55 protein-coding genes (1 of these 55 only partly in view) are annotated in these 55802 nt (G+C 73.6%); 25 read left to right on the top strand and 30 right to left on the bottom strand.

Going from position 1 to position 55802, the window contains the following annotated elements; translation table 11 throughout:
• Positions 1 to 775: the 3' portion of a chromate efflux transporter gene (gene chrA / locus ITJ55_RS06960; RefSeq protein ID WP_194594644.1), read on the top strand. The gene continues 437 nt to the left of window position 1, outside the view; only the last 775 of its 1212 coding nucleotides appear in the window; the start codon falls outside the window, past its left edge; its stop codon occupies positions 773 to 775.
• A 117-nt stretch (positions 776 to 892) separates the two neighbouring features.
• On the opposite strand, the gene ITJ55_RS06955 is transcribed toward chrA, so the two are convergent.
• The 5 genes from ITJ55_RS06955 to ITJ55_RS06935 all read right to left on the bottom strand — a co-directional run bounded on the left by ITJ55_RS06955 (position 893) and on the right by ITJ55_RS06935 (position 7728).
• Entirely contained in the window at positions 893 to 1627 is a 735-nt protein-coding gene (locus ITJ55_RS06955; RefSeq protein WP_194594643.1) for a GAF and ANTAR domain-containing protein, read from the bottom strand.
• 326 nt (positions 1628 to 1953) lie between these two features.
• Positions 1954 to 2520 carry an ATP-binding cassette domain-containing protein gene (locus ITJ55_RS06950; protein ID WP_194594642.1) on the bottom strand — a complete coding sequence of 189 codons (567 nt, stop codon included), beginning with the start codon at positions 2518 to 2520 and terminating at the stop codon, positions 1954 to 1956.
• A gap of 86 nt (positions 2521 to 2606) precedes the next feature.
• On the bottom strand, positions 2607 to 3509 hold the full coding sequence (locus ITJ55_RS06945) for an ABC transporter ATP-binding protein (protein ID WP_194594641.1): 903 nt from the start codon (positions 3507 to 3509) through the stop codon (positions 2607 to 2609).
• Positions 3506 to 6757: an ABC transporter permease gene (locus tag ITJ55_RS06940; protein WP_194594640.1), complete on the bottom strand. Its 3252-nt coding sequence runs from the start codon at positions 6755 to 6757 to the stop codon at positions 3506 to 3508. The genes ITJ55_RS06945 and ITJ55_RS06940 overlap by 4 nt, the downstream gene beginning before the upstream one ends.
• A 125-nt stretch (positions 6758 to 6882) precedes the next feature.
• Complete coding sequence (locus ITJ55_RS06935; RefSeq protein ID WP_194594639.1) at positions 6883 to 7728, bottom strand: helix-turn-helix domain-containing protein; 846 nt, start codon at positions 7726 to 7728, stop codon at positions 6883 to 6885.
• Positions 7729 to 7859: 131 nt separating this feature from the next.
• On the opposite strand from ITJ55_RS06935, the gene ITJ55_RS06930 reads away from it, so the two are divergent.
• Positions 7860 to 8600, top strand: a complete 741-nt coding sequence (locus ITJ55_RS06930; RefSeq protein ID WP_194594638.1) for an SDR family oxidoreductase — start codon at positions 7860 to 7862, stop codon at positions 8598 to 8600.
• Between the two features lie 156 nt (positions 8601 to 8756).
• On the opposite strand, the gene ITJ55_RS06925 is transcribed toward ITJ55_RS06930, so the two are convergent.
• Entirely contained in the window at positions 8757 to 9098 is a 342-nt protein-coding gene (locus ITJ55_RS06925) for a hypothetical protein (protein WP_228497576.1), read from the bottom strand.
• Positions 9099 to 9199: 101 nt separating this feature from the next.
• Entirely contained in the window at positions 9200 to 9724 is a 525-nt protein-coding gene (locus ITJ55_RS06920) for a DUF664 domain-containing protein (protein ID WP_194594636.1), read from the bottom strand.
• Positions 9725 to 9844: 120 nt separating this feature from the next.
• Between ITJ55_RS06920 and ITJ55_RS06915 the strand changes: the two genes are divergently transcribed.
• Complete coding sequence (locus ITJ55_RS06915) at positions 9845 to 10138, top strand: hypothetical protein (protein ID WP_194594635.1); 294 nt, start codon at positions 9845 to 9847, stop codon at positions 10136 to 10138.
• Between the two features lie 12 nt (positions 10139 to 10150).
• Here the strand turns inward: ITJ55_RS06915 and ITJ55_RS06910 are convergent, their stop codons facing one another.
• The gene (locus ITJ55_RS06910; protein WP_194594634.1) at positions 10151 to 10501 is read right to left on the bottom strand and encodes a hypothetical protein; all 351 of its coding nucleotides are present in this window, start codon (positions 10499 to 10501) and stop codon (positions 10151 to 10153) included.
• 120 nt (positions 10502 to 10621) lie between these two features.
• Between ITJ55_RS06910 and ITJ55_RS06905 the strand changes: the two genes are divergently transcribed.
• On the top strand, positions 10622 to 11818 hold the full coding sequence (locus ITJ55_RS06905; protein WP_194594633.1) for an FAD-binding domain-containing protein: 1197 nt from the start codon (positions 10622 to 10624) through the stop codon (positions 11816 to 11818).
• A gap of 202 nt (positions 11819 to 12020) precedes the next feature.
• Positions 12021 to 13550, top strand: a complete 1530-nt coding sequence (locus tag ITJ55_RS06900) for a SulP family inorganic anion transporter (RefSeq protein ID WP_194594632.1) — start codon at positions 12021 to 12023, stop codon at positions 13548 to 13550.
• Positions 13551 to 13561: 11 nt separating this feature from the next.
• Here ITJ55_RS06900 and ITJ55_RS06895 read toward each other — a convergent pair whose 3' ends face one another.
• The gene (locus tag ITJ55_RS06895; protein ID WP_194594631.1) at positions 13562 to 14371 is read right to left on the bottom strand and encodes a formate/nitrite transporter family protein; all 810 of its coding nucleotides are present in this window, start codon (positions 14369 to 14371) and stop codon (positions 13562 to 13564) included.
• Between the two features lie 164 nt (positions 14372 to 14535).
• Here ITJ55_RS06895 and ITJ55_RS06890 point away from each other — a divergent pair, with 164 nt between their 5' ends.
• Positions 14536 to 16296 carry an endo-1,4-beta-xylanase gene (locus ITJ55_RS06890; RefSeq protein ID WP_194594630.1) on the top strand — a complete coding sequence of 587 codons (1761 nt, stop codon included), beginning with the start codon at positions 14536 to 14538 and terminating at the stop codon, positions 16294 to 16296.
• 64 nt (positions 16297 to 16360) lie between these two features.
• Here the strand turns inward: ITJ55_RS06890 and ITJ55_RS06885 are convergent, their stop codons facing one another.
• The 8 genes from ITJ55_RS06885 to ITJ55_RS06850 all read right to left on the bottom strand — a co-directional run bounded on the left by ITJ55_RS06885 (position 16361) and on the right by ITJ55_RS06850 (position 22956).
• A complete protein-coding gene (locus ITJ55_RS06885) occupies positions 16361 to 17185 on the bottom strand; it encodes an Fpg/Nei family DNA glycosylase (RefSeq protein WP_194594629.1) in 825 nt (274 codons plus the stop codon).
• Positions 17186 to 17228: 43 nt separating this feature from the next.
• Positions 17229 to 17849, bottom strand: coding sequence for a class I SAM-dependent methyltransferase (locus tag ITJ55_RS06880; RefSeq protein WP_194594628.1), 621 nt, complete (start codon positions 17847 to 17849; stop codon positions 17229 to 17231).
• A 279-nt stretch (positions 17850 to 18128) separates the two neighbouring features.
• Positions 18129 to 18599 carry a MarR family winged helix-turn-helix transcriptional regulator gene (locus tag ITJ55_RS06875; protein WP_370544056.1) on the bottom strand — a complete coding sequence of 157 codons (471 nt, stop codon included), beginning with the start codon at positions 18597 to 18599 and terminating at the stop codon, positions 18129 to 18131.
• Between the two features lie 119 nt (positions 18600 to 18718).
• Positions 18719 to 19459, bottom strand: coding sequence for a ZIP family zinc transporter (locus tag ITJ55_RS06870; protein ID WP_194594627.1), 741 nt, complete (start codon positions 19457 to 19459; stop codon positions 18719 to 18721).
• 29 nt (positions 19460 to 19488) lie between these two features.
• Positions 19489 to 20169 carry an SDR family NAD(P)-dependent oxidoreductase gene (locus ITJ55_RS06865; RefSeq protein WP_194594626.1) on the bottom strand — a complete coding sequence of 227 codons (681 nt, stop codon included), beginning with the start codon at positions 20167 to 20169 and terminating at the stop codon, positions 19489 to 19491.
• A 158-nt stretch (positions 20170 to 20327) separates the two neighbouring features.
• Positions 20328 to 21500: a S26 family signal peptidase gene (locus ITJ55_RS06860; RefSeq protein ID WP_194594625.1), complete on the bottom strand. Its 1173-nt coding sequence runs from the start codon at positions 21498 to 21500 to the stop codon at positions 20328 to 20330.
• 54 nt (positions 21501 to 21554) lie between these two features.
• The gene (locus tag ITJ55_RS06855; RefSeq protein WP_056258913.1) at positions 21555 to 22154 is read right to left on the bottom strand and encodes a hypothetical protein; all 600 of its coding nucleotides are present in this window, start codon (positions 22152 to 22154) and stop codon (positions 21555 to 21557) included.
• 205 nt (positions 22155 to 22359) lie between these two features.
• Positions 22360 to 22956 carry a GrpB family protein gene (locus ITJ55_RS06850; protein WP_194594624.1) on the bottom strand — a complete coding sequence of 199 codons (597 nt, stop codon included), beginning with the start codon at positions 22954 to 22956 and terminating at the stop codon, positions 22360 to 22362.
• 53 nt (positions 22957 to 23009) lie between these two features.
• Between ITJ55_RS06850 and ITJ55_RS06845 the strand changes: the two genes are divergently transcribed.
• Together ITJ55_RS06845 and ITJ55_RS06840 are read left to right on the top strand one after the other, a co-directional pair.
• Positions 23010 to 23363 carry a metalloregulator ArsR/SmtB family transcription factor gene (locus ITJ55_RS06845; protein WP_194594623.1) on the top strand — a complete coding sequence of 118 codons (354 nt, stop codon included), beginning with the start codon at positions 23010 to 23012 and terminating at the stop codon, positions 23361 to 23363.
• A 1-nt stretch (position 23364) separates the two neighbouring features.
• Entirely contained in the window at positions 23365 to 24465 is a 1101-nt protein-coding gene (locus tag ITJ55_RS06840) for a cation diffusion facilitator family transporter (protein WP_194594622.1), read from the top strand.
• Here the strand turns inward: ITJ55_RS06840 and ITJ55_RS06835 are convergent.
• Together ITJ55_RS06835 and ITJ55_RS06830 are read right to left on the bottom strand one after the other, a co-directional pair.
• Complete coding sequence (locus ITJ55_RS06835; protein WP_194594621.1) at positions 24452 to 24751, bottom strand: rhodanese-like domain-containing protein; 300 nt, start codon at positions 24749 to 24751, stop codon at positions 24452 to 24454. The two genes, ITJ55_RS06840 and ITJ55_RS06835, sit on opposite strands and share 14 nt — an antisense overlap.
• Before the next feature lie 31 nt (positions 24752 to 24782).
• Entirely contained in the window at positions 24783 to 25586 is an 804-nt protein-coding gene (locus tag ITJ55_RS06830; RefSeq protein ID WP_194594620.1) for a hypothetical protein, read from the bottom strand.
• A gap of 119 nt (positions 25587 to 25705) precedes the next feature.
• On the opposite strand from ITJ55_RS06830, the gene ITJ55_RS06825 reads away from it, so the two are divergent.
• The 4 genes from ITJ55_RS06825 to ITJ55_RS06810 are packed head-to-tail and all read left to right on the top strand — an operon-like array spanning position 25706 to position 28935.
• Positions 25706 to 26551, top strand: a complete 846-nt coding sequence (locus tag ITJ55_RS06825; protein ID WP_194594619.1) for a phosphatase PAP2 family protein — start codon at positions 25706 to 25708, stop codon at positions 26549 to 26551.
• Positions 26548 to 27177: a DedA family protein gene (locus tag ITJ55_RS06820; RefSeq protein WP_194594618.1), complete on the top strand. Its 630-nt coding sequence runs from the start codon at positions 26548 to 26550 to the stop codon at positions 27175 to 27177. The genes ITJ55_RS06825 and ITJ55_RS06820 overlap by 4 nt, the downstream gene beginning before the upstream one ends.
• On the top strand, positions 27164 to 27835 hold the full coding sequence (locus ITJ55_RS06815) for a response regulator transcription factor (protein ID WP_194594617.1): 672 nt from the start codon (positions 27164 to 27166) through the stop codon (positions 27833 to 27835). The genes ITJ55_RS06820 and ITJ55_RS06815 overlap by 14 nt, the downstream gene beginning before the upstream one ends.
• Before the next feature lie 17 nt (positions 27836 to 27852).
• On the top strand, positions 27853 to 28935 hold the full coding sequence (locus ITJ55_RS06810) for a HAMP domain-containing sensor histidine kinase (protein WP_194594616.1): 1083 nt from the start codon (positions 27853 to 27855) through the stop codon (positions 28933 to 28935).
• Positions 28936 to 29007: 72 nt separating this feature from the next.
• Here ITJ55_RS06810 and ITJ55_RS06805 read toward each other — a convergent pair whose 3' ends face one another.
• Entirely contained in the window at positions 29008 to 29613 is a 606-nt protein-coding gene (locus ITJ55_RS06805) for a hypothetical protein (protein WP_228497575.1), read from the bottom strand.
• A gap of 175 nt (positions 29614 to 29788) precedes the next feature.
• On the opposite strand from ITJ55_RS06805, the gene ITJ55_RS06800 reads away from it, so the two are divergent.
• Positions 29789 to 30088, top strand: a complete 300-nt coding sequence (locus ITJ55_RS06800; RefSeq protein WP_194594615.1) for a DUF1905 domain-containing protein — start codon at positions 29789 to 29791, stop codon at positions 30086 to 30088.
• 6 nt (positions 30089 to 30094) lie between these two features.
• Here ITJ55_RS06800 and ITJ55_RS06795 read toward each other — a convergent pair whose 3' ends face one another.
• Positions 30095 to 31153, bottom strand: coding sequence for a hypothetical protein (locus tag ITJ55_RS06795; protein WP_194594614.1), 1059 nt, complete (start codon positions 31151 to 31153; stop codon positions 30095 to 30097).
• 155 nt (positions 31154 to 31308) lie between these two features.
• On the opposite strand from ITJ55_RS06795, the gene ITJ55_RS06790 reads away from it, so the two are divergent.
• A complete protein-coding gene (locus ITJ55_RS06790; protein WP_194594613.1) occupies positions 31309 to 31758 on the top strand; it encodes a VOC family protein in 450 nt (149 codons plus the stop codon).
• Between the two features lie 120 nt (positions 31759 to 31878).
• On the opposite strand, the gene ITJ55_RS06785 is transcribed toward ITJ55_RS06790, so the two are convergent.
• The 5 genes from ITJ55_RS06785 to aztB all read right to left on the bottom strand — a co-directional run bounded on the left by ITJ55_RS06785 (position 31879) and on the right by aztB (position 37487).
• The gene (locus tag ITJ55_RS06785) at positions 31879 to 32913 is read right to left on the bottom strand and encodes a helix-turn-helix transcriptional regulator (protein WP_194594612.1); all 1035 of its coding nucleotides are present in this window, start codon (positions 32911 to 32913) and stop codon (positions 31879 to 31881) included.
• Positions 32914 to 33097: 184 nt separating this feature from the next.
• Positions 33098 to 34327, bottom strand: coding sequence for a zinc metallochaperone AztD (aztD, locus tag ITJ55_RS06780; RefSeq protein ID WP_194594611.1), 1230 nt, complete (start codon positions 34325 to 34327; stop codon positions 33098 to 33100).
• A gap of 29 nt (positions 34328 to 34356) precedes the next feature.
• Complete coding sequence (gene aztC, locus ITJ55_RS06775) at positions 34357 to 35304, bottom strand: zinc ABC transporter substrate-binding protein AztC (protein WP_194594610.1); 948 nt, start codon at positions 35302 to 35304, stop codon at positions 34357 to 34359.
• Positions 35301 to 36542 (bottom strand): ABC transporter, encoded by a 1242-nt coding sequence (locus ITJ55_RS06770; RefSeq protein ID WP_194594609.1) that lies wholly within the window; start codon positions 36540 to 36542, stop codon positions 35301 to 35303. The genes aztC and ITJ55_RS06770 overlap by 4 nt, the downstream gene beginning before the upstream one ends.
• A gap of 63 nt (positions 36543 to 36605) precedes the next feature.
• On the bottom strand, positions 36606 to 37487 hold the full coding sequence (gene aztB / locus ITJ55_RS06765; protein ID WP_194594608.1) for a zinc ABC transporter permease AztB: 882 nt from the start codon (positions 37485 to 37487) through the stop codon (positions 36606 to 36608).
• A gap of 51 nt (positions 37488 to 37538) precedes the next feature.
• Between aztB and aztA the strand changes: the two genes are divergently transcribed.
• The gene (gene aztA / locus ITJ55_RS06760; RefSeq protein WP_194594607.1) at positions 37539 to 38324 is read left to right on the top strand and encodes a zinc ABC transporter ATP-binding protein AztA; all 786 of its coding nucleotides are present in this window, start codon (positions 37539 to 37541) and stop codon (positions 38322 to 38324) included.
• Positions 38321 to 39373, top strand: coding sequence for a PhzF family phenazine biosynthesis protein (locus ITJ55_RS06755; RefSeq protein WP_194594606.1), 1053 nt, complete (start codon positions 38321 to 38323; stop codon positions 39371 to 39373). Before aztA ends, ITJ55_RS06755 begins: the two co-directional genes overlap by 4 nt.
• A gap of 404 nt (positions 39374 to 39777) precedes the next feature.
• Here the strand turns inward: ITJ55_RS06755 and ITJ55_RS16350 are convergent, their stop codons facing one another.
• On the bottom strand, positions 39778 to 42372 hold the full coding sequence (locus tag ITJ55_RS16350) for a lamin tail domain-containing protein (RefSeq protein ID WP_194594605.1): 2595 nt from the start codon (positions 42370 to 42372) through the stop codon (positions 39778 to 39780).
• Positions 42373 to 42578: 206 nt separating this feature from the next.
• Between ITJ55_RS16350 and ligD the strand changes: the two genes are divergently transcribed.
• The gene (gene ligD / locus ITJ55_RS06745) at positions 42579 to 43595 is read left to right on the top strand and encodes a non-homologous end-joining DNA ligase (protein ID WP_194594604.1); all 1017 of its coding nucleotides are present in this window, start codon (positions 42579 to 42581) and stop codon (positions 43593 to 43595) included.
• Between the two features lie 103 nt (positions 43596 to 43698).
• On the opposite strand, the gene ITJ55_RS06740 is transcribed toward ligD, so the two are convergent.
• Positions 43699 to 44781, bottom strand: coding sequence for an ATP-dependent DNA ligase (locus tag ITJ55_RS06740; RefSeq protein WP_194594603.1), 1083 nt, complete (start codon positions 44779 to 44781; stop codon positions 43699 to 43701).
• 142 nt (positions 44782 to 44923) lie between these two features.
• Between ITJ55_RS06740 and ITJ55_RS16490 the strand changes: the two genes are divergently transcribed.
• On the top strand, positions 44924 to 46003 hold the full coding sequence (locus ITJ55_RS16490; RefSeq protein WP_194594602.1) for a glycosyltransferase family A protein: 1080 nt from the start codon (positions 44924 to 44926) through the stop codon (positions 46001 to 46003).
• A gap of 406 nt (positions 46004 to 46409) precedes the next feature.
• Here the strand turns inward: ITJ55_RS16490 and ITJ55_RS06730 are convergent, their stop codons facing one another.
• A complete protein-coding gene (locus tag ITJ55_RS06730; RefSeq protein ID WP_194594601.1) occupies positions 46410 to 47318 on the bottom strand; it encodes an endonuclease/exonuclease/phosphatase family protein in 909 nt (302 codons plus the stop codon).
• Positions 47319 to 47448: 130 nt separating this feature from the next.
• Between ITJ55_RS06730 and tcuA the strand changes: the two genes are divergently transcribed.
• The 7 genes from tcuA (at position 47449) to ITJ55_RS06695 (ending at position 55123) form a co-directional block, all read left to right on the top strand.
• Positions 47449 to 48981 carry an FAD-dependent tricarballylate dehydrogenase TcuA gene (tcuA, locus tag ITJ55_RS06725; protein ID WP_194594600.1) on the top strand — a complete coding sequence of 511 codons (1533 nt, stop codon included), beginning with the start codon at positions 47449 to 47451 and terminating at the stop codon, positions 48979 to 48981.
• A 3-nt stretch (positions 48982 to 48984) separates the two neighbouring features.
• Positions 48985 to 49701, top strand: a complete 717-nt coding sequence (locus ITJ55_RS06720; protein ID WP_370544055.1) for a GntR family transcriptional regulator — start codon at positions 48985 to 48987, stop codon at positions 49699 to 49701.
• Positions 49702 to 49795: 94 nt separating this feature from the next.
• Positions 49796 to 50839 (top strand): Bug family tripartite tricarboxylate transporter substrate binding protein, encoded by a 1044-nt coding sequence (locus tag ITJ55_RS06715; RefSeq protein ID WP_370544054.1) that lies wholly within the window; start codon positions 49796 to 49798, stop codon positions 50837 to 50839.
• Positions 50836 to 51426 carry a tripartite tricarboxylate transporter TctB family protein gene (locus ITJ55_RS06710; protein WP_056258960.1) on the top strand — a complete coding sequence of 197 codons (591 nt, stop codon included), beginning with the start codon at positions 50836 to 50838 and terminating at the stop codon, positions 51424 to 51426. Before ITJ55_RS06715 ends, ITJ55_RS06710 begins: the two co-directional genes overlap by 4 nt.
• A 3-nt stretch (positions 51427 to 51429) precedes the next feature.
• On the top strand, positions 51430 to 52986 hold the full coding sequence (locus ITJ55_RS06705) for a tripartite tricarboxylate transporter permease (protein ID WP_194594599.1): 1557 nt from the start codon (positions 51430 to 51432) through the stop codon (positions 52984 to 52986).
• 209 nt (positions 52987 to 53195) lie between these two features.
• Positions 53196 to 53999 carry a sugar phosphate isomerase/epimerase gene (locus ITJ55_RS06700; RefSeq protein WP_194594598.1) on the top strand — a complete coding sequence of 268 codons (804 nt, stop codon included), beginning with the start codon at positions 53196 to 53198 and terminating at the stop codon, positions 53997 to 53999.
• The gene (locus ITJ55_RS06695) at positions 53996 to 55123 is read left to right on the top strand and encodes a Gfo/Idh/MocA family protein (RefSeq protein ID WP_194594597.1); all 1128 of its coding nucleotides are present in this window, start codon (positions 53996 to 53998) and stop codon (positions 55121 to 55123) included. Before ITJ55_RS06700 ends, ITJ55_RS06695 begins: the two co-directional genes overlap by 4 nt.
• A 157-nt stretch (positions 55124 to 55280) precedes the next feature.
• Here ITJ55_RS06695 and ITJ55_RS06690 read toward each other — a convergent pair whose 3' ends face one another.
• Positions 55281 to 55553 carry a hypothetical protein gene (locus tag ITJ55_RS06690; protein ID WP_194594596.1) on the bottom strand — a complete coding sequence of 91 codons (273 nt, stop codon included), beginning with the start codon at positions 55551 to 55553 and terminating at the stop codon, positions 55281 to 55283.
• Positions 55554 to 55802 lie beyond the last annotated feature (249 nt).

Below are 55802 nucleotides of genomic sequence, written 5' to 3'. Positions count from 1 at the left end.
CGCGGTCCGCGCCTCCGTGGCGGTCGGCGCCGTCGTGCTGACGCTCGGCCTGCCGGGAGCGGTCGGTCAGCTGTCGGCCATCGCACTCGGGGCCCTGGCGGGGCTGGCCTTCTCGCGCCCTGCCGCCGCCGAACGGCACGAGCCGCTGCGGTTCCCGGTACGGCGGGGAGTCGGGGTCGCCTGCCTCGCCGCCTTCGCCACGCTGCTCGTCGGCCTTCCCCTCCTGAGCCGAGCCACGGGGTCGGAGGCGGTGGCGCTCGTCGACGTCTTCTACCGAGCGGGAGCCCTCGTGCTCGGCGGGGGCCACGTGGTGTTGCCGCTGCTGCACACGGGCCTCGTCGAGCCCGGGTACGTGAGCGACGAGGCATTCCTCACGGGTTACGGCCTGGCGCAGGCCGTGCCCGGGCCCCTGTTCACGGTCGCGAGCTACCTCGGTGCCGTCACCGACCTCGGCCCCGGAGGCGCGCTCGGGTCGTTCCTGGCCACTCTCGCGATCTTCACGCCCGGGTTCCTGTTGCTGATCGGCGTCGCGCCGTTCTGGAACGTCGTCGGGTCGCGCGTCGGCGTGCGAGCCGCGATGCGCGGGGCGAACGCCGCCGTGGTCGGGCTGTTGACGGCCGCGCTGTTCGACCTCGTCGCCACGACCGAGGTCGTCAGCCCGGGGCCCTTCTGCCTCGCCCTCGTCTGCTTCGTGCTGCTGACGGCCTGGCGGGCACCCGCTTGGGCGGTCGTGGGCGTCGCAGCCCTCGGCGGTCTCGTGCTCCGACTGGCCTGACCCGAGCGGCCGGAGCACGCCCGTGACCGCGTCACCCTCGCTCACCTCGTGTTCGGGCCGTCGTCGATCCGAGCCCGCCAGGCGGTCGGGCTCGAGGTCGGCAGGCCCCGGCGGGCCTCACGTCTCGTCCGTGGCCGCCGACCGCAGGCTGATGCGTCCCGCCAGCACGCCGAGGGCGACCTCGGTCAGGGGCAGGCGGTTGCGGCGCGCGTGATCGCGCAGCAGGCCGAAGGCCACGTCGGTGTCGACGTCGTCGCGGTTCGCGAGCCAGCCCTTGGCCTGCTCGATCACGGTGCGACTGTCGAGTGCCGCCTGCAACTGCGCTCGGGTGCTCGCCCCGTCGTCGAGCACGCGCTGCTGCAGGATGCCGATGGTGGCGATGTCGGCCAGCGCCCGCGCCGAGGCCAGGTCCTCGGGGGCGAGCGTCCCGGCGGTCTCGCCGAACAGGTTCAGCGACCCGATGACCTCGTCGCGCAGGCGCAGGGGCACCGAGTGCACCGAGGCGTAGCCGGCGTCGACCGCGACGCGGCTGAAGTGCGGCCAGCGGTCCACCGCCGCGGCCACGTCGGGCACGGCCACGACCTCGCCGGTCCGGGCCGCCTCGAGGCACGGCCCCTCACCTGTCTCGACCTGCAGCAGCTCGAGCAGGCCGGCGTGGTGTCCGGTCGACGCGGCGACCTGCAGGTCGCCTGACCGCCCGAAGAGCATCAGGCCCGCGGCGTGGGCGTCGAAGAGCGCGACGGACTCGTCGACCAGGACCTGGAGGCGGTCGTCGCGGTCCGTAGGACCGGTCGCGTTGCCCGCCAGGCGGACGATGGCGTGCAGCAGGCGTCGTTCACGGTGGGCGGCCACGGGGGACTCCTGAATTCGATGATCCGAAGTGGCCGGTCGTGCCCTGCTCCAGCGGAGGAAGTCCGCGTGCATGGAGCATAGACGCCGACGCTGGAGCGGTGCGCCGAGCCGTCGGAGCCGATCGTGAACGGTGTGATTCGTTGAACGGCGTGCGGCCTCGACCCCGGGCGTCAGAGGTGTCCCGGTAGACGAGGGTCAGCAGGGCGCGCCCGGAGCTGCGGGGAAGTGGCTAGCCTCCGCCCGCGTCTGGTCGCGGCGGATTCGCGGAGGTCTTCCTGGCGTTCGTCCTCGTCACCCTGATCGCCGGGCCCTGGGCGTGTTCCGTCTCAGCCCACGGTGACGCCGACGACGTCGGCCCGCTCGAGGGCAGGGAACGAGCCCGCGCCGATCACCGCCGAGCCGTCGCGGCGGGCGGCGTCGACGACGGCCCCGACGACGGCAGCGCTGCCCGGGTCGAGCTCGCTCGTGGGGTCGTCGAGGCAGAGCACGGCGGGTCGCGTGACCAGTGCTCGCGCCACCGCGACGCGCTGCTGCTGTCCGCCCGAGAGCTGCTCGAGCAGGTTGTGCCAGCTCGCCTCGGGCACGCCGAGGTCACCGAGCAACCCCTCGATCTCGGTCCACGACCCGAGCGCGCCGGGGGAGCGGGCCAGCAGCGGCAGGGCGACGTTCTCGGCCGCCGTGAGCGAGCCCAGCAGGTCGTGCTGCCGCGTCACGAGGCCGACGTCGGCGCGGTCGCCGAACACGACCCTGCCCGCCACGGGCACGTCGAGCCCGGCCACGACGCGCAGGACCGCGGACGGCACGCCGTCGGGGTCGCCGAGCAGCACGACCGCTCCACCGCGGGACACGTCGAGGTCGATCGGGGCCGAGGGCGAGCCGTCGGGGCGACGCACGACGAGACCGACGAGACGGAGCGCAGGGGAGCCGACCGGCGCCTCCTCGGCTGGAGGCCCGGGAGGGCGTTCCGCAGTGGAATCGCTCACGATCGCGCCCCGTCCCCGGTCGGGCTCTCGCCGCCGGCTCCGACCCCGGAGCCCGTGCCGGCCTCGACCCCGGAGCCCGCGTCGACCCGTCGCACGCGCAGCTCGCCGGGCGCCACCTCCTCGACCGAGACGAGGGCCCCGTCCGACCACTCGGCGCGCAGCTCCTGCGGCAGCTGCAGCGAGCCGTCCGTGCCGACGACCGACCAGCGTCCCTCGGCGGTCGCCTCCTCGCCGACGCGTCCGTCGCGCAGGTGCACCATGCGCTGCATCCGGGCGGCGACGGCGTCGTCGTGCGAGACGACGAGCACGGCGGTGCCGGCCTCGTCGGTCGTCTCGACGAGCAGGTCGAGCAGGGCGTCGCGGGCCTCGGGCCCGAGCCTGCTCGTGGGCTCGTCGGCGAGCAGCAGCCGGGGACGCGGCGCGAGGGCGACGGCGAGGGCGACCACCTGCTGTTCGGTCGGCGTGAGCTGCCCGACGGGCCGCCTGTCGCCGACGAGCCCGGCCGCGCGCAGCACCCGGCGTCCGATGCGCAGGTCGTCGCGCTCCCGGCTGCCGACGGCCCACGCGACGTTGCCCACGGCGTCGTCGTGCAGGAGGAGGTTGGCCGGTGCGCCCTGCATCATCAGACCCAACGTGCCGCGCCGCAGTCGGGCGATCGTGCTCGGGCGGGCCGTCGCGAGATCGGTCCCGAACACCTCGGCCCTGCCGGCCGACGGCCGGGTGACGCCGGCGACGATCGAGAGCAGGGTCGACTTGCCCGAGCCCGACGGGCCGAGCACGGCGACGCGCTGCCCGGCGGGCACGACGAGGTCGACGCCGCGCAGGGCGGCCACGTCCGTCCCGGCCTCGCGGTAGACGTGCACGAGGCCGCGGCAGAGCAGGGCGAGGTCGTCGTTCATCGGGGTGCCCTCTCGTCGTGCTTGTGCTCGTGCTCGTGCTCGTGTCCGTGTCCGTATCCGTGTCCGTGCTCGTGCCCGAACCCGGCCCGCTCGACGGCCGCGTCGCGCGCGGTCCGACCAGCCGGGCCCCCGCGCTCCGCCTGTGCCGTGACGCGGCCGACCTCGACCCGCCCGGCGACCCCGGCCACGCCCGCGACGAGCGCCAGCGTGCCGACGACGAGCAGCACGAGCGGCCCCCACGACGGCACGAGGTCGGGCGGCGGCGTCCGCCCCGACCCGACGACGAGCGGCAGCCGTGACACCGTCAGCAGGTACGCGACGAGCCCGGCCGCCCCGCCGAGCACCGTCCCGACCGCGGGCGGCAGGAACACCTCGAGCGCCGCCGCACGCCGCAGCCGCCGATGCGGCACCCCGGCCGACTCGAGCGCCGCCCGGTCGCCCCGGCGCGACGGTGCCGACACGACGCGGGCGGCCACGGTCGCGGCGAGCGTCAGCAGCAGGGCGGCGGCTCCCACGACGAGGGCCAACGAGGAGGCGCGGGTCGGCGACGCGTGCCGGTAGCCGTCCGTCACCTGCTGCAGTGTCCTGGTGCCGACCACCTCGACGCCCTGGTCGGACAGGGCCGAGACGACCCGCGCCTCCTCGGCGGTCGTCATCGGCGCGAGCCACACCTCGTGCTCGGCCTCGGACGCGCCGGGGTCGCTCACGCGGTCGAGCAGGGGCAGGTCGACGAGGACGCCCGCGCCGCCGATGCGCGGCAGGATGCGGGCGTCGTCCACCTGCGCGAGCAGGCGAGACGTCAGGTCGGGGGCGATGCCGACCAGGCCGCCCTCCACTCCGGCGAACGGGGTCGTCGCGGTGCCGTCGGCGACGACGACCGGCAGCGGCTCGGGCGCGTCGAGCGGCGCGATCGACGCCGTGTTGCCGCCCTGCTGGTCGAGGAACGCCAAGGCCAGCCCGGGCACCGCGCCGCCACGGTCGAGCGCGTCGGTGATCACCGTCGTCGCCGGACGGGTGGGGTCGACGGCCTCGCCGACGCGGTCGCGCCACCGGTCGGTGGCGAGCCAGTCCGCGGTGTCGGCCGGCGCCTCCTGATCGGTCGAGATGCCGGTCACGGTGAGCGAGACGCCGAAGGTCGGGGTCGTCGCGCGAGAGCTGGTGAGGCCGAGCCAGACGACCCGGCAGCCGGCCTCGCACGGGAACCGGCCCGGCACGCTCGTCAGCGTGCCGTCTCGGGGGTCGCCGAGGTCGACCGTGTGCCAGCCGTCGGCCGCCTGCACCACCACGCGGAGCGACACGTCGGCGAGGTCGGTCGGGAACCCCTCGACGGTGAGGCCCTTCGGCGCGATCGTCGCCACGTCGGCGACGTCGAGCGACAGACTCGAGCCGGTCAACACGAACGAGTCGCCGACCGGCGGGGCGAGCAGCTCGGCCAGGCGGCCCGGACTGCCGGCGGAGCTCCAGCCGGCCGACCAGGCCGACACGGCGCCGAGGCGTCCGGTGTCGACGGCGACGATGCGGCCGACGCCCTCGCCGCGGCGGAGCACGTCGACGGCCATCGCCCGGTGGCCGTCCGGGTCCGCGGCGCGGACCGCGTCGACGAAGTCCACGTCGTCGCGGACGCCCACGCTCAGCACGGTGGAGGCCCCGACGGAGGCCCGGGCCCGGTCGACCTGCAGCCGGTCGGCCGTCACGGCGACCTGGCCGGCCCACCCCGTCACGGCCACGCCGAGGCAGACGAGCACGGCCGCGGTGAGCACCGACGGCGTCCGGCCGAGCCGTCGGGTGACGAGCAGCGCGCCGAGCGAGCGGGGCGGTCGACGGGCCGATCGGTCCGCGAGCAGTGCCACGAGCCGAAGGGCACCGACGCCGACGAGCACAGCGACCAGGCTGGGCGCGAGCAGCGCGATGCCCGGGCCGGTGGCCTCGCCTTGCGTGACGAGCGCGACGAGCACGGTCACGGTGACGAGCGCGAGGCCGGCCTGCACGACGAGGCCGAGCCGCCCGAGCCGCCTCGGGTCGGCCGACCCCCCGAGGAGCTGGTCGAGGGGCACCCGCGCCGAGCGCAGGCTCGCCACGCCCAGGGCGGCGAGCGACCCCACGAGCGCCAGGGAGGCGGCGCCCACGACGAGAGGGCTGGTCGGCTCCACGCGCACCTCGTCGCCCAGCCAGGCCCGGGCCGCGACGGCGGCCGAGCCCCAGCCGGCCAGCGCCCCGAGCACGGCGCCGAGCACGACGGCCAGGGCGGGCTCGGTGAAGACGGTGGCGAGCCAGCGGCCCCGCGTCAGGCCGCGCAACCGCGCGAGGCCCCACTCGGCCGAACGGACGCGTGCGAGACGCTGGACGACGAGCGCGACCGCGAACCAGGCGAGCGCGAGGGCCTGCAGGGCCGTCGCCGCGGCGATGACGGCGGCCGCGTCGGCCTGACGATCGACGGCGCCGAGCACGCCGAACAGCCCCGTGCGCAGCTGGGCCCTGGCGGCCGCGCCGTCGTCGCCGAGCGTCGCGTCCTCGAGCGCGTCGGCGTCGGCGCGTGCCCGGGCGACGTCGTCGAGGGCGAGCGGCCGTGACGGGACCAGGGCGGCGTAGACCTTGGCGTTCAGCAGCAGGGCGTCGAAGCCGTCCGACGTCACCACGAGGTCGTCGGCGCTCGGGACGTCGACCCGGACGGCGCGTGAGGGCGCGGCGAAGAACCGGCCGTCGGCCTGCGTCGGGTCGTAGCGCCCGCTGACGGTGAGCTCGACCCGGTCGCCGTCCGTGACGACCACGAGGACGTCGCCGACGGCCACTCCGTCGACGGCGGACGACACCATCACCTGGTCGCTCGCGGCGGGGCAGACGCCCTCGTCGAGCACGGTGTCGCCGCAGTCGTCGCGGAGGAGGCTCGCGACCCGGGCGCCGCCCGTCACGTCCCCGTCGTCCGCCGACGTCCAGAGCACGTCGGCGGCCGACTCCGCCGCCACGACGGGGGCACGCCACACGGGGCCCGCGTCGACCGACTCGACGATGTCGCGCGCGTTCGACACGCCCACGAGGGTCGAGTCGCCGTAGAGGTCCGAGACGACGACGAGGCTCAGGTCGTCGACGTGCGAGAGGGCGGTCGCCTCGGCGAGGCCCTGCTGCTGCACGGCCCGGAGCAGCATCGGCGCGAGCACCGAGATCAGCACGGCCAGGGCCGAGAGCACGACGAGGGAGGCGGCGCCCGCCGGGCGGCGGCGCACGCTCGTGACCCAGGCGGGACGAGCCATCGGCACCTCCTCGTGCTGTCGCGGACGAGGCGACCCTACCGGCGATCGGTGCGGAGGCTGCAGCTTTCGCGGCCCGCGCCGAGGGGTCCGCCGAGGAGGCCCGTCGAGAGGCGCGTGCCGGGTCGCTAGCTGCGCGCGTCGACGGCGGACGTCGGCGTCCCGGCGTCCCAGGTCGTGAGGAGGCGGAGCGCGTCGGCGCTGTCGCCGTGGGCGTCGGGGTAGTAGATCACCAGGACGACCTCACCGACGGGCAGCTTCTCACGGTGCAGCTCGAGCGGGCCGACCCGTGGGTGGTCGATCGTCACGGTGCCCCCTTCGAGAGCCCGGACGTCGTGTCGAGCCCAGAGGGTCCGGAAACGGGCGCTGGCCAGCGACAGCTCGCCGACGAGTTCGACCGCGCGGGGGTCGGCCGCGTCGTGACCGAGGGTTCGGCGGGCGACTCCGACGAACGACTCCACCGCCGCCTCCCAGTCTCGGTGGAACGAGCGCTCCTCCGGGTCGAGCAGCAGCGACCGCAGGCGGTTCTCGCCGACGACCAACCGCGGCGACAACGCCACCGCGGCGTCGTTCGAGGCGAGGACGTCGAAGTGCCGACCCTCGACGAACGCCGGGACGTCGAGGGCGGCGAGGAGGTGGTGCAGCCGCTCGGGCACGCGCTCGGCCGTCCGGGCGCGCCTGGCGCGAGGGCGTGGCGTCGTGAGGTCGCGGAGCCAGGCCGTCTCGACGTCGTCCAGCTGCAGCACGCGGGCCAGCGCGTCGAGCACCTGCGAGGAGGGGTTGTCGTCGCGGCCGCGTTCGAGCCGAAGGTAGTAGTCGGCGCTGATGCCCGCGAGCAGGGCGACCTCCTCGCGGCGGAGCCCCGGCACCCGGCGACGCGTCCCGGCCGGCAGGCCCACTCGCTCGGGCGAGACGAGGGCGCGCCTGGCCTGCAGGTACTCGCCGAGGGCGTTCGCCCGGGTGTCAGGGTCCATGGGCCCGACGATACCCAGTGGCCGTCGATGGAGCGGGGGTCCCGTCACTCCCCGGATCAGCCGGGCTCTGCCTGTCCGGACCGGCAGGGGCGAGGGTCGTCTCGTACCCGAACCGAACAGGAAGAGACACCATGGACATCACCCACCGCACCGTCCTCGTCGTCGGCGGCACCTCCGGCATCGGCCTCGGCCTCGCCCGGCGCTTCGCCGCCGCCGGCAGCACCGTCGTCGTCGGCGGCCGCGACACCGGCAAGGTCGACGACCTCGAGACCGTCCGCATCGACGTCACCGACGCCGCATCCGTCATCCGGGCCAGGGACGAGGTCCTGGAGGCGCATCCCGGCCTCGACACGGTGGTCACCATGTCCGGCGTCCTGCTCCAGGAGGACCTCCGCGACCCCGCCCACTTCGCCGCCGCCGAGACGACCGTCGCCGTCAACCTGCTCGGCACGATCCGCGTCGTGGACGCGTTCACCCCGCACCTCATCGGTCGCGGGGGCGGACACGTCGTCACGGTCTCGTCGGGCATCGCCTTCCTGCCGTTCCCTCTGATGCCGTCCTACGGCGCGTCGAAGGCGGGCGTCCACGCGTACACCGAGTCGCTCCGGGCCCAGCTCGCCGGCACGGGCGTCGACGTGAGCGAACTCGTCCCGCCGGCCGTCGCGACGGCCGGCCAGGAGAAGGTCAACCCGGCGGCCCTCCCGCTCGACGCCTACCTCGACGAGGTCGTCGACCTCCTGAGCCAGGACCCGACCCCGGACGAGGTCGTCGTCCAGGCCGCACAGCGGCTGCGCTGGGCCGAACGTGACGGCACCTACGCCGACCTCCTCGCGGCACGATCGCGAGCGCTCGGCGCCCTGCCCGGCCGGTGATCCGAGAGGTGCCCGTCAGATCACCGAGGGGCCCCGACGGGCGAGGACTGCTGAGACGACCACGAGCGTGATCGCCGCAGCCCAGGCAGCGAGCATGCGGCCAGGCCGGTGAGGCCCGTGTCCGAGGTGGTGGACGGTGTCGGGGGACGGAGTCGCCTACCGTCTCACGGTGACGACGAAGGTTCGGCCTCGGTTCTGGACCAGCTCACCCGTCCAGGGTGCTTCGAGGTGGCCGTCGTCGTCTTCGTCCAGGCCGCGGAGCGCTCGACCGTTCGGGATGCGCAGGACGGGCCGAGCGGAACCGTCCTCCGCCACGGAGACGATGTCGACGACCCGCCCACGGACCCAGGTCTCGACACGGGAGGCGTGGTGGGTCGCGAACACGCGCACACGACCGTCAGGGTCTTGCCAGCGCGTGCACGCCAGGTCGACCCGATCACCCCGCTCGATGGTCTCGCCGCAGCACATGTGGTCCAGGACGTCGACTTCGACGGTCACGTTCACCAGCTGGCCCTCCTGCCCTCGACTCGAACCGGTTCTCATGATGCCCGCAGGCCCTGATCACGTCCGCAGTCCATCTCCCCGGCGCGTGCTCGCCGTCATCGAGGGCTCTGACGCCGCGCCTGCCGATCCGTGAACTCGGTCAGGACGAGACGCTGACGGCCGTCGATCAGTTCGCGTGCCGCGTCGAGGTGCCCGGCATGGGCCGCCGTCTCGGTGATGACGTGCAGCGTCGTGGCGAGCAGGTCGCGGTCGGGAATCCACGGATGCGCCTCGAAGGCCCGGCGGGGTGGGTGAGCGTCGAGTTCGGTCGCCAGCAGTGTCTCGTCGCTCCGGCCGGCGGCCTTCCCGTAGTCGTCGAGCACCTGCTCGGGCCGGGGCCACTCCGTGGGGTGCCACACGTCGTCGTCGCTCGGCAGGTCCAGCCGTCGACCGAGCACGACGCCCTCGAACCAGAACGTCTCGACGTCGAAGGTCAGATGCCGAATCAGGCCGAGGGGAGACCAGCCGGACGGCAAGAGGGGTCGGACCAGCCCGTCCGCGTCGAGACCGTCGACCGCGTCGACGACGTGCTGGCGCTGTTCTCGGAGCGCGGCCGAGAGAGCCGCTCGGACGTCGGTCATGGTGCCAGCATCCCCGCGAGGCACCACGATGACAAGGGGTCGTCGCCTCCTCGATGCGGCGCGCGCCGCGCTGGCCGTCTTCACCACGCTGATCCCACCGACGCGACGCATTCCACGAACGTGTTCCGCTCGCGTGTGGCGGTGCTCGCCGTCGTGGTGCTCACGCTGTACCCGGACGGCGCCCCGTACCCGACGGTCACGTGCGATCCGGGCTTGCCCTACCTCGCTCCCACCGCGGTGGAGTCGACTGCGGACATCCTCTTGTTCGTGCCGGTCTCGTTCCTCGCGGGGGTGCTCTGGCGTCGGCCGGTGGTGGCAGTGATCGGCGCGGTCGTGCTCGCGGCGACCGCGCTCGCGTGGCACCGGCGCTGCACGCGACGCCGGACCTCGTCGCCCACGCGAGACACGCCGTGACGGCGGCCAGGGTCACTCCTGGTCGTCCAACCAGTCGTCGATGTCGAGGCGTCGAGGGTCGGTTTCGTCGGCAGGTTGGACGGGTGCGGTGTCGACGTGTTGAGCCAGGCGGGCCTCGATGTAGGCGGTCGTCTCGTCGTTGTCGGGTTCGGGGAGGGAGTTGTTCGTCGTCTCGGCGACGAGGGGGACCCCGGGGGACAGGAACAACGTCGCCGTCACGACGTCCCCGTCGGCGTCGATGGCGGTGATGTCGACGGAGTCGGCCGAGCGGGTCTCGCCGAGCATCGCCGCGTACTCGAGGATGGCGTCGGCGACGCGATCACCCACCAGGAAGTTCTTCCCTGCGAACGTGATGTGCTTCATGGCCGCCTCGCCGACAGTCGGTGGTCCGGACGACTGCTCTGGAAGCTATACCCGCGGGCCTCGATCCGCCAGGTGGACGGCGGCCGTCGTCCCCCAGCGCGCGGAGCGCATGATGGAGCCGTGTTCATCCCCACCAGAGAGGCCGGTCTCGAGGCCTTCCACGATTTCGTCCCCCGTGCCGGGTCGGCCTACGCCCGTGACCGCAACCACGACCTCGGGGCCGCCCGCGAGAACGTCTCGGGGCTGTCTCCGTACCTCCGCCACCGCCTCCTGACCGAGCGGGAGGTGCTCGGCACCGTCCTGGCGCACCACAGCCCGGGGGCGTCGGAGAAGTTCGTGCAGGAGGTGTTCTGGCGCACCTACTGGAAGGGCTGGCTCGAGCAGAACCCCGAGGTGTGGCGGCGGTACCGGCACGACGTCGACGCGCTGCTGGCCGGTGACCTCCCTGCCGACCACGAGGCCGCCGTGAGCGGGCGGACGGGCATCGCCGCCATGGACGCCTGGGTGCACGAACTCGTCGAGACCGGCTACCTCCACAACCACACGCGCATGTGGTTCGCGAGCATCTGGATCTTCACCCGCGGCCTGCCCTGGCAGCTCGGCGCCGACTTCTTCTACCGGCACCTGCTCGACGGGGACGCCGCCTCCAACACCCTCTCGTGGCGATGGGTCGCCGGTCTGCAGACCAAGGGCAAGACGTACCTCGCGTCGGCAGCCAACATCGCCCGGTACACCGACGGTCGCTTCGCACCCGAGGGCCTGGCCACCACGGCTCGTGCGCTGTCCGAAGAACCGTTGCCGCCCAGGGCGGCGATCGACCCCGACGACGTCGTGGGGACCGTCGGTGGACGAGTCGGGCTGCTGCTGCACGAAGAGGACCTCGAGGCGGCGAGCCTGCTCGAGGAGCACCCGGGCCTCGCCTCCGCCCTGGCGGCCACCGCCGTCGGCGCCGACCCGGCGGGACGCTCACCCCTCGGGGCGTCCGCCGCGGTGCACGCCTTCACCACGGGCGCCGTCGCCGATGCGGCAGCACGGACCGTCGACTCCACCGGCCGCCCCGCCCAGACGTTGCCCGACCCGCTGCCGTCGAGCCTCGTCGACTGGGCGGTGTCCGAGGGGCTCGACACGGTCGTGACGCCGTACGCCCCGGTCGGCCCGGTCGCCGAACGACTCGCGGCGTCACGCTCGGCCCTCGCCGAACGGGGCATCGACCTCGTCACCCTGCGTCGACGGTGGGACGGCGATACCTGGCCCCACGCCTCACGCGGGTTCTTCCCGTTCCGGGAGCGGATACCGGAACTGGTCCGCGAGCTCTAGCCCGCACGGCCCCCGAGGGGCGACGTCGGAGGTCCGGGTCGAACCGGCAGAGGTTGAACCCTACCCTCACGTAAGGGTAGGGTTGGGGCATCGCCCATCGGGCCCACCCTCTTCTGCCGGATCTCAGTGATCGGCTCGCGCGCCGTCGCGCTCAGACCTCACCCTCGCGGACCGTCGTCCGCCCCTCGAACGGAGCATCCCCATGCCCATCGCCGCCCAGGCCCCCTCTGTCGTGCAGTCGACGCACGACTCCGGGCCCACCGTCCTCGACGCCCTCCGACGCCCCAAGCTGCTCAGCCGTGAAGTCGTCGCCGGCCTCGTGGTCGCCCTCGCCTTGATCCCCGAGGCGATCTCGTTCTCGATCATCGCCGGCGTCGACCCCCGCGTCGGCCTCTTCTCGTCGTTCGTGATGGCCGTCTCGATCGCGTTCCTCGGCGGTCGACCCGCCATGATCACGGCTGCCACGGGCGCCATCGCCCTCGTCATCGCCCCCGTCGCCCGCGAGCACGGCCTGGACTACTTCATCGCCACCGTCATCCTCGCCGGCGTCTTCCAGCTGGTCTTCGGCCTCGTCGGCGTCGCCAAGCTCATGCGCTTCGTGCCCCGCAGCGTCATGGTGGGCTTCGTCAACGCCCTCGCCGTCCTCATCTTCACGGCGCAGCTGCCGAACCTCGTCGACGTCCCCTGGGTGGTCTACCCGCTCGTCGCGATCGGCATCGCGATCATGGTCTTCCTGCCGCGACTGTCGAAGGTCGTGCCGGCGCCACTCGTCGCGATCGTCCTCCTCACCGCCGCGACCGTCGTGGCAGCGATCGCCGTCCCGACGGTGGGTGACGAGGGCGAGCTGCCCGACAGCCTCCCGCACCTGTTCCTCCCGTCGGTGCCGCTCACCTGGGAGACCTTCACGATCATCGCCCCGTACGCCGTCGCGATGGCCCTCGTGGGCATCCTCGAATCGCTCATGACCGCGAAGCTGGTCGACGACATCACCGACACCCGCTCCCGCAAGACCCGTGAGACGCTCGGCCAAGGAGGGGCGAACATCCTGTCCGGCTTCTTCGGCGGCATGGGCGGCTGCGCGATGATCGGCCAGACGATGATCAACGTCAAGGCCTCGGGCGCTCGCACCCGCATCTCGACGTTCATGGCCGGAGTCTTCCTCCTGGTCCTCGTCGTCGGCCTCGGCGACGTCGTCGCCGTCATCCCGATGGCCGCGCTCGTGGCCGTCATGATCATGGTCAGCGTCGGCACCTTCGACTGGCACAGCATCCGGCCCTCGACCCTCCGGCGCATGCCGCTGGGCGAGACCGTCGTCATGGTCCTGACCGTGGTCGTCGTCGTCGCGACCCACAACCTCGCGATCGGCGTCGTGGTCGGGGTCGTCGCGGCCATGATCGTCTTCGCCCGCCGGGTCGCCCACCTCGCGACCGTCGAGCGCACCGTCGGCACCGCCACCGACGGGACCGAGGAGGCGCGCTACACCGTCACGGGCGCCCTGTTCTTCGCCTCGAGCAACGAGCTCACCACCCAGTTCGAGTACGTCGGCGACCCCGAGGCGGTCGTCATCGACCTCTCGGGGTCACACGTCTGGGACGCCTCGACCGTCGCTGCCCTCGACGCGGTCACGACCAAGTACGCACGCCACGGCAAGCACGCCCGCATCGAGGGCATGAACGCCTCGAGCGAGGCCATGCACGGCCGCCTCGCGGGCACCCTCGGCGGCGGGCACTGAGAGCGGGCGCGCTAGTCGTTCTCCCGGCGGGCCTTCGCGACCAGCTCCTTCGTGCGGAGCAACCGGAGGGCCGTGACGAGGACCAGCCCGCCCAGGACGTTGAAGAGCAGCGTGTAGCCGAACCACCCCGCCCACTGGGCGTAGGTGACGGCGCTCCCCGCGTGGATGGCACCGAAGATCAGGAGCGAGTCGAGGATGGAGTGGAACAGCTGGAGACCGGCCAGCAGGAACGCCCCGGCGACGGCGGCGGCGATCTTCGCGGGGTCGGAGGTCGTCCCGTGCTGCATGCGGGTCATGAGCGTGATCGTGCTGCCGCCGAGGACGGCGAGGACGACGGTCTGCAGTGAGAAGGGCGCATCCACGAAGTGGTGGGCGGACTCGTCGAGGGTCGTGTGCCACTCGGGGAAGGCCTGGACGACGAGCCACATGAAGAGCCACCCGCCGGCGAGGTTGGCGACCAGCGTGGCGCCCCAGAGCTTCACGAGTTGGAGGAACGTGCCCTCCTTCGCGGCCAGGGCGGCGATCGGCAGGAGGAAGTTCTCGGTGAAGAGCTCGGAGTGCGCGAGCAGCAGGGCGAGGAACCCGACGCTGAACGCCAGGCCCGCCAGGAGGTGGCTGCCCGTCTCGGTCAACACGGCGAGCATCGCCATGACGCCCAGGCCGACCTCGAGCCCGCCGAAGAACCCCGTGATGAGTGTGGTCCTGAGGGTGCGGTGCAGTCGTTCGGCGCCCTCTTCGACGGTCGCGTCGAACGACTCGTCGAGTTCGTCCTCGACGGGTTCGTCCGACTCGCCCAGTTCTCGCCGACGTCGTTCGCTCATCGCACGCCCCTTTCGTGAGGCGGATCTCGTCCTCCGGATGAACAGTAGAGGCGAAGCGCGTGGCGCGCGTGCCGCTGTCCCGCGTCCCGGCCCGTGGCGTCCCCGGCCGTCGCCGTCTGCCGGCCCGCGCCTCCTCGTCTCGTCTCGACGCTACGGTGTCGTGCATGAGCCCTGACGCCCTCGAGCCCGTGGCGGGCCCGACCACTCGTCGGCTGGGCCGGAGCCGGGCCCGGGCCCGGGGCCGGGGCCGGGGCCGGGGCCTGGTGACCGTCGTCCTCCTCGTGTTGACCGGCTGCACCTCGACGCATTCGTCACCACCGGAGCAGGGCACGGTCGTGGACCTGCTGCAGCAGGACTGGCGGCACGTGCCGGGGGTCGTCGCCGACGACGACGGCCTGCGGGTGGGCACGACCGCGCGGAGCATCGTCCGGCAGGACGGCTCGGGCGGCCAGCCGGACCCGCCGGTCGACCTCGCGGGGACGCACCTGGTGGCACCCGACGACTTCACGGTCCGCGCCTCCTTCGCGGACGTGACCGCCGACGCCACCCTCGCCGTCTACGACGCTCCGCCGGTGATCGCCGACGAGTTCCGCCTCGAACCCGCCGGCGTCCACCTCACGGTCCGCGGTGACGACCTCGGCATCACCGTCTTCGACGGGTCGGCCCCGGAGGACGCGACCGACCCCCGGCCGGTCGTGGACGAGCACGTGACGACCTCGGGCCCCGAGGCCGAGCTCTCGGTACGCCGGGCCGGCGACCTGCTCGAGGTGACCAGCGACGGAGAGACGGTCGCCTCGATGCCCCTCGGCGACGTCTTCGGTTCGGGCGAGCTGTGGTGGGGACTGTCGAGCGACGAGGGCTCCTTCGCGGTCGACTCGTTCAGCGCCGCCGCGCCGGCAGGGGCGGAACTCTCGACCGCAGGCCCCGCGGCGGCAGGCGAGGGCCGATCCTCGGACGGCCTGCAGGCGCTCGCCGCTCGCTCCCGCCCGGACTTCGTCATCGGCGCGGCCGTGGCCCTCGGCCCGCTCGCCTCGGACCCCGCGTACGCGAGGGAGTTCGTGGGCGACTTCGGGGGCCTCACCGTCGAGAACGCGATGAAACCCCAGGCGATCTCGCCGCGGCAGGGTGAGTACCTCTTCGACGAGGCCGACGCCCTCCTCGACCTCGCCGAGAGCCAGGGCATGGCCGTGCACGGCCACACCATCGCCTTCAGCGAGGCGATGCCGCGCTGGATGCAGGAGCTGCCCGTCGACACCGAGGCGGACCGTCGTGCGAGCGCGGACGTCCTGCTCGACTACGTGACGACCGTCGTCTCGCACTTCCGCGGCCGGCTCGACTCGCTCGACGTCGTCAACGAACCGTTCGACGTCGACCAGGGGACCGAGCTGCAGCAGAACGTCTGGTACCAGGTCTTCGGCCCCACCTACCCGGTGGTCGTCTCGCAGGCCGTCCACGACGCCGACCCCGACGTCCGGCAGTTCGTGAACGAGAACGGCGCCGACGTGCCGGGTCCGCGCCAGGACGCGCTGCTGCAGTTGGCCCTCGACACGAACGCGGCCGGTGGGCACGTCGACGGCGTGGGGCTCCAGGCCCACGTGTACGACCTCGACACCGACGCCCTCTCGGCCGACGACCTCGCCGAGACGTTCGACGCCTTCGAGGACGCCGGCCTGCTCGTCCGCATCTCGGAGAACGACGTCACCGACGACGAGGGTCAGGACGCCCAGGCCGAGCAGTACGCCACCGTCCTCGCAGCCTGCCTGCGTTCGGAGACCTGCGTCTCGTACACGACGTGGGGGGTCGACGACCGGTACGACTGGTTCGCTGACGACGACGGCCGCCCGCAGCAGGGGCACGACCTGCTCTTCGACGACGGTGCGCCCACCCCCGCGTACGACGCGATGCGGAGGGCGCTGGCCGATTGAGGCGGTCGCCCCCGCGGGCCGAGCCCGTCCGCTCGGGTGACTCGGCGTCGTCGTGGTCCTGCCGTCAGCCGCTCGTCGAGCCCGTCGAGCCCGCCGCGGGCTGGCACCGCGGGCACCACCACGCCCGGCGCGAGCGACCGTCGGGGCCGGGCGGGTCGTCACGGGCCTCGACGCGGGTGCCGCACCGCAGGCACGGGCGACCGGCCCGGCCCACCACCCAGTGCGTCTCGCCGCGGCGGGTGCGGCCCGTGGTGACCTGGTAGGCGCCCGGGGTCGTGGCCGAGAAGCGCAGCGCCCGGGCCGCGACGTCGACGAGCTTGACGACGTCGACCTCGCCGATCGGGGTCGCCGGGTGGACGCCGCGCAGGAACCCCACCTCGTTGGCCCACAGGTTGCCGAGGCCGGCCATCGGACGCTGGTCGAGCAGCGCCGCACGGACGGTGACGTCGGGGCGTGCGGCCAGGCGACGTCGCGCCTCCTCGGGGTCCCAGTCGGGGCGCAGCGGATCGGGGCCGAGGTGGCCGATCAGGGTGTGCTCGTCACGGGTCGGCACGAGGTCGACGACCGGCAGGTCGACGCCCCACAGGGTGTGGCCGTCGTCGAGCCGCGCCCGCACGCGCACCTGCCGCTGCAGCCGCGACGGAAGGGCGCGGCCCGGTCGGGTGAGGGTCCACGAGCCCTGCATCCGCAGGTGGGTGTGCAGCGTGGTGGCGTCGTCGAGGCGGGTCAACAGGTGCTTGCCGTGGGTGTCGACCTCGACGACGCGCCGACCGGCGAGCGAGTCGCCCGCCCGGCCGCCCGACCGCAGCTCGCCGTCGACGACGAGCCGGTCGACCAGCGACGGACGGAGGCGCGCCGCCAGTCGGTGGACGCTGTCACCCTCCGGCATGCCGCGATGCTACCCGGCGTGCTGCGGTGGCAGCCGGGCGGGCCTACCGGGCGAGCCGGGCGACGAGGGCGCCGTGGGGTCTGGGGCCGGAGGTCGGCCCCGTGCGCGTGTGGGTCTCGAGCACGTCGAACCCGGAGGCGCGGAGGGCGTCCGCGAGGAGGTCGGGCGACCAGCGCCAGGCGGTGGTGATCGCGTGGTCGAACGGTTCGACGGTCGACCCGGTGAAGAAGCCGACGAGCAGCCCGCCACCTGGTCGGAGGACCCGCGCGAACTCGTCGAGGGGCCGACGGACGTCGCCCGGGTCGTGGTGGATCAGCGAGTACCAGGCGAGGACGCCCGAGAACTCACCCGGCCCGTACGGCAGGGCGTCGACGTCGGCCAGGTCGAACGGCACGGTGGGGTGGGCCCGGCGGGCGTGCTCGACGAACTCGGGCACCTGGTCGATGCCGCGCACGTCGACGCCCTCGGCCGCGAGGTGCCCGGACCAGTGGCCGGGACCGCAGCCCGCGTCGAGCACGGGGTGCGCGAGCCCGTCGGGGCCGAGTCCTGCCGCCCACGACGTGACGAGGTGCTCGTCGGCCGGGTGCACCGACGACATCGAGCCGAGGTGCCGGGCGTACTCGCCGGCCCGCTCGGCGTAGCGCGCCGCGACGTCCGATCCCATGCCCGAAGCCTAGGAGGCCGGCCCCGCCCGAGGTCGCACCACGTTCGCGTCGTCGAACCACACTCCGGCGTGGTTCGACGACGCGACGGTGGTGCGACCTGGGCGTGGTGGTGCGGACGGGGTGGTGTGGCACCGCCAGGTGAGCATCGCACCGCCGAATTTGGCGGTGCGATGCTCACCTGGCGGTGCGACACGGGCAGGAGGCGCGGCGTCGGCGGCCGCGCACGCCCCGGAGGCGCGGGGTCGGCGGGCGCGCAGCCCGGCCCCCGGCCGCGTGGGTCAGGAGGTGGGCTCGCGGGACGCGGCGTCGAGTGCCGCGGCGATGCTGTCGAGCTGGGGGAGGGCCTCGGCGATCGTCTCGTCCGTGCCCGTGGTCGAGAGGACGTACTGGTACGCCTCGGTCAGGGCGGCGGTGGTGGCCTCGCCCGCGGCGGTGAGGTGCAGGAAGAGACTGCGCCGGTCGTCGGGGTGGCGGGTGCGGACGACGTGGCCCGACTTCTCGAGCCGGTCGACGACGGCGGTCGTCGCGCCGGTGCTGAGCAGCAGCTCGTGCGACAGGGTGCCGGGCGTCATGCCCGGTGCCTCGCCGATCGCCACGAGGGCCGACAGCTCGGTGTGACCCATGCCGATCACCTTCGCCGCGTGCAACCGGTAGCGCCGGTGCGCCTCGTCGAGGGTCCGGAGGGTGGACGCGAGCAGCCGGACGGACTCCGGATGGTTCTCCGGGGTGGCGGGAAGGTCGGGGCTCACCGATGCAGGATATTAGAGCGCCGACCCCTGAGGCGCCGCCCCTTCGCAGAACGGATGACCCAGTTCGGGGCCGACGGCTGGCATGCCCGGCCCCGGCCGACCCGGCCGACCCGGACGACTCAGGCGACCTGGTGCACGACGTAGCTCGCGACGAAGCCGAGCACCGTGACCAGGCCGGTCAGGGTCTGCGTCTTGCGGAACGCCTCGGGGATCATCGTGTCGCAGATCATCGCGAGGATGGCCCCGGCCGCGAACGCCATCACGAACGACTGGCCGCCCTCGGGCACGCCGCCCAGCAGGGCGTACCCGCCGAGCGCGGAGAGGGCGCACACCACGGCGATGCCCGACCACAGCCCGAAGACGTAGCGGGCCGACCGGCCCGACGACTTGAGGTCGGCCGTGCTCGACATGCCCTCGGGGAAGTTCGAGATGACCACGGCGACGAGCACCGCGATGCTGAGCGAGCCCCCGCCCGTCAGGCTCACGCCCTGCACGGCGGTCTCGGGCACCCCGTCGAGCAGCGCGCCGAGGGCGATGCCGAGGCCGGTTCCCGACCCCGCCGACCCCCGGCTGTGGCGCTTGCGGCGGAAGCCCCCGTGCTCGAGCAGCTGATCGAGCACGACGTAGACGACGGCACCGGCCAAGAACCCGGCGAGGGTCGGCACGAGTCCGCCGCTGGTCGTCGCCTCGTCGACGAGGTCGAACGACAGGGCGGAGATCAGCACGCCGGCGCCGAAGGCCATCACGAGCGCGACGGCCTCGCGGGGCACCTTCACGAACCACGACACCACCGCCCCGACCACGAGCGAGAGACCCGAGAGCAGACCGGCGAGCGAGGCGAGGAGGAGCGGTGACGGCACGAGGTCAGGTCTAGTCCTCGGGTCGCCGGTCAGTAGTCGATGCGGCCGCGGCGGTCGTGGAACTCGCCGGTGGGCCCGTCCGGGCCGAGCTGGGCGAGGGCGACCGTGGCGTCCGTGCCCTCGGTGACGGTCTGGTGGCCGCCGTGCCCGTTGAAGTCGGTCGCGGTGTAGCCCGGGTCGCTGACGTTCACCCGGAAGGTCGGCAGGTTCTTCGCGTACTGCACGGTCAGGGCGATCACGGCCGCCTTCGACGCGGCGTAGGGCACTGCGGCGACGGGGAACTCGTCGTGGCCCTCGGTGCTCAACCAGCGTGGCCAGCCCACGCCCGACGCGACGTTCACGATGACGGGTCGCCCGGAGCGGCGCAGCAGGGGCAGCGCCGCCTGGGTGACGCGCACGATGCCGACGACGTTGACGTCGAGGACCTCGCCCAGGGCCTCGGGCGTGAGGTCGTCGACGCCGAACGACGAGCCGAGGACGCCCGCGTTGTTCACGAGCACGTCGAGCTCGGGCAGCGAGGCGAGGGCCGCGTCGACGCTCGCCTGGTCGGTGACGTCGAGCTGCACGGCGTGGGCGCCGAGGGCCCGGACGGCGTCGCCCGAGTCGAGGTCGCGCATGCCCGCGTAGACGGTGTGGCCGGCGTCGAGCAGGCGCCGGGCGGTCTCGAGGCCGAGGCTCTTGTTGGCCCCGGTGATCAGTGTGGTGGTCATGGAGCCATGGTGCGCCTCGCCTCCCACCGTGACCCGGGCCCCGCACGACGGGAGGACCGTCGGTGCCACCCGCGCAGGGCCGTCAGAGCCGTCGGTGCCACCCGCGCAGGGCCGTCAGAGCCGTCGGGGCCGTCGGGACCGAGGACGGTCGGCGGCCGTCAGCAGCGGACGGCCGAGACGAGCAGCAGGGCGGTCACCTGGACCGAGGTCGTCGAGGTCGACGTGGCCGTCCACGAGCCGGCGAGCGTCGTGCGCACGGTGAGCGTGTAGCGGTTGCCGAGGGCGAGCAGGGCGCCCTGGTCGTAGGTGACCGACCGCTGGGTGCCCGCCGTCGTCGTCGCGAGGACCGTGCTGCCGTACAGCAGCTCGAACTTCTCGGGGGTCTCGCCCGAGTACGACCAGCCGATCACGACGCCGCTCGAGCCGCTGGTGTTCGTGCAGGTCAGGGCCGTCGGGGCGACGACCGTCGTCGCCGTCAGCGAGCTCGTCGGCGAGGCCGTCGTCGCCCGGAACGGGGCGGCGACGGCCTCGGCGGGCAGCATCAGGCCGATCGTCGAGGTGGCGATCACGGCGGCCGAGACGGCCGCGGTGGTCCGGCGACGTCGGGTCCGGCGGTGCAGCCGACGGTGCAGCCGACGGTGCAGGCGGCGGGGCGTCGTCGGGGCCGCGAGCCGCGCCTCCTCGTCCTCGCCTGCTCGCTCGCCGCCGCCCGGAGGCGACGCGTCGCCGTCGACATCGGTCGCCGAGGAGGCGCGGCGACGGAGCGGGGAGTCGAGCGTCGTCAGCACGAGCAGCACCGCGAGGGCCGCCGCCGCGAGGCCGAGGTGCGCCCAGTCGCCCTCGCGCGCCCAGACGACGGGCAGCCCGACGGCGGGGACGCGGACCATCGCCACCCCGTGCACGGCCTCGCGCGCGACGGGGCTCGAGTCGGCGGACGGGTTCGCGTCGCCCTTGGTGACGATCGCCCCGTCGACGCCGGGGGCGTCGAACCGGTGCAGACGCAGGTGGCCGGCCTGGTCGGGGTCGTCGAAGAGCAGCACCTGGCCCTGGTGCAACGAGAGCGGGTCGACGGGTCGCGAGACGACGACGTCGCCGACGTGGATGCGCGGTGCCATCGAGCCGGTCATCACCGTGGTGGGCTGCCAGCCGAGCACCGCCGGGGCGACGGCCCAGAAGGCGAGGCCGAGCAGGGCGGCGACGACCCCGCGGGCCACCGTCGCGACGACGATGCGCGACCAGTCGGCGAGGCCGCCGGTGCCGACGGTGGCCGCCACGGACGCTCCTGCCGAGGCGTGGTGCCTCGGCAGGGCGTGCGCGGGGTGCGTGCTCACGACGGCCTCTCGTCCGGTGCGGGTGCTGCGGGCGCAGCGGGTCCGGGTCGCGGACTAGTTGTTCTGGGCCTCCCAGGTGAAGCCGATCGAGGCGGTCGCCGACTGCAGCGTGTTCGCCGCGCCGGTGGGCAGCGAGTACGTGATGCGGTAGACCTTCGACTCGCTCGCGGCGCCCGTGGTGGTCCACGAGCCGACGCCCGTCGCGAACGACGTGCGGCCGCTGCCGAACGCGGCGAGGGTGCCCGTGTAGGCCGTGCCGTTGGTGGCGTCGGCGGTGAAGCCGGTGCACGAGCCGAAGCCGCCGCCCGTGCCCTGCTCGATGGTGAGGTTCAGGGCCGAGCCGAGCGCGGTGCCCGGGGTGCCGCCGGCGCCGTAGAGGACGACGTTCGAGGGCAGCGAGCCGGTCGACGTCACCTTGATGCAGTTCGAGGCGGTCGAGCCGGGCTTGAGGTTGGTGGCCGTGAAGAGGGCGGCGTTCGCGTCGTCGTCGGTGAGGGCGACCGTGCCGGCCGTCCAGTTGCTCGTGGGGTTCGTGGTCGTCGCCGAGAACGCCGAGTACGACGCGGCCGAGACGAGCACGCCCGAGACGACGAGGGCGACGGGGACGCCGATGAAGGCGGCGAGACGGGCGGCACGGGGCGTGGAGATGGGCATGGCGGTGCTTCCTGATCCTGGAACGACGGTGACGGCGAGGCGGCGGGAGCACGGAGCGGTCGGGCGCGACTGGTGAGGTCGCGGACGGCCGGGCCGCTCGAGGGTGGTGGGCCCTCGACGTCTGCCGGGTGGTTCGATCACAAAGATAAGTGACGCTCGCCTTGCAGGCAAGAGCCGCGTGCGTCAGCTTTCGGTTCGTTTTCGGTCAGCTCACGTGTCGGCCCTCGCGGGCGGCACGGGCGCGCCCCTTGATCGCGGTGATCACCTCGGTCTTGGCGTCGGCGTAGTCGTTCATGTCGTCCCAGCGCCGGTCGAGCAGCTCGCGCTTGGTCGCCGCGTAGAGGTCGCGGTCGGCGGTGTCGGCCCGCAGGTGGTCGCGCAGCAGCAGGTACTCGTCGACCGCGGTCGCGCCGCGCTCGTAGACGTGGACGTGCACGTCGCGCTCGGGCGTGCGGACTAGTCGGTGCCCGGGTTCACGCACCCGCAGCTCGTAGCCCGCGGCGAGCAGCGGGTCGAGGTAGTCCTCCTCGGCCGTGATGTCGGGCACCACGACGACGACGTCGACGATCGGCTTGGCGGCGAGACCGGGCACGGCCGTCGAGCCGATGTGCTCGACCTGGACGTCACCGCCGGCCTCGGTGCCGGTCGGGGCCAGGGCCTCGACGATGCGGCGACGGTGCGCCTCGAACGCGGCGGGCCAGCGCTCGTCGTAGTCGTGCAACGTGATGCGCACCGGCTCGGCACCGCCCACGATGTCGGTGGTCGTGACGTCGGGGCGGCGGGGCGTTCGGTCGGCGGGCATCAGGAGATCTTGCCAGACGCTGGGATTCGGAGTCATTGTACTAGTATCTGCGCATGCACGTAGATAAGAAGACATGCGGTCTCGACCCCGATTCCGAGTACGTCGAGCTCGCCGTCGAGGTGTTCGCGATGCTGGCCGATGCGACCCGCATCCGCATCATCCTGGCGTTGCGCAACGCCGAGGAGCTGTCGGTGAACCACCTCGCCGACATCGTCGACAAGAGCCCGGCAGCGGTCTCGCAGCACCTGGCCAAACTCCGGCTCGCGCGCATGGTGCAGCCGCGCCGCGTGGGGACGACGGCCTTCTACCGCCTCACCGACGAGCACGCGTCCGAGCTGGTCGGCGACGCGGTCCGGCAGGCCGAGCACGTCGTCGGCAACGCACCGCACCACGCCGAGGGGCAGTGACGTGACTGGGCTCGACCACGACCACGACCACGACCACGACCACGACCAGGACCACGACCACGACCAGGACCACGGCGGCGGCCGCGACCACGGGCACGGGCACGGGCACGGGCACGACCACGGTGGCGGGCACGACCACGACCATCCGCACGGCCGCCTGGGCGGCTGGCTCCACGAGCTGTTCGTCCCGCACACGCACGACTCCGCCGACTCCGTCGACGACGCGCTCGAGGCGTCGGCGGCGGGGGTCCGAGCGGTCAAGATCAGCCTTTTCGTCTTGCTCGCCACGACGCTGCTGCAGGCCGTCCTCGTCGTCGTCACAGGCTCCGTCGCGCTGCTGTCCGACACGATCCACAACTTCGCCGACGCCCTCACGGCCGTGCCGTTGTGGATCGCGTTCGTCCTCGGGCGCCGGGTCGCGACGCGCCGGCACACCTTCGGCTTCGGGCGCGCCGAAGACCTCGCCGGCCTCTTCATCGTGGTCGTCGTGGCGCTCTCGGCCCTGGTCGCCGGGTGGGAGGCCGTCGACCGCCTCGTCCGTCCTCAGCCCGTCCAGGCGCCCTGGCTGCTCGTCGTGGCCGGTCTGGTCGGATTCGCCGGCAACGAGATCGTCGCCGTCTACCGCATCCGGGTCGGACGCCGCATCGGCTCGGCGGCGCTGGTCGCCGACGGCGTGCACGCCCGTCTGGACGGCTTCACGTCGCTGTCGGTCGTGGTGGGAGCCGTCGGCGTGCTGCTCGGGTTCCCGTTGGCCGACCCGATCATCGGTCTGCTGATCGCCGTCTCGATCGTCGTCCTGCTCTGGGGCACCGTGAAGTCGGTCGGTGCCCGCTTGATGGACGCAGTCGACCCCGACCTCCTCGACCGGGCCGAGCACGCGCTCGAGCACTCCGACGGGGTGCTCCACGTCCGCGGCCTCCGCCTGCGCTGGATCGGGCACCGATTGACGGGGTCGGCGTCGGTCGAGGTCGGGACGAACGACCTGGCAGATGCGTCGCGCATCGCCGACCACGCCGGTCTGCGCGTCCGCGGGGCCCTGCCGAACCTCGACGCCTTCGTCATCACACCGGTGCCCGCCGAGCGGCCTGTCACGAGCGGCTGAGCGGCAGCCCCGCCTCGATCCAGGCGGTCGTCCCGCCCACGACGTCCACGGCGTCGATCCCGTGGGCCACCAGGGCGGCCGTCGCCCGGGCGCTCCGCGAGCCGTCCCGGCTGATGAGGTGGACCGCGACCCCGTGGGGCATCTCGTCGAATCGGTCCGCGAGTCGCGACGGGTGCAGGTTGAGCGCACCGGGCACGTGGCCCTCGGCGAACTCGTCCGCGCCGCTCACGTCCACGACGAGCGGCGACGTCTGGGCCGCCAGCCGGTCGACCGTGATCTGCCTCACGTCGTCCTCCGTCCGCCCCGTCGGACGTGCATCAGCGCTGCAGGGCGGCGCGGGCGGTCCGACGTCCCGACCACGTCATGGCGACGACGACAACCGCGATCGCGACCAGGAAGATCACGCTCGTCGCGGTCGTGCCGAACCCGAGTCCGCCGTCGCCGGACGCCTGCGAGAGGAGGTCGCCGAGCGACGCCCCCAGGGGCCGCGTGAGCACGTAGGCCGCCCAGAACGCGACCACCGCGCCGAGGCCGAGGGCCCGGTGGGCCAGGGCGATCAGGGCGATGGCGGCCGCGAAGACCACCGCCGACGGCAGGTACCCGAGCGAGAGCTGCTCGCCCAGGAGGTCGCCGACGGCCGTGCCGAGCGCGAAGGTCAGCAGGATCGTCGTCCAGTAGAAGCCTTCGCGGCGACGGGTCGTGATGTCGTGGACCGAGAGCGTCCGCTCGACCGCGTGCCAGGTGCCGAACGAGACGGCCAGTGCGACGGCGAAGACCCCCGTCGAGACCCAGAGGCTCACGCCGAGCGAGTCGGTGAGCGTGTCGGTCAGCAGGGTCCCCACGACGCTGATGAGCACCACGGTGAGCCAGTAGACCCAGGGCACGTAGCGTCGCGACCGGAACTGCAGCACGAGCGCGACGACGAGCATCGCGGTCATGACGAGGCTGGTCACGGTGAGGCCGAGGCCGAGGCCATCGTTCAAGAAGTCGGCGAAGGTCTCGCCCACGGTGGTGCAGAGCACCTTGACCACCCAGAAGGCCAGCGTGACCTCGGGGACCTTGTTCAGCAGCGAGGAGGGGCGGCGGAGTGCCGGCCCCGTGCGTTCGGCTCGTGTCGTCATGCGGACGACCCTGACGACCGCGCTCCCAGAAAGCCCCCAGACGCCGGGACGAGGAGGCGCGGGTCGGCTCGTCCCCGTCCCTGGGCGGTTTCTGAGACGGCGACCGCGACCCTCGGGGCATGACCGCACTCGACAGGAGACCACCGGTGGCGACGCGGGGGACGCGACCCGCGCCTCCTGCCCTTCGTCCCGCTCGACGATCGGCCCACCGCGACGTCGTGGCCGCGACCGCGGGTGGAGTGGGCATCGTCGCGGTCGTCGCGTCCGGCCTCGTGATCACGTCCGGCGCCGGGGGAGTCGCGGCGACGGACCTCGACCTCGTCGAGCGCGTCAGCCGGATGCACTCGCCCCTCGTCGACGCGACGGCGTTGCTGATCGATCGCCTGCTCGGGCCGCAGCTCGGGGCCGCGATCGTCATGCTCGTCGCGGTCGCCGTGTGGGTGGCGACGCGACGGGTCGCCGAGGCGCTCACGGTCGCCGGCGTCGCGGTGCTGCCCTGGACGGCGGCCGAGACGGTCAAGGTGATCGTGGGGCGCGACCGACCCGACCCGCGCCTCCTCGTCGACCCGCTGCTGGTCGAGCCGCACTCGTTCTCGTTCCCGAGCGGGCACACCGCCCTGGCGACCGGCCTGGCGCTGGCGATCGTGTTCGTCGTCCGCGGGCGTCGTGCGCGGTGGTTCGCGGCCGTCGTCGCGACGCTCGGAGTCGTCGTCGTGGCAGGGTCCCGGGTCTGGATCGGCGTGCACTACCCCACCGACACCCTCGCGTCGACCGTGCTCGGCTGCTCGGTCGTCGCGCTCGCCCGTCCGCCGTGGCGGTGGCTGCTCGGCCGATTCGACCGCCCCGGCCGATTCGACCGGCCTGCCCGACCTGACCGACCCGACCGACCCGACCGACCCGCCCGGCCTGCCGTGACCCCACCCGGTGCCCCGTCGGTACCCGACCTCGAACGGAACCCCCGATGACCCTCTTCGATCCGCAGACGCTGCTCACCGCACTCGGCCCCTGGGCCCTGGGCGGGCTGTCCCTCATGGTCTTCGTCGAGTCCGGGCTGCTCTTCCCGTTCCTGCCGGGTGACTCGTTGCTCGTGACGGCCGGCCTGCTGCACCAGGGGCTCGGCCTGAGCGTCGCGGTGATCGCCCTCTGCGCCTTCGCGGCCGCCGCAGCCGGCGACCAGGTCGGGTTCTTCCTCGGCCACCGGTTCGGGCGACGCTGGTTCCGGCCCGACGCCCGGGTGCTCACGACGGCCCGCCTCGAGCAGGCCGAGGCGTTCTTCGCGCGGCACGGCGGCCCGGCCCTCGTGCTGGGCCGGTTCGTCCCCGTGGTGCGCACGTTCGTGCCGCTCGCCGCGGGGACCAGCGGCTACTCGTACCGCCGCTTCGTCGTGTGGAACCTCGCCGGGGCGTTCCTCTGGGCCGTGGGCATGACCGTGCTCGGCTCGCTCCTGGGCGGCCTGCCGTTCGTCGCCGACCACATCGACCTGCTGGCGATCGCGCTGGTCGCGGTGTCGGTGCTGCCCCTCGTGCTCGCCGCCGTGCGACGATCGGCAGGGACACGACGGCGGGAGGAGGCATCCGGTGACCGACCCTGAGACCCTGCCGCGCCTCCTGCTCGTCGAGGACGACCCCGAACTCGGGCCGATCGTCGCCGACGTGCTGGCCGAGGCGTGGCGCGTCGACCTCGTCGCCGACGGCCGGCGGGGGCTCGACGCCGCCCGTGCGGGGACGCACGCGGTGATCGTCGTCGACCGACGCCTGCCCGGGCTCGACGGCACCGAGCTGGTCGCGGCCCTGCGTCGCGACCACGTCACGACGCCCGTGCTGATGCTCACCGCACTCGGCTCGACGGCGGACCGGGTCGAGGGCCTCGACGTCGGCGCCGACGACTACCTCGTGAAACCGTTCGAGTTCGACGAGCTGTTCGCGCGCCTGCGGGCCCTGACCCGGTCGTTCGCGGCCCACGAACCGTGGCTCGACGTCGGCGAGGGCAGGCTGTTCGCCGAGAGCCGCGTCGTGGTGACGCCGTGGTCGAGCCGGGTGGTGCTGAGCGAGCGCGAGGCCGGGCTGCTGGCCGCGCTCGCCGAGCGACCCGACTACACCTTCGGTCGCGCCGAGCTGCTGGCCGCGGTCTTCCCGCGGGGTGAACAGCTCGGCACGGTCGACACCTACGTCAGTTACCTGAGACGCAAGCTCGACCGTGACGTCGTGCTGACCGTGCGCGGACGCGGCTACCGGCTCGGGGCGCTGTGACCGGGCGCGGGCAGCGGGTGCGGCGACGCACGGCGGGCACGACCCCGACGGCGCGGCGGCCGGACCCCGACGCGGCGGCCCTGCAGGTGGCGGCCCGCTCGATCGGGCGGCAGATCGTCGTCGCCTCGGCCGCGGTCGTCGTGGCCGCCCTGGCCCTGACGATCGCGTGGGTGCTGCACCAGAGCGTGCCCGCCGAACGGCTCGAGCAGGTCGCCGCGGCGAGTCAGGGCGAGGTGTTCGTGAGTGCCACCGACGTCGTGGCGGGCCTGGTCGTGCTCGGCCTCGCCGGCGTCGTCTTCGCCGGTCTCGTATCCGTCGTCATCGCGCGGCGGGCCGTCCGCCCGCTCGGCGACGCCCTGCGCCTGCAGCGCCGGTTCGTCGCCGACGCCAGCCACGAGCTGCGCACCCCGCTCGCCGTCCTCGACGCCCGGCTGCAGGCCCTCGAACGCCGGATCGACGGAGGCGCGGTGTCGGCGGACGCGCGGGTCGCCTCCGACGTGGCGCACCTCCGCCGCGACTCCCGTGCCCTGATCGACATCGTCGGGGACCTGCTCGAGGCCGTCGGCGGTGGTGACGGTGGTGGTGACGCAGACGCAGACGCACCTCCGGTCGTCGGCGTCGACGCCGTCGTCGCGGAGGTCCTGTCGTCGATGACCGTCCTGGCCGACGAACGGGAGATCCGCCTCGAACGGGTCGCTGCGGGTGAGGAGGCGCAGGTCGCGGTGCCGAGGACGAGCCTGCGACGGTCCGTCCTCGCCCTGGTCGACAACGCCCTCGGCCACGCGCCGGCGGGCTCGACCGTGGTGGTGACCGTCCGGGTCGAGGGGCGGGGCCCCTCCGCCGCGGTGGTCGTCGCGGTCGCCGACCGGGGCTCCGGCATCACGGGCATCGACCCGTCGCGCGTCTTCGACCGTTTCGCCCGGGCCGAGCCGACGGAGGGGTCGTCCCCGGGCGGCGGACGCCCCGGCTTCGGCATCGGGCTCGCCCTCGTGCGCGAGGTCGCCGGGCGTCACGGCGGCGACGTCCGGGTCGCGTCGACGTCCGGGGCCGGCACGACGATCGAGGTCACCCTGCCGCTGGCGCACCCGGCGGGTGGGTGACCCGGCCTCGGAGGACGTGCGCGAGCGCTTCGGTTCCAGTGGCAGATTCTCCCGCCCACGATTCCAGGCGCTTCAGTCCACGACGAGGCGGATCTGCGTCCCGTCGGGCAGGTCGGCGATCTGCCGCGCTATCGATCCGCGGAAGCCCATGCTCTGGGCGGCCGGCAGGTTCGCCAGGTTCGCGACCTCGTACGCTCCGCCCAGCACGAAGAGCTGCCGAGGGACGAGGCGGTGGTCCGGGGGCAGGGGGCCGTTCGCCACCTGCCACGCATGGGCCAGGACATGCCCCGTGGTCGACTCGTAGTCTGCGAGGAGGGCCGCGGCCCACGACTCCACCGTGGGTTCGAAGCGCTCCCTCGCTCCCGTCTCGGGTTCGAAGGTCCAGACGGCGTCCCCGTCGAGTGCGAACTGGACGCCGAAGGCGTCCTCGGCGAAGAACGTCAGGCCTGAAGCGAGGTCGCCGTACTCGTGACGCCAGAGGGACGCGGCGTTCCATTCCTCGAGCGACGTGACCGCCGACGGGCCGGTCGGGAAGACGTGGAGGGCCGACTCGAAGGCGTAGAAACCGTTCTTGCGGCTGAGCAGCGCGTCGAGGTGGTCGTGCCCGGTCGACGGTGTCGCGTCGTCGGCGCCCAGAGGCGGGCTCGCGATGGCGAGCAGGTCGTCGATGGCGGTCATGGTCTCGCTTTCCGGTGACGAAGGTCCGGTCTGACGTGGGTGCTCGGTGTTCGACGCACCGCCACGGGTCGACCGTAGTGCACAGCCCCGTCCTCGAACTTGGAGGCGCGGTGCCGCGGGGCGGCGGTGCACCGTAGATTCGGTGCGGGGCAGGTCACCGACGAGAGGAAGACCGATGGAGTTCCGCTTCGACGGCGACCTCTGGCGGTGGGAGAGCCGACGGGCCTTCTACACGTTCGTCAGCCTGCCGCCCGAGGTAGAAGACCACGTGCTGATGGTGGCCGGCGACCTGCTGCGCGGCTGGGGCTCGGTCCGGGTGGAGGCGCGGATCGGGTCGTCCACGTTCGCCACGTCGGTCTTCCCCCTGGGCGACGAGAACGCCTACGCCCTGCCGGTCAAGCGGGCCGTGCGTGACGCCCTGGGCGTCGGGGTCGGCGACACCGTCAGCGTGACGCTGCGCCTGCTCGACTTCTGAGCCGCCTCAGGGCCGGGCGTCCGCGTCGGAGTCGGCCCGCGCCTCCTGCGGGGTCACGGCGGGCGCGTCGGTCGGGGTTCGCGGGTCGGGGTCGGCCTCTGCGGCGTGCTCGCGGGCGTAGCGGCGGGCCCGGGCGATGCGGAGGACGGTCCACGGCAAGAACGCGACCAGCACCACGACGAGCACGACCAGCAGGGGCAGGGCGAACGGGTTGGTGCCCGACGACAGACCTTGCACCTGCTGGATCGCGATCCCGGCGTAGAGCATGACGAGGTAGGCGAACTGGAACGGGAGCGTGACCGCGACCACCTGGGCGTACCGTGCGGCGGCGACCCGCTCGGCGGGCTCGAGGTCGACCGCCTTGCCCCGGAGGACGACCTTGCCGACCTTCTGCACGAGCGCGGGGTCGCGGTCGGTGGCCTCCCTCAGGGCCCGGTTGAACGACAGCGAGGTCACCACGCAGGTGATCGCACCGGCGAAGAACGCGAGGGCCACAGCGAGCCCGAGGCCGCTCGCCAGCTCGCCCGACAGCCCGTCGACGGTCGTGAAGACCACGACGACGACGACCAGCCCGACCACGAGGACGCCGGTGAAGACGGCGGCGATCCGCACCACCTTGCGGACGATCTCGTGGGGCGTGATGGGCACCCAGGTCGGCGTCGCGTCCCCCGACGCGGCCTCGCGCCGCTGGACGGCCGGTCCGACGACCAGGGCGACGGCCGTCAGCAGGGCGCCGCCCCCGGCGTGGACGACGACGAGCCACCAAGGCGACCCGTTGATCACGGCGTAGGCGACGATCGCCGCCACTCCCGCGACCTCGGAGAGGACCACCCCGACGATCCACCGCCTCAGGAGGCGTCGGCGGGCCGCGTCGCCTCGGAAGTCCCAGTAGGCGGTGAGCGAGCCGAGGACCACGGGTCCGAAGACGAGGGTGACGAGGCTCGTCGTGGCCAACAGCAGGGTCCAGTCGACGCGGGGAGGCGCGGCGAAGACGACCAGGAGCGTCCCGCCCAGGGTGAGGACGCACGAGACGACGACGGAGACGATGAAGGCGGCGATGCGCACGGGCGGGACCTCTCAGGCGGTCGCGCACGGATCGGGCACCGATGCTGACGACTTCTCGACAACATACCGGCTGGGCGAACCCGAGGCCTTGACGGCGTACCGGGGCAGGAGCACTGTGTGCGTCACCACCTGACGACCGTTCGAAGGAGAACCCGATGGCCATGATCTTCGTCAACCTGCCCGTGACCGACCTCGACCGTGCCAAGTCGTTCTACACGGCTCTCGGTTTCACCATCAACCCGCTCTTCACCGACGACAACGCGGCCTGCGTCGTCGTCGAAAAGGATCACAGCGCGTTCATGATCCTGACCCGCGAGTTCTTCCAGACCTTCACCGACCTGCCCATCGGCGACCCGACCGCCGCGGCCTCGGTCGCGACCGCCGTGATGCTCGACTCGCGCGACCACGTCGACTCGACCGTCACGGCCGGCCTCGGCGCCGGAGGCACGGAGGCGCGCCCGGCCACCGACTACGGCTTCATGTACCAGCGCCAACTGACCGACCCCGACGGCAACATCCTCGAGTTCGGCTGGATGGACCCGAAGGCCGCCGAACAGGGCCCCGAGGCCTACGCCCAGCAGCAGGGTGCCCCCGACCCGAGCTGACGCCGCGCCGGGCGTGCTCGACGGTCGAGTGGGCTCGAACTGTCCTCCACCCGCCCGGGAAGGACGTTTGCCGCCCACTCGACCGGTGTCTCGGGGTCGGGCGGGGGCGACCAGCCCCGGCTACCGCGCGAGCGTGTCGCGCGGGTACTCGTCGAAGCGCTCGGCGTAGGCCCCCGCGAAGCGGCCGAAGTTGCCGAATCCCCACCGGCGGGCCACGTCCGACACGCGCGTCTCGGCCGGGGCGGCGGCGAGCAGTTCGTCGCGGGCGCGGTCGAGTCGCACCTGTCGCAGGTAGGCCGCGGGCGAGGTGCCGAGGTGCTCCTTCATCGAGGTCTGCAGGGTGCGGGTGTGCATGCCCGACGCGGCGGCGATGTCGGCCGGGGTCAGCGGCTCGGCGGCGTGGGCGTGGATGTACTCGACCGCGTGCCGCACCCGCGCAGCCTCCTGCGTGCGCAGGCCGACGGGCACGTCGACGGCGCGCCACGGGAAGAGGTCGAGCAGGGCCCGGGCCAGGGCCAGCTGGGCCTCGAGGCGCATGATCGGCGACGCCTGCTCCGCCACGACGGCGGCGGCGCTCGAGCCGACCGTGGCACGCCAGGCGGCGACGGCCTCGGGTCGGGGCGTGACGGCGTAGTCGAACACGATGCGTTGCGACGGGCCGCCGTGTCGTTCGGCCGCGGTCTGCTCGAGGAACGCGGTGCCCAGCTGCACCATGCTGTTCTTGCGCGGCGTCGACTCGAACGAGAAGGCCTCTTCGGCCGGCATCAGGAACGGCGTGGCGCCCTCGCTCGTGAAGGTGTGGCCGCGCTGGTGCAGGGTCGTGCGACCGCTGCGGTTCCACGCGACGATGTACTGCCCGGGGAAGGGGATCTCGCCCCGCATCGGTGCCGAGAACGACGAGGTCTGCAACACGAGCCGGTCGTCGCCCGCGAGCACGTACGAGTACTCGAAGGGGGCGTCGGTCGGTTCGGACTCGAACCGTCGGCCGCGGTAGTGCGTCTCGAGCCGCCTCGTCGCCTCGCGCAGGTCGGTGCCGCCGTCCTGCACGCGCCGGTAGGTCGTCTCGGTGCCGCCCGTCAGGTCGACGGGGTGAGGGGTGACGCCACCGGTCGCGTCGGGTTCTCCGTCGGGCTCGCTGACGTAGAAGCTCGGCATGGTGGTCCTCTCGATCCGTCGTCCGCTGCCGCCATCGTGGAGGACGGCACACGATGAGGACGGTCGCCGACGCCGGAACGTCACGAAAAAGTCGTGCCGGGGCGCGCGGGCCGCGCGCAGCCCTCGACGACGAAGGAGGCGCGGTGTCGTCGCACCGCGCCTCCTCCTCCCGTGGGCGGTCGCGTCAGTCGGCCGTCGCCACCGCGATCTCGTTCGGCGTGACGTCGAGTCGGGTCGACGTCAGCACCTCGCCCGTGGTCAGGTCGATCGCGTGCACGCCGTTCGTGGCCGGCTCGGTGACGTAGCCGACGTCGCCGGCGACGACGATCGCGGGGTGGGCCTCCTGCCACTCGGCCGGGCCCTGCCACGCGTCGATCACGGGCCACGACGCCGTCAGCTCGCCCGTCGCGGGGTCGAGCACGTGCACGGCGCCGTCGGTGCCGATGAGGTAGGCGAGGTCGCCCGGGCCGCGCGCGACGCCCCGGAAGGTGTACTCGACGCCCTCGGGCAGGTCGACCACGCCGAGCGTGTCCGCCTCGGTGTCGATCAGCGTGACGGCGTGCAGCAGGTAGCCCTCGGCGTCGGGGTCGTCCTTGTGGTCGCCGACGACGAGCGGGCTGGTCTCGCTGACGTAGGCGTTGCCCATGCGGCCGTACGGCTGCGAGGGCGAGTCGAGCTTGGTGATCGTGCCGTCGTGGTAGACCAGCGCGCCGTCCTCGCAGCCGAACACGACGGCCTCGTCGGCCGCGGTGCCCTCGCCGTGGACACCGGGGCACTGGTCGCTCTGCGCGACGACCGCGCCGCCGGCGTCGCGCACCTCGATGCCCGTCCGGCCGTCCGAGTCGCCGACCGTCGTGAGGAACGTGCCGTCCTCGAGCACGACCGAGACGCCGTGGTGTGCCTCGACGCCCTCGATCGTCTCGACGGTGGGCAGGTCGCCGTCGGTGACGGCATCCGTGAGGTCGGCCGATTCGAACACGGTGGTGTCGCTCGTACCGTCCGCGTAGAGGATCGTCTTGCCGCCGTGCCGGACGACGTGGCCCGCGGTGTCGGCGTCGAACACGAGGTCGGTCAGGGCGGGTTCGTCCGTGCTGCCCGCCGCGGTGTCGAGCACCTGGAACCCGGCGGTGGTCGTGACCATCACGTGACGACCGTCGCCGGCCGGGTTCAGGCGGGTGAACTCCTCGGCGGCGAAGTCGCCGACGGGTTCGAGGGTCTCGCCGTCGAGCACGACGACGCGGCCCTCGGACGAGACGGCCAGGCGGGGGCCGGACGAGGAGGCGCGGGTCGCGTCGCCGCCGTCCGTCGCGCCGGACGCGGTGCCGGGCCCGCCGGTCGAGCAGGCGACGAGGGTCGCGGCGACGCCGAGGGCGAGCAGCGTGCCGCCCGTTCGTCGCAGGGGGAGGGTGCGCATGAGTGTTCCTCTTTCTGGTGGACGGGCGCTCACGGCGAGAGCCCGGTGGCGATGCGCTCGGTGTCGACGCGCATCATGGTCAGGTAGTCGGGGGCGTCGCCGTCGGCCGCGGTGAGCGACTCGGTGAACAGCTCGACGACGTCGACGTGGACGTCCGCCTCGTTCGCGAGGGCCTGCACGAGCCGGTCGGGCGACGACGACTCCGCGAACACGGTCGGCACGCCCGTCGTCTCGACGGCCTCGACGAGGTCGGCGAGGTCGGACGCCGACGGGGCCGCGAGCGTCGTGCCGCCGGGGATCACGGCGCCCACGACGTCGAAGTCGAAACGGTCGGCGAGGTAGCCGAAGACGTGGTGGTTCGTCACGAGGGCACGGCGCTCGGCCGGGATCGCCGCGAACGCCGCAGTCATCTCGGCGTCGAGCCGGTCGAGGGCGGTGCGGTAGTCCGCGGTGCGGCTGGCGAGGGCGACCCCGTCGACCCCCTCGACCTCGGCGAGCACCGGTTCGAGCGCGTCGACGACGTCGAGCACGCGGCCGGGGTCGGTCCAGAGGTGCGGGTCGGGCGTGCCGGCCGCGTCGCCCTCTCGGTAGTCGAGCACGTCGATCGCGTCGCCCGCGACGAACGAGGGCGCTCCGGCCTCGACCGCCGCGTCGAGGTGCTGCTGCAACCCCTCCTCGAGGCCCAGCCCGTTCGACACGACGAGGTCGGCCGCCCGCATCCGTGCGGCCTGCTGCGCCGAGATCTCGAACGAGTGGGGGTCGGCGTCGGGCTTCATCAGCGTGACGACCTCGGCCTGGTCGCCGACCAGCTCGCCCACGACGTCACCGAGGATGTTCGTCGACACGACCACGGTGGGGCGGTCGTCCGCCGCCGGCGCGCAGGCGGTCAGGGCCAGGGCGGCGGCGGCCGTGACGGCGGCGATGCGGGCGACGGTGGCGAGCCCGGCCCGGTGGCGGATCGTCGACGGCGCGCTCATCGCCCGGTCTCCGCGACGAAGGCCGGCTCGGTCGCCGTCTCGAAGACGCGGGCGACGCGGGCGTCGTCGGCCGGGTCGATCTCGTACAGCTTCCCTTCGACCGGGGCCGAGAGGTAGGCCCGCTGCTGATCGGCGATCAGGGTGGGGACGCGACCGGCCGCGAGCGAGTCGGCGACGAGGGGCGCGGTCTCGGCCTCGATCGCGCCCGTGCTGCCCTCGAGGACGAGCACCCGGCCGTCCTGCGCGAGGGCGACGAGGCGCTGGTCTTCGTCGTCCACGGCGGTCACGTGCGCCAGCGGGGTCGCGGCCGGCAGCAGCGTCCAGGCGCGGGCCCGGGTGTCGAGCAGCCAGACGCCCTCGGAGCCGGCGAGCGCGGCCACGGTGGGTCGCCCCTCCCGGTTGTCGAACGACGTGGCGGGGGTCGCGGTGCTGCCGGCGGGGTAGGGGATGCGCTCGACGACGAGCTCGTCGTCGACGACCGTCGCGAGCCGGGCTCCGTCCGCGCAGCCGACCACGGCGCCGACGCGGGTGGTGATCGTGCCGGACGCGTCGGGGCAGGCCTCGCGGAGGCCGGTCTCGTCGCCGTCGGCGGTGCGGCCGACCAGCGTGGTCTGGTCACCGCCGCCCTCGGTGACCAGCGCGGACGACCCGACGGGGACGACCATGCCCGGGCCGGGCTCGCCCTCGAGGCGGAACCGCTCGCGCAGCTCACCGCGCGAGAGCGCCTCGGTGTCGAGCAGGACGGCGTCTCCCGACCCGGCGAAGTGCACGCCGGTCGACCCCGAGGTCGACAGGTTCGTCGTCGCGACGGTCGCCGCGCCGTCGCCCTCGACGGTGCCCAGGAGGCGCGGGTCGGCCCGGTAGTGGTGGAAGTGGTCGACGTGGTCCCACGTCCACACCCCGCTGTCGACGACCTCGAGGCCGTCGGGGGTCTCGGCGAACAGGTACCGCCCGTCCGTCGACACGGCGGACGGGGCACCGACCGAGCCGAGTTCGGTGACGCCCTCGTCGAGCAGGTCGAGGTGGTGGACGACGCCCGACGGGTCGATCGTGGTCAGCCCGAGGCGGGGCTCGGCGAGCTCTTCGGCGCCGGTGACGGCGCCGTGGCCCTCGCCGGTCGTGCCCGTCGGGGCGGCTGTGACCGGGTCGCCGCCGTCCCGGGCGGGGCCGGCCGAGCAGGCGACCAGCCCGAGGGCGAGCGTACCGGTCAGGCAGGTCGAGAGGAGGGGGGATCGCATGCGGTCCTTCCGGGTGGGGTGCGGGCAGGCGGGGCAGAGGGGTGCGGAGCGGCTGGGAGGCGGTCAGGCGACGACGGCGTCGACCGCCGGGAGGTGCGGTGCGGGTCGTCGGCGCCACCGCCGGGTCACGACGGCCCGGGCGGCTCCCGACAGCCCGGCGAAGGCCACGGCGGTGGCCGCGATCGACGCCCCCGCGGCCGTGGCCGCGTGCCACGAGACGAGCAGCCCGACGACCACGGCGAGCACCCCGACCACGGACGCGAGCACCATGCGGGTGGGCAGGCGCGTCGTCCAGGGGCCAGCCGCGACCGCCGGTGCGAGCAGCAGTCCGACGACCAGCAACGACCCGACGGCCTGGTACGAGGCGACGACGGCGAGGGTCACGAGCCCGACGAGCACGGCCTGCGCCGACCGCGGCCCGAGCCCGAGCACGGCGGCGAGGCGGGGGTCGAGCGCGAGGGCCACCAGCGGGCGGTGGAACGCGGCGGCCAGGGCCACCCCGACGACGGTCGCCGCCGCGAGCAGGGCGAGGTCGGTGGGCGAGATCGCGAGGACGTCGCCGAACAGGATCGACGTGGCGTCGGTCGCGAAGCTGCCCGAGTGCGAGACCACGACGACGCCGAGCGCGAGCATCGCGACGAACAGCAGGCCGATGCTCGTGTCGTACGAGAGCCGCCCGCGGCGTTGCAGTGCGGCGACCCCGAGGCTCATGACGACGGCGCTGAGCGCTCCGCCGACCAGGACGGGGGCGCCGAGCACCGTGGCGAGCGCGACGCCGGGCAGCAGGCCGTGGGCGAGGGCCTCGCCGAGGAAGGCCATGCCGCGCACCACCACCCAGGTGCCGACGACGCCGCACAGGACGGCGACGAGCCCGCCACCGACGAGGGCGCGCTGGACGAAGTCGAGCGAGAACGGCTCGAGGACGACGGTGGAGAAGGAGGGCACGAGACACGACCGTAGCTGAGAATGAGAATGCTTATCAACTAGGGTGGTGGCATGACGACGACCACCGCCGCCGCTCCCTCGTCCCTGGCGCGCCTCCGAGGGGTGGGGGTCGCGTTCGGCGACCGCGTGGCCCTGGCCGACGTCGACCTCGACGTGGTCGCGGGCGCCCTCACGGTGGTCGCCGGGCCGAACGGCGCCGGCAAGTCGACGCTGCTCGAGGTCGTCGCGGGCGTCCGTCCGCCGACCTCCGGCACGCGCGTGGTGACCGTGGCGGCCGCCTTCGTCCCGCAGCGCACGTCGGTGTCCGATCGTCTGCCGGTCACCGTGCGGGACGTCGTCACGGTCGGCACCTGGGGTCGCGTCGGTCGTTGGCGCCCCCTCGACCGCCCGGCCCGTGCCGCCGTCGACGAGGCGCTCGACCGCCTGGACGTCACCGACCTCGCGCACCGACCGTTCGCGGCGCTGTCGGGCGGCCAGCGGCAACGGGCCCTCCTCGCCCACGGTCTCGCCCGCGGTGCCGACCTGCTGCTGCTCGACGAGCCGACGACCGGCCTCGACGCCGGCAGCGGCGACTGCATCCGCGCGACGCTCCTCGACCAGGCGGCCGACGGCGTGGCCGTGCTCGTCGTCTCGCACGACCCGGCGCTGATCGGCGTGGCGCACCGCGTCGTCCGGCTCGAGGCGGGCCGTGTCGTCGGCGCGTCGAGGGGCGAGCGGGGGTCGGGTGCGTGGGCTGATGCCGGCGACGGGGGCGACGCCGCCCGGTCGGCCTCGGGCCACCCGACGCGAGGTGGCGCTGGCGACGAGGAGGCGCGGTGCGGCACAGTGGCGTCGTGACCGACCGCAGACCCGCGCCCGCGCCCCATCCGACCGACGCTGCGTCGGCTTCGACCGTCGAGGTGCTGCACCTGACGGCCTTCGCCGACGGCCCCGGCGGCGGCAACCCCGCCGGCGTCGTGCTCGACGCGGCGACCCTCTCGGCCGTGGACATGCTGCGGATCGCGGCTCAGGTGGGCCACGCCGAGACGGCCTTCGTCGTCGACGCGTCGGTCGCCGGGGACGACCGTCGCGTGGCCGTGCGCTACTTCTCGCCCGGGGCCGAGGTGCCGTTCTGCGGACACGCGACGATCGCCACCGCGGTCGCCCTGGCCGAACGGCGCGGGGTCGGGCCGTTCACGCTCGACACCGCGGTCGGGCCGGTCGTGATCGCGACGGCGCGGGGCGCTGGTCCGGTCGAGGCCGTAGGTGGGGCTGGGGCTCAGGCAGGTGCTGGTGCTGGTGCCGATGCCGATGCCGATGCCGATGCCGGTGCCGCGGCCGATGCGGGCCGCGACGACGGCACGGGCGTCGTGACGGCGTCGTTCACGAGCGTCGTGCCCGTCGTGCGTGACCTCGAGGCGACCGTCGCCGATCGATTGCTGGCCCTGCTCGGGCTCACCCGGGCCGACCTCGACGACCGACGTCCCCTGCGGGAGTCGTTCGCGGGCAACCGACACCCGATCGTGGCGGTGCGTGAGCTCGGCGTCTTCGACGGCTTCGGCTTCGAGCCGGCCGCCCTGCGGGCCCTGATGGACGAGCAGGGCTGGGCCGGGACGGTCACGGTGTTCTGCGACCGGGGCGTCGACGAGTCCGGAGCGACCGTCGTCGAGGCGCGCAACCTCTTCCCCGTCGGAGCGATCACCGAGGACCCTGCCACGGGCTCGGCGGCCGCGTCGCTGGGCGGGTACCTCCGTGCGCTCGACCTGATCGCGCCTCCTGCGCGGGTGGTGGTGCGGCAAGGTCGGCACGTCGGCCGGCCGAGCGTGCTCGTGGTCGACGTCCCCGTCGTCGGCGGCATCACCGTCACGGGCACGGCGACGCCGATGGCCGACGCGCCGGCCCCCTGAGCCCTGACACGCCGCCACGCCGCCTCGCCGGTGCGCCGCCCGATGCTCGCGCGATCCTGGTGCCCGCATCCCTCCTCGGCTGATCCGGTACGTACCGGATCGACAGGGGCGGGGGTGGTGGGAAAGTGTCGTGCGATCCGGTCCGTACCGGATCGGAGAGGGCGGGGGTGGTGAGGAGTGTCGTGCGATCCGATCCGATCCGATCCGTACCGGATCGGAGGGGGCGGGGGGACTGTGGTGAGTGTCGCTTGATCCGGTACGTACCGGATCGGGCGAACGGGGACATGTGCCCGCCGGGCGGGGTCGCCGGACGGGCGCGGCACGACGATGAACCCCGTTGCGAACGATGAACCCGGAAGCTTCCGGGTGCATCGTTCGACACGGGGTTCGAGAGGCGTCGCGGGTCAGTCGCGGGTGAGTCGACGACGGCGCACGACCAGGGTCGCCGCCCCCGCCAGCACGAGCAGCAGGGCAGCGGCCGCCGCCCACCGGGCGTCCGACCCGGTGAAGGCGAGCTGCCCGTCCACCGCGGCGGGGCCCGAGCCCTGCCCGACGGGCGTCACGCCCGTTCCGGGGTCGACCGGCGAACCGGGCGAACCGGGCGTCCCGGGGTCGGCCGGCGTGCCAGGGTCACCGGGCGTGCCGGGTTCACCGGGCCCGCCGGGCGTGCCGGGCTCGGCCGCGACGCCGGGGAAGGTGCCGGCGCGCAGCGAGAAGCCGTCGGTGTCGTTGTCGTCGGCGTAGAACGTCTGGCGGAACCCGTCGACGCTCGTCGCCGCCGGAGCGATCGCGAAGCCCTCGTTGGCGAGCCCCCGGTCGGCGTTCGCCGGGGCCTCAAAGACGACGTCCTCGGCGAACGCGCCCGAGTCGTCGACCGAGAACAGCGCGGTGCGGCCCGAGCAGGCCTCGTCGCAGGCGACCCAGAGCGCGTCGAGGTCGGCGTCGAACTGCAGGTCGGCGACCAGGGCGAACGACGTCGCGATCGTGGCGACCCGCTCGGACGAACCGTCGGCCGACAGGGCGTAGGCGTAGACGCTCGCGGTGCCCTCGACGCCGACGAAGAACAGCCCGTCGCCGTGGCCGGCGTAGGTGGCCGGATCGTAGGAGGCGCCGGTCGCCTCGTCGACGAAGCCCGCCTCGGTCAGCCACGCGTCGGGCACCCAGGTGATGCCCTCGAGACCCGCGTTCGCCCCCAGGCCGGGGAAGTCCGAGGCGAGGTTCCACTCGTCGGTCGCGACGAGGGTCGTGGCCGAGCCGGCCGCGGTCGTGTCGTAGCGCAGCACCGACGGGCGGCTGACCGACCCCGACGCGTTGTTGCGCTCGGTCGAGACGTAGACCCCGCCTGCAGACGAGTCGTCGGCCACCGTGACGCCCTCGGCGTCGACCACGTCGGTCGCGACGCCGCTCGGGTAGAGCAGCTTCTTGCCCGCGGCCCAGCCGTCGGTCGCCTGCGGCGCCCAGCCGCCGGCGCCGTCGGAGGTGATGCGGTAGAGCAGGCCGTCGCCGTTCTGCACGGCCCAGAGCGTGCCGGGGGTCGCGGTGCCGGTCGGCTCGTAGTCGAGGCCGCTCAGGTCGCCGGTGAAGGTGCCCTCGTCGTCGAGGGGGACCTCGTCGGGTCCGCCCGGCCAGGCCAGCGGCACCGAGACGCCCTCGAAGGTGTTGGCCGTGCCCTTGGTCGCCGCCGAGGTGACGGCGAACTCGCCCGTGCCGTCGGGTCCGCGGCCGTAGGTGGTGGCGGCGTGCGTCGTCCACGAGTACTCGTCGGCGACGGTCGAGCCGTCGGCGGCCGTCGTGCCGTCCGGCAGCAGCAGGCGCACCGAGTCGGCTCCGCCCAGCCCGAAGTCGAAGCCGGCCGAGGTCGGGGTCAGCTCGTCGAGCACGACGAACCCGCCGGGGGCGACGACCGTGCCGGCCGGGATGACGTAGCGGTGCGACGGGTCGGAGTCGGTCAGCACGTAGCCGCCGAGGTCGACCGACGTGGTGCCCACGGTGGTGAGCTCGACCCAGTCGCCGGGCGCGCCTCCTTGGCTCTCGACCTCGTTGACGCGCACGGGCGACGAGCAGTCGTTCGCCGCGCCCTTCGTCGTCGCGGTCGTCGTCGTCAGGTCACCGGGGCCGTCGGGGCAGCGGCCGTAGCTGACCGTGCTGTGGACGCTCCAGGCGTACGAGGCGACGAGCGTGCCGGCGGTGTCGAACAGGCGTGCCGAGTCGGGCTGGCCGAGCCCGAAGTCGAAGCCGACCGGGTTCGAGCCCGAGGCCTGGTCGATCACGAAGAACGCGCCGGGGTCGACGACCGAGCCCGCGGGCAGGGTGAAGGGGGTGCGGACGTCGTCCTCGTCACGGAACGTGTAGCCCGAGACGTCGACGGGAGCCGTGCCGACGTTCGTCAGCTCGACCCAGTCGGTGTCGTCGCCGTTCGACTCGACCTCGTTGATCACCACGTCGGTGGTGGCGGGCTCGGCGGGGACGGGGTCGGGGTCGCCCGGCGTGGTGGGGTCGGTCGGGGCCGGCGTCGTGACGCACGAGTTGGCCGTGCCCCGGGTGCCCGCCGCCGTGGTCGTGAACTCGCCCGTGCCGTCGGCGCAGCGGCCGTAGGTCGTCGTCGGGAACTGCGTCCAGGCGTACGAGTCGAGCAGGGTGGTGCCGTCGGCGGCGTACAACCGGACGGCGTCGTCTCGTCCGAGCCCGTAGGCGGCCGCACCCCAGACGGCGTCGTCGTTCACGTCGACGACGAGCCGCTCACCCGCCGCCAGGACGGTGTCGGCGGGCAGGGCCAGGGTCCGCGTGTCGTTGCTGTCACGCAGCACGAAGCCCGACACGTCGGTCGGGGTGGCGCCGGTGTTGAGCAGTTCGACCCAGTCGTCGGTCGTGTCGATCTCGTTGACGACGACGTCGCCGTCGGCCGCGAGGGCGGGCAGGGCGCTCGTGGCCACGAGCCCGGCGGCGGCGATCGAGCCGGCCAGGGTCAGGGCGCCGAGGCGGAGCAGGGGCGTGCGCATGCGGGGGTCCGTTCGGTCGGGTGTCGACCGAACCATCTCGGACGGAGGCGACGCGCAGGTGAACGACCCGTGAACGTGACCCCGTCGTTCGGCGGTCGACGATTTGCCTAGGCAGGGGTTGAGCGCCGGAACAGGGGGTGGGGCCGCGCCGACCCGTGCCGACCCGCGCCGACCCGCGCCGACCCGGCGGGACTAGCCTCACGGGCATGGCATCCGAGGCGACGACCCTGCGGGTGGGCGACCGCGACGTCCGCATCAGCAGTCCGTCGCGCGTGCTCTGGCCCGACCTCGGCGTGACGAAGCTCGACCTGGCCCGGTACCTGGCCGAGGTCGGCACGCCCTTCGTCGCCGCCAACGGCGACCGGCCGATCTCGTTGCAACGCTTCGGCGGCGACGTCGACGGCGAGCAGTACTTCTCGAAGAACCCGCCTCGGGGCACGCCGGACTACGTGCGCGCGGTCGACGTGACGTACCCGAGCGGCCGCGTGCACCCGCAACTCGTGGTCGACGAGCCCGCCGCCGCGGTGTGGGCCGCGCAGATGAACACCCTGGTCTTCCACCCGTGGGCGAGCCGCGCCGAGCAGCCCGACCTGCCCGACCAGCTGCGCATCGACCTCGACCCGCAGCCGGGCACGAGTTTCGCCGACGCCGTGACCGCCGCGCTCGACCTGCGGGCCGTGCTCGACGAGGCCGGCCTGACCGCGTTCGTCAAGACGAGCGGCAACCGGGGCTTGCACGTCTTCGCCCCGATCGAGCCGACGCACGAGTTCCTCGAGGTGCGGCACGCCGTCATCGCCGCGGCCCGTGAGCTCGAACGTCGCGCGCCCGACCGCGTCACCACCGCCTGGTGGAAGGAGGAGCGCGGCGACCGCCTCTTCGTCGACTACAACCAGGCCAACCGCGACCGGACCATGGCGGGGGCCTGGTCTCCGCGGGCGCTGCCCCGCGCCTCCGTGTCGTTGCCGGTGACCTGGGACGACCTGCCCGGCATCGACCCCGCCGAGCACACCGTGCTGACCGTGCCCGAGCGGCTGCAGACGCACGGCGACCCGTGGGCGTCGATGCACGAGTCGCCCGGACGCATCGACGCGTTGCTCGGCTGGTGGGAGCGCGACGTGGCCGACGGCCTCGGCGAGCTGCCGTTCCCGCCCGACTTCCCGAAGATGCCGGGCGAACCGCCCCGCGTGCAGCCCAGCCGCGCACGCAAGCCCGCCGCCGACTGACCCGCACACACGACACCGCACCGCGTTTCGTGCTTCGCACCTCGACTAGACGCGGTGCGGTGCCCGAAACGCGGTGCAGTGGCCCCGAGGAGGCGCGGGTCGCCTACGCGAGCACCTCGCCCAGGTCGTACGCCGCCGGCACCTCGAGCTGGTCGAAGCCGCACGAGCGGGCCTCGCGGTCGTCGCGCCACCGTTCGACCTGGACGGTGTGGCGGAAGCGCGTGCCCTCCATCTGGTCGTAGCGCACCTCGACCACGCGCTCGGGGCGGAGCGGCACGAACGACACGTCCTTGCCCGACGAGAAGCGGCTGCGCTCGGTCTCGGCGTGCCGCACCTCGCCGTCGTCGTCGCGGTCGACGAACGGCGCCAACTCGTCGACGAGCGCGAGGCGACGGGCGTCCGAGAACGCGGACGCGCCTCCGACGTTCGTCAGCTCGCCCGCCTCGTCGTACAGCCCCAGCAGCAGCGACCCCACCCCCGCGCCGCTCTTGTGGACGCGGTAGCCGAGCACGACCACGTCGGCGGTCCGGTGGTGCTTCACCTTGAGCATCGTCCGCTTGCCCGGAGCGTAGGAGGCGCAAGTCGGCTTCGCGACGACCCCGTCGAGCCCGGCGCCCTCGAACTCGGTCAGCCAGCGACGGGCCGTCGCGACGTCGTCGGTCGCCTGGGTGACGTGCAGGGGGTGACCCGCGCCTCCCGCGGTCTCGAGCAGCAGCGCACGACGCTCGGCGAACGGGAGGTCGAGCAGGTCGCGGTCGCCGAGGGCGAGCAGGTCGAAGGCGACGAACGTCGCCGGGGTGTCGACGCTGAGCGTGGCGACGCGCGAGGCGGCGGGGTGGATGCGCTGGCCGAGGGCCTCCCAGTCGAGCCGTTCGTGGCCCGGCTCGCCGGTGCGGACGACGATCTCGCCGTCGAGGACGCACGGCCCGGGCAGCACGCGCGCGAGGGCCTCGACGAGTTCGGGGAAGTACCGGGTGAGCATCTTCGATCCGCGGCTGCCGATCTCGATCGTCAGCGGGGCGTCGTCCGGGGCGCCGGCCTCGGCCCGCACGGCGTAGACGATGCCGCGGAACCCGTCCCACTTCGGCTCGTAGCTCAGCCCGCCCTCGACGGAGTCGGGCTCGGGCACCTCGGCCACGGCCTTGGCGAGCATCGGGACGATCGGTTCGGCGGCGGTCGGGATCATGCGCCGAGTCTGCTCCCGCCGGGCGGACGCGCGGCCAGACCCCGGGATTCCGCCGAGACCCCCGTGCGCGCACGGGGGTCTCGGCGACTTCGTGGGGTGTGGGCGGTCGACGGGAACGCCCTCGACCGGGTTGGATGGGCTGGTGCGTGTCTGTGTGGTCGTCCCCGTCCGAGACGACGGAGCCCTGCTCGACGCGTGCCTCCGGTCGCTCGCCCGGCAGACCCTGGTGCCCGACGAGGTGATCGTCGTCGACAACGGCAGCACCGACGACACGGTCGAGGTGGCCCTGCGCCACGGGGCCCGCGTGGTCACCGAGCCTCAGGTGGGCATCGCCGCGGCCGCGAGCACCGGCTACGACGCCGCCGCCGGGGTGGGGTCCGAGGCCGGCACCGAGCCGCCCGCCGACCTGATCGGCCGGGTCGACGCCGACAGCGTCCTGCCGCGCACCTGGGTCGCCGACCTCGTGGGCACCCTCGCCGCCGACCCCGACGTGCTGGCCGTCAGCACGAACGCCCGCTTCTACGACGCGCCCGTCGGCGTCGAGCGCCTGCTGTCGGCCCTCTACGTCGGCGCGTACCACCTCGTCATCGGGGCGGCCCTGGCGCATTGGCCGCTGTTCGGCTCGACGATGATGATGCGTCGCACCGCCTGGCTCGACGTGCGCGACGAGGTGCACCGGCACGAGATCCTGCTGCACGACGACATGGACCTCGCCCTGCACCTCGGCGACCGTCAGCTCGCCGGACGTGGTCGCATCGCCTACCGCCGCGACGTCGTCACGGGCATCTCGGCCCGGCCGCTCGACCCGGGCAACGCCCCGTGGCTGCGCACCTACCGGGCGCTGCACTCGTTCACGGTGCACGGCAACGACGGGTTGCCCTGGTCGCGCTGGTTGCGGGCCGACCCGGCCGGGCTCTTCACGCGCCTCGGCTGGACGCCGTCACCGGTGGTGGACGCGCGGGCGGCCGTGGCCGACGGCGTCGACCCCGCCGACGACCCCGGACGAGGAGGCGCGCGCGACGCGCTCACGGACGTCGCCCCCCACGACGAACGGCAGCGCCAGCCCGACCAGCAGCGAGCCGAGGCCGCCCGCGGCGAGGTCGCCGATCGTGTCGTCGTAGCCCACGAAGATCGCGGAGTCGACGAGGGTGTGGCCCGCCCACTCGCCCATCTCCCACAGGGTGCCCGCGGCCAGGCCGAAGGCGACCGTCAGCACGACTGAGCCGACGCGGGCGGAGCGACCCGCGCCTCCTCGTCCGGCGTGGACGAGCGACACCACCCAGCCGGCCCGCTGGGCGAGCACGACGACGACCGCGGCCAGCAGGCCGTTGAGCACGAAGTGCACGACCGTGTCGTACCCGGTGATGCGCGTGTAGAGCTCGAAGACGCTGCTCCAGGCGGCGCCGAGGACGGCGACGCCGACCATCAGGTCGACCGAGGCGCGCAGGCCCAGCATGCGGGGCACGAGGGTGCCGAGCAGCGCGAGCATGAGCACCGCGATCTCGACGACGCCCCACCCGACGCCGACGACGACGACGCTCAGGGCGGCGATGACGCGCACGGCGTCGGCGACGTACTCGAAGGTGCCGTGCGGGCGGCGCAGGAAGGTCTCGGCGACGGTGGGCATGTCAGTCCTCCTGGGGGCGGTGCGGCCAGCGCACGACGGCGTGCACCGGGTCGTGGTCGGAGGGGGCGACGCCGCCGGGGCGCAGGGCCCCGACGCCCGCCCGCTCGACGTGGGCGGCGCCGTCGACGAGCAGCCAGTCGAGGCGACGGCCCCCGACGCGCGGTGGACCGTAGTTCGAGTACGAGCCCCAGCCGGGGTCGAGGCGTTCGTCGGCGACCTCGCGGCTGTCGACCAGTCGCCCGCGGGTCAGCTCGCGGTGGGCGGGGGAGTCGACGACGGCGTTGAAGTCGCCCATCACCGCGACGGGCCCCTCGAGGGCGTCGGTGAAGGTGCGCAGCTGCAGGGCCGAGTGTCGCCGCGACCGGGCCGAGAGGTGGTCGAAGTGCGTCACGACGACGTGCAACCGGGCGCCCGTGGCGAGGTCGGCGAGCTCAGCGTGGACGGCCGTGCGGGGGATCATGTTGCCGTAGGTGTGCGACCCGGGCACGCGGGGCGTGGCCGACAGCCAGAACGACTCGTGCCGCACGATCCGCAGCCGGGTGGTGTCGACGTGCAGCTCGACGCGCTCGCCGCCGCGGTCGCGGTCGCGCCCGGTCCCCACCGACGCGTACCGCTCGCCGAGGGCCTCCGCGAGCTGCGCGGACTGGTCGGGCAGCGCCTCCTGGATGCCGAGCACCGACGGGCGCTCGGCCTCGAGCAGGAGGCGCAGCGCCGGCAGGCGGGACGCCCAGCGGTCGGCCCGTGCGTGCCTCGTCGAGAGCACCTGGGGCATGCGGCGACGGACGTTGTAGGTCATGAGGTGCAGGTCGGGGGCGTCCACCGGGCCCACCACCGGCACCACGGCGTCGTCACCCTCGCCGGGGGTGGCGGGGGCGGGGGAGGCGGCGGTCGGGTCGGTCGGGGGCGTCATGACAGGTGCGACGGTAGGCCGTCCTGCGCGGCCGCGCCCGTTCGGGGGATCGGCGGACGAACGGCCTCGCAGCCTCGACACCGTGCGGATTAGTGTATACACTAATGATCCGTCTCGACGAGGAGAACCCATGCCCGACACGCCCCTGCCCGAGTCCGTCGACGTCGTCGTGGTGGGCGGTGGCAACGCCGGTTTCACCGCGGCCCACGCCGCCGCCTCACGAGGTCGCCGGGTGCTGTTGCTCGAGCGGGGTGGTGAGGCCGAGTCGGGTGGCAACAGCTACTACACCGCGGGGGCGACCCGCATCGCGCACGCCGGGCTCGCCGACCTGGTCGACATCGTCGAGCCCGACGACCGGCACGACGTCACCGAGGTGCCGCCGTACCCGGCCGCCGAGTACGCGGCCGACCTCCGGAAGGTGACCTCGGGTCGCAACGACCCCGACATGACCGCCGTGCTCGTCGACGAGTCGCGCGACGCCGTCGCCTGGCTGCACGACCTGGGCCTCCGCTACCGCCTGATGTACGAGCGTCAGGCGTACGAGCGCGACGGCGGCGGCTACCTGTTCTGGGGCGGGCTCCACCTCGGCAACGTCGACGGGGGCAAGGGCCTGATCGCCGACCATCGCGCCGTCGCCGACCGGCTCGGCTACCGGGTCGCCTACGGGGTCCGCGTGACCGGGTTCGTCACGTCCCCGGCCGACGGCGCGGCGGGTGCCGAGGGCACGTCGGCAGGAGGCGCGGCGCCCGTCTCGGTCACGGGCGTGACCTGCGTCGACGCCGAGGGCCGCGAGCACGAGGTGCGGGCCGAGTCCGTGGTCGTCGCGTCGGGTGGGTTCGAGTCGAGCCCCGAGCTGCGAGAGCGCCACCTCGGCCCGGGCTGGGGCTCGGCCGTCGTGCGCGGCACGCCCCTCAACACGGGCGAGCTGATCGAGGCCGCCCTCGACCTCGGTGCCGCCCGTGGCGGTGACTGGTCCACCGCGCACAGCGTGCAGTGGGACGCCTTCCACCCCGACAACGAGGGCAACCGCGAGCTGACCAACCGCTTCACCCGCCAGAGCTACCCGCTCGGGGTCATCGTGAACCGCGAGGGCCGACGCTTCGTCGACGAGGGCGAGGACTTCCGCAACTACACGTACGCCAAGTTCGGCGGGCGCATCCTCGAACAGCCCGGCGGCATCGCCTACCAGGTCTTCGACGCGACCCTGCGTCCGATGCTGCGCACCGAGGAGTACGACATGCCCGGCATCAGCGTCGTGCAGGCCCACACGCTCGAGCAGCTCGCCGCCTCGCTCGACGTCGACGCGGCGGCGTTCGTCGCGACGATCCGCGAGTACAACGCCTCGATCGACCTCTCGCTGCCGTGGGACCCGACCGTCAAGGACGGCCGTCGGGCCGACGTCACGCCCCCGAAGAGCAACTGGGCGACGCCCCTCGAGACGGGTCCGTTCTTCGCCTACCCTGTGACCTGTGGCATCACCTTCACCTTCGGCGGACTGGCGGGCGACGTCGACGGCCGGGTGCGACGCGACGACGGGTCGACCGTGCCGGGACTCTTCGCCGTCGGCGAGGCGCTCGGCGGGCTCTTCTCCGGCAACTACCCCGGGGGTTCCGGCCTGGCGGCAGGGGCGGTGTTCGGCCGGCGGGCCGGCCTGGCCGCCTAGCCGGTGAGGTCGGCGAGCGCCGCGGATGCGGCCGCGGCCGACGTGCGCGGTGACGGGGCCGAGCGGCCCACGCGACACGACGGCGACTCCATCCACGACGAGCTGCGCGCGCAGATCCTGTCGGGCGCCATCCCGCCCGGTGCCGCGTTGCGCGAGGTCGTGCTGGCCGAGCGTTTCGGCGTCTCGCGCACGCCCGTGCGCGCCGCTCTCGGGCGGCTCGAGCACGAACGGCTGCTCGAACGCGGTGCCCGGGGCCTCTTCGTCAAGCGCGTCGACGCACGCGAGGTCGTGCAGGTCTACGACGTGCGCATCATGCTCGAGGCCGAGGTGGCGGCGCAGGCCGCCGGCACCCGCGACGACCACGACCTCGAACGGCTCGACGGGCTCGTGGCCCGCGACCGCGCGCTCGTCGACCCGTCCGACCGCCTGCGCATGACGACGAACCTCGAGTTCCACGCCGCCCTGTGGGACGCCGCGCACAACCCCGTGCTGCTCGACCTGCTCGAACGGCTGTCGGTCCACCTGATCCACACCCCGAGCTCGACCCTGTCGGTGGGGGACCGCTGGGTCGAGGCCCTCGACGAGCACGCCCTGATCGTGGCGGCGATCCGCGACCGCGACGCCGTGCGCGCCGGCGCCGTCGCCCGGCGGCACATGCAGCGCGCCCGCGAGATCCGGCTCGACCTGTTGCGGCTCGAGGTCGACGCCGAACTGGGCTGACCCGCCCGGCCGAGCGCGCCTCCTCGTTGACGCCCGGGGCTCGTCACTGTATACAGAGTGTGACGAAGACGTCGACGATCGATGAGGAGCAACGGTGCCCGCAGACGAACGCGCCCCCGGCGGGGGCCTTCGAGACCGCATCGGCCTGGGGGTGGTCGTGGCCCTCGCGATCGCCGTCGTGGTCGCCCTCGTGACGACCAACCTGGCCCGCAGCGCCAGCCCGGCGACCGCCATCCAGGCCGCCCTCGGCGGTCAGCAGCTGCGCATCATGGCGCCGGCCAACCCCGGCGGCGGCTGGGACCAGACGGCCCGCGCCATGCAGTCCTCGCTCGCCGACGTGATCGGCCGCAGCGAGGTCTACAACGTCGGAGGCGCGGGCGGCACCCCGGGCCTCGCCCAGTTCGTCCAGCACCGCGGCGACGCGAGCCAGCTGATGGCCACCGGCGCGATCATGATCGGTGCCGTCATCACGAACGAGTCGCCGTACTCGCTGCAGGACGTCACGATGCTGGCCCGGTTGAGCACCGAGTACCTCGTGCTGGTCGTGCCGGCCGACTCCGAGATCGAGTCCCTCGACCAGTTCGCCCAGCTCATGCGCGACGACGTCGGCGCCCAGTCCATCTCGGGCGGCTCGGCGGGCGGGGTCGAGCAGATCCTCGCCGGCCTGTTCGCGCAGGCGGCCGGTGCCGACCCGGCCGAGGTCTCGTACGTCGCCCACTCGGGCGGCGGCGAGGCGCTCACCACGCTGCTCTCGGGTCGGTCGACCGCCGGCATCTCGGGCATCAGCGAGATCGCGCCCTACATCACCGACGGTTCGGTGCGGGCGCTCGCGGTGTCGAGCCCCGAGCGGGTCGAGAACCTGCCCGACGTGGCGACCTTCCACGAGCAGGGCCTCGACGTCGAGCTGCAGAACTGGCGCGGCGTCGCCGCGCCCCCCGGCATCAGCGAAGAAGACGAGGAGGCGCTGGTCACCATGCTCACCGAGATGCACGACACCGAGGCCTGGGGCGACATCGTCCAGACCCGCGGGTGGGGCGACGAGTTCCTCACCGGCCCCGAGTTCGACGAGTTCGTCGCCGCGCAAGAGGAGACCATCGGCACGGTCCTCGACGACATCGGGCTCGGAGGCGACCGATGAGCGCCCGTCGTCGCGAGAAGCCGGGGCCGCCCGGCCTCGACACCACCGAGGTGCGGACAGTCCGCGACCGCCGCGCCGCGCCTCCGTCGTCCGTCGCCGCGCGGGCCGTCGACCACCCGGCGGTGGTCAGCGGCGCCGTCACGGCCGTCGTCGGCCTGCTGCTCGTCGTGGCCGCGGTCGTCGTGCTGAGCGACGCCGCGTCGCTTCGCCCGACCAGCGAGCCGCTCGGGCCGGCGGCCTTCCCGACCATCATCGGGGTGCTGCTCGCGGTGGTGGGTGCCGCGCTCGTCGTCGTCAACCTGCGCTTCGTCCTGGTCGTCGTGCGTCGCGGCGTCGGCCCGGTCAGCCCGCGCCTCTGGAGCGTGCTCGGCCTCTTGGCCGGCATCGTCGTCTACGGGCTGCTGCTGCCGTTCGTCGGCTTCACCGTCGTCTCGGTGGCCCTGTTCGTGGCCGGGGCGCTCGTGCTCGGCTCGCCACGACCGTGGTGGCGCCTGGCCCTCTACGGCCTCGTGCTCGCCGGCGTCATCGTCCTGCTGTTCGACCGCGTGATCGGCCTGGCCCTGCCGGCCGGGCCCTGGGGGTTCTAGACCATGGACCAGCTGAACCTGTTGATGCAGGGCTTCGAGGCGGCCCTCACGCCCGAGAACCTGCTCTGGGCGCTGCTCGGCGTCACCATCGGCACCGCGGTCGGCGTGCTGCCCGGCATCGGGCCGGCGCTCACGGTGGCGCTGCTGCTGCCCATCACCTTCCGCCTCGACCCGGCGGCGGCGCTGATCCTGTTCGCCGGCATCTACTACGGCGGCATGTACGGCGGGTCGACGACGTCGATCCTGCTGAACACCCCGGGGGAGTCCGCCTCGATCGTCTCGGCGATCGAGGGCAACAAGATGGCCAAGGCCGGTCGCGCGGCGTCGGCCCTCGCCACCGCCGCACTCGGCTCGTTCGTCGCCGGCACGGTCGGCACGATCGCCATCACCTTCGTCGCCCCGTGGGTGGCCGACTTCGCCGTCCAGCTCGGGCCGCCCGAGTACGTCGCCCTCATGGTGATCGCGTTCGTGACCGTGTCCGCGCTGCTCGGCCCGAGCCTCCTGAAGGGCGCCGCGAGCCTGCTGATCGGCCTGACCATCGGACTCGTCGGCATCGACGCGCAGTCCGGCCAGGCCCGGCTCGCCTTCGGCAACGGCGGCCTCTTCGACGGCATCGACGTCGTGCTCGTGGTCGTCGGCCTCTTCGCCATGAGCGAGGCCCTCGGCCACGTCCTGGCGAAGACCGGTCGCACGACCGTCCAGCCGGTCAAGGGGCGTGCCCTGCTGACCCGCGACGAGTTCAAGCGCTCGTGGCCCGCCTGGCTGCGCGGCACGGCCCTCGGGTTCCCGATCGGGTCGCTGCCGGCCGGAGGGGCCGAGATCCCGACCTTCCTGTCGTACGCGACCGAGAAGCGGCTGTCGAAGCACAAGGACGAGTTCGGCCACGGCGCCATCGAGGGCGTCGCCGGGCCCGAGGCCGCGAACAACGCCGCCGCGGCGGGCGTGCTCGTGCCGCTGCTGACCATCGGCCTGCCCACCTCGGCCACCGCCGCGGTCATCCTCACGGCGTTCCAGTCGTACGGCCTGCAGCCCGGGCCGACCCTGTTCGCCGAGTCGGGCGACCTCGTCTGGGCGCTCATCGCGTCGCTCTACATCGGCAACGTGATGCTGCTCGTGCTCAACCTGCCGCTGGTCAAGGTGTGGGCCAGGGTGCTGACCATCCCGGCGTGGGCCATCTACGCCGCGGTCGTCGTGTTCGCCTGCCTGGGTGCCTACTCGGCCGGCGGGTCGACCACCGACCTCTTCCTGCTCGCGGGCATCGGTGCGCTCGGCCTGCTGCTGCGCATCGCCGACATCCCGGTGGCCCCGGCCGTCGTCGGGCTGATCCTCGGGCCGCTGCTCGAGCAGCAGCTGCGCCGGGCGATGATCCTGTCCGAGGGCGACCCCGGCATCCTCGTGTCGAGCCCGCTGACCGTCGGGCTGTGGATCGCGATCGCCGTCGTCCTCGTGGTGCCGGGGGCCCTCTCGCTCGGCCGCCGTCGTCGGCGCATCCTCGCCGAGCGCGTCGAGACGGGTGCCGTGCGCACGGTCGACGACCGCGAGACGGCCGACCGGCGGTGAACCCGGGAGGCGCGGGTCGGCCACCGTCCGCGCCTCCCGACCCGCGCCTCCTGCGCCTCCCCGCGACGCGGGCGTCGCTCGGGCGGATGGGCGACGGTCGTCGTCGAGGCCCGCTCGGTGTCGATTCGCGGCGATCTTTTGTCAACGGTCGACATAAGTGGCAGGATCGACCCGAGCCACCCGCCGTCACCACGACAAAGGAGTCCCCCATGCCCTCGTCACCCTCCGTGCAGCTGTACACGGTCCGAGACGCCGTCTCGGCCGACCTGCAGGGCGCCGTCGCCCGCATCGCCGAGATCGGCTTCACCAAGGTCGAGCCGTACTCGTTCGTCGAGCGCGCCGACGAGTTCGAGAAGGCCTTCGCCGACTCGGGCGTCACCGCCCCGTCGGGCCACGCACCGGTCATCGACTCCGACGAGCCCGAGAAGGCCTTCGCCGCGGCGGCCCAGCTCGGCATCGGCACCGTCATCGACCCGTTCATCCCGAGCGACCGGTGGCAGACCGCCGACGACGCGCGGGCCATCGCCGACCGCGTCAACGAGCTGCAGGTGCTCGCCGCGGCCTCTGGCCTGCGCTTCGGCTACCACAACCACCAGTGGGAGTTCGCGAACCAGGTCGACGGCCGACCCGTCTACGACTTCTTCCTCGAGCGCCTGAACGACGACGTCGTCCTCGAGATCGACACGTTCTGGTCGACCGTCGGCGGCATGGACACCCCCGCGCTGCTGCGCTCGTTGGGCGACCGCGTGCAGTTCTTGCACGTCAAGGACGGCAAGATCTCGGGCGACATCGCCACGGCCCTGCCGAGCAGCGAGAGCGCCCTCGAGGTGCCGGACGCGCTCGCCGCCGCCTTCAAGAACCAGACCCCGGCCGGCCAGGGCGACGTCGACGTGGCGGCCGTGCTCGCGGCCGCGCCGCACGCGCTGCGCGTCGTCGAGTTCGACGACTACGCGAAGGACGTCTTCGACGGCGTCGCCGAGTCGTTCGCCTGGCTGCAGGAGAACGACAAGTGAGCGGCCTCGATGCCACGGGCGGTCGCACCGGCCGCGTCGGCGTCGGCGTCATCGGCGCGGGCGTCATCAGCGGCACCTACCTCGAGAACATGACGCGCTTCGCCGACCTCGAGGTGCTCTTCGTCGCCGACATCGACCTCGACCGCGCGAAGGCGCAGGCCGAGGCCCACGGCGTGCCCGGGCACGGCACGGTCGACGAGCTGCTCGCGATCGACGACATCGAGATCGTCGTCAACCTGACGATCCCCGCCGTCCACGCCGAGGTCGGTCGTCGCATCGTCGCCGCCGGCAAGAACGTCTGGAGCGAGAAGCCCCTCGCGCTCGACCACGACTCGGCCCGAGACCTGCTCGCCGCCGCCGAGGCCGCCGGCGTCCGCGTCGCCTGCGCGCCCGACACCGTGCTCGGTGCCGGCGTGCAGACCGCCATGCGGGCCATCGCCCGCGGCGACATCGGCCAGCCGCTGACGGCGACCACGATGTTCCACGTGCCCGGGCCCGAGTCGTGGCACCCCAACCCCGACTTCCTCTTCGCTATCGGCGCGGGCCCCCTGTTCGACATGGGGCCGTACTACGTGACGACGCTCGTGCACGCCTTCGGCTCGGCCAGCCGGGTCAGCGCCGTGTCGTCGAAGTCGTTCGACACGCGCACGGTCGGCAGCGGCCCCCGGGCCGGTGAGACCTTCCCCGTCGAGGTGCCGACGCACCACGCGGCCCTGATCGAGTTCGCGGGCGGGCAGTCGGCACAGTCGACGTTCTCGTTCCAGAACGCGCTGCCGCGCATGGGGTTCGTCGAGATCAGCGGCACCGAGGGCACCCTCGTGCTGCCCGACCCGAACACGTTCGAGGGCGACTCGAGCCTCTGGCGCTTCGGCCGGGACGAGCCCGAGACGCTCACGGCCGCAGGGTCGACCTACGGCCGCGGGTCGGGCGTGCTCGACCTCGCCCGGGCCATCCGTGGCGGAGACGCCGAGCGGGCCAGCGGGGCGGTCGCCTCGCACGTGCTCGACGTCCTGCTGGCGATCTCGTCGGCCGCCGAGCAGGGTTCGCCCGTGGCCGTCGAGTCGGCCGTGCAGCAGCCCGTGCCGCTCGACGAGGGCTGGGACCCGTCCGCCGCGACGTTGTAGCCGGTCACCGCGCCGACGAGACACGACATGCCGCCCACCTCTCGAGGTGGGCGGCATGTCGTCTGAGGCGGCGGGGTGGGGCGTCGTCGGGGACGCGACCCGCGCCTCCTCGGGCAGGGCCGCACGGGTTCAGGTCGTGCGGCCGGGAGGGGCGTGACTACGCGGTGCGGACCGAACCGGTCGCCGTGTGGATCGAGCCGGTGGCCGTGCGGACGGACGCCGTCACGGTCGAGAGGCGGCGCAGCGCGCTCGCGGTGTAGCGGCCGATCGACAGGTCGCGGCGGGCGGTCGTGCTGACGTAGGTGCCGGGCGTGACGTCGGCGGCGACGGAGCCGACGTACGAGCCGACGGTCGCGGGGGCGGACGTGCCGACGTAGCGGCCGCCGAGGGGGGTGGTGGCGGTGCGGGTGGTCGTGGCGGTGGTGTTCACGGTGACTCCTCGGGCTGGGCTGGTGCTGGTGGGTGCTGCTGGTCGGGGGCCCGCGATCGGTTCGATCGAGCGGGCGGTGACCGGCGAGGGAGGGCTCGGCCGAGGTGCTCGACGGTTGCCCTGGCCTCCGTCGGCGTTGACACCACTCTACGCCTTCTTTTGAATGAGTCAAAACAATGGCGGGGCCGCGCAGCGGTTTCCGGACACTCGCCCGGCGCAGGACGCACCACGGTCGCGGGGGGGGGGGGG

Origin of the sequence: Frigoribacterium sp. VKM Ac-1396 (assembly GCF_015350895.1) — a bacterium.
Lineage (GTDB): Bacteria > Actinomycetota > Actinomycetes > Actinomycetales > Microbacteriaceae > Frigoribacterium.
Note: the sequence above shows the minus strand (reverse complement) of the source record. Positions and strands in the feature narration are given on the sequence as shown.

Coding starts and splice junctions, on each gene's coding strand:
- ITJ55_RS06920 (WP_194594636.1), bottom strand. CDS start 9,724: ATGACCGACGTCCGAGCGGCTCTCTCGGCCGCGCTCCGAGAACAGCGC.
- ITJ55_RS06730 (WP_194594601.1), bottom strand. CDS start 47,318: ATGACGCCCCCGACCGACCCGACCGCCGCCTCCCCCGCCCCCGCCACC.
- ITJ55_RS06805 (WP_228497575.1), bottom strand. CDS start 29,613: ATGACCGCCATCGACGACCTGCTCGCCATCGCGAGCCCGCCTCTGGGC.
- ITJ55_RS06940 (WP_194594640.1), bottom strand. CDS start 6,757: ATGGCTCGTCCCGCCTGGGTCACGAGCGTGCGCCGCCGCCCGGCGGGC.
- ITJ55_RS06890 (WP_194594630.1), top strand. CDS start 14,536: ATGAGCCCTGACGCCCTCGAGCCCGTGGCGGGCCCGACCACTCGTCGG.
- ITJ55_RS06880 (WP_194594628.1), bottom strand. CDS start 17,849: ATGGGATCGGACGTCGCGGCGCGCTACGCCGAGCGGGCCGGCGAGTAC.
- ITJ55_RS06855 (WP_056258913.1), bottom strand. CDS start 22,154: ATGCCCATCTCCACGCCCCGTGCCGCCCGTCTCGCCGCCTTCATCGGC.
- ITJ55_RS06790 (WP_194594613.1), top strand. CDS start 31,309: ATGGCCATGATCTTCGTCAACCTGCCCGTGACCGACCTCGACCGTGCC.
- ITJ55_RS06740 (WP_194594603.1), bottom strand. CDS start 44,781: ATGATCCCGACCGCCGCCGAACCGATCGTCCCGATGCTCGCCAAGGCC.
- ITJ55_RS06705 (WP_194594599.1), top strand. CDS start 51,430: ATGGACCAGCTGAACCTGTTGATGCAGGGCTTCGAGGCGGCCCTCACG.
- ITJ55_RS06830 (WP_194594620.1), bottom strand. CDS start 25,586: ATGACGACACGAGCCGAACGCACGGGGCCGGCACTCCGCCGCCCCTCC.
- ITJ55_RS06935 (WP_194594639.1), bottom strand. CDS start 7,728: ATGGACCCTGACACCCGGGCGAACGCCCTCGGCGAGTACCTGCAGGCC.
- aztA (WP_194594607.1), top strand. CDS start 37,539: ATGACGACGACCACCGCCGCCGCTCCCTCGTCCCTGGCGCGCCTCCGA.
- ITJ55_RS06885 (WP_194594629.1), bottom strand. CDS start 17,185: ATGCCGGAGGGTGACAGCGTCCACCGACTGGCGGCGCGCCTCCGTCCG.
- ITJ55_RS06770 (WP_194594609.1), bottom strand. CDS start 36,542: ATGCGATCCCCCCTCCTCTCGACCTGCCTGACCGGTACGCTCGCCCTC.
- ITJ55_RS06850 (WP_194594624.1), bottom strand. CDS start 22,956: ATGCCCGCCGACCGAACGCCCCGCCGCCCCGACGTCACGACCACCGAC.
- ligD (WP_194594604.1), top strand. CDS start 42,579: ATGGCATCCGAGGCGACGACCCTGCGGGTGGGCGACCGCGACGTCCGC.
- ITJ55_RS06895 (WP_194594631.1), bottom strand. CDS start 14,371: ATGAGCGAACGACGTCGGCGAGAACTGGGCGAGTCGGACGAACCCGTC.
- ITJ55_RS06785 (WP_194594612.1), bottom strand. CDS start 32,913: ATGCCGAGCTTCTACGTCAGCGAGCCCGACGGAGAACCCGACGCGACC.
- tcuA (WP_194594600.1), top strand. CDS start 47,449: ATGCCCGACACGCCCCTGCCCGAGTCCGTCGACGTCGTCGTGGTGGGC.
- ITJ55_RS06865 (WP_194594626.1), bottom strand. CDS start 20,169: ATGACCACCACACTGATCACCGGGGCCAACAAGAGCCTCGGCCTCGAG.
- ITJ55_RS06820 (WP_194594618.1), top strand. CDS start 26,548: ATGACCCTCTTCGATCCGCAGACGCTGCTCACCGCACTCGGCCCCTGG.
- aztC (WP_194594610.1), bottom strand. CDS start 35,304: ATGAGCGCGCCGTCGACGATCCGCCACCGGGCCGGGCTCGCCACCGTC.
- ITJ55_RS06700 (WP_194594598.1), top strand. CDS start 53,196: ATGCCCTCGTCACCCTCCGTGCAGCTGTACACGGTCCGAGACGCCGTC.
- ITJ55_RS06945 (WP_194594641.1), bottom strand. CDS start 3,509: ATGAACGACGACCTCGCCCTGCTCTGCCGCGGCCTCGTGCACGTCTAC.
- ITJ55_RS06930 (WP_194594638.1), top strand. CDS start 7,860: ATGGACATCACCCACCGCACCGTCCTCGTCGTCGGCGGCACCTCCGGC.
- ITJ55_RS06710 (WP_056258960.1), top strand. CDS start 50,836: ATGAGCGCCCGTCGTCGCGAGAAGCCGGGGCCGCCCGGCCTCGACACC.
- ITJ55_RS06845 (WP_194594623.1), top strand. CDS start 23,010: ATGCACGTAGATAAGAAGACATGCGGTCTCGACCCCGATTCCGAGTAC.
- ITJ55_RS06825 (WP_194594619.1), top strand. CDS start 25,706: ATGACCGCACTCGACAGGAGACCACCGGTGGCGACGCGGGGGACGCGA.
- ITJ55_RS06910 (WP_194594634.1), bottom strand. CDS start 10,501: ATGAAGCACATCACGTTCGCAGGGAAGAACTTCCTGGTGGGTGATCGC.
- ITJ55_RS06900 (WP_194594632.1), top strand. CDS start 12,021: ATGCCCATCGCCGCCCAGGCCCCCTCTGTCGTGCAGTCGACGCACGAC.
- ITJ55_RS16350 (WP_194594605.1), bottom strand. CDS start 42,372: ATGCGCACGCCCCTGCTCCGCCTCGGCGCCCTGACCCTGGCCGGCTCG.
- aztD (WP_194594611.1), bottom strand. CDS start 34,327: ATGCGCACCCTCCCCCTGCGACGAACGGGCGGCACGCTGCTCGCCCTC.
- ITJ55_RS06800 (WP_194594615.1), top strand. CDS start 29,789: ATGGAGTTCCGCTTCGACGGCGACCTCTGGCGGTGGGAGAGCCGACGG.